At 63.6% G+C, this 56832-nt stretch carries 56 protein-coding genes (1 of these 56 only partly in view); 18 read left to right on the top strand and 38 right to left on the bottom strand.

The annotated features are described in order from the left end of the window. Together ABD283_RS11450 and ABD283_RS11455 are read left to right on the top strand one after the other, a co-directional pair. The coding region (locus ABD283_RS11450) for a hypothetical protein (RefSeq protein WP_344225152.1) at positions 1-195 on the top strand (195 nt) is incomplete at its 5' end. 133 nt (positions 196-328) lie between these two features. After that, positions 329-739 (top strand): rhodanese-like domain-containing protein, encoded by a 411-nt coding sequence (locus ABD283_RS11455; RefSeq protein WP_344225153.1) that lies wholly within the window; start codon positions 329-331, stop codon positions 737-739. 6 nt (positions 740-745) lie between these two features. Here ABD283_RS11455 and ABD283_RS11460 read toward each other — a convergent pair whose 3' ends face one another. Further along, complete coding sequence (locus tag ABD283_RS11460) at positions 746-1720, bottom strand: IS481 family transposase (RefSeq protein ID WP_312397582.1); 975 nt, start codon at positions 1718-1720, stop codon at positions 746-748. A gap of 349 nt (positions 1721-2069) precedes the next feature. Between ABD283_RS11460 and ABD283_RS11465 the strand changes: the two genes are divergently transcribed. After that, positions 2070-3959: an FAD-binding monooxygenase gene (locus ABD283_RS11465; protein ID WP_344225154.1), complete on the top strand. Its 1890-nt coding sequence runs from the start codon at positions 2070-2072 to the stop codon at positions 3957-3959. A gap of 82 nt (positions 3960-4041) precedes the next feature. Here ABD283_RS11465 and ABD283_RS11470 read toward each other — a convergent pair whose 3' ends face one another. From ABD283_RS11470 to ABD283_RS11480, 3 genes are all read right to left on the bottom strand, one after another. Then, positions 4042-4845, bottom strand: coding sequence for a family 1 encapsulin nanocompartment shell protein (locus ABD283_RS11470; RefSeq protein WP_344225155.1), 804 nt, complete (start codon positions 4843-4845; stop codon positions 4042-4044). A gap of 9 nt (positions 4846-4854) precedes the next feature. Beyond that, the gene (locus tag ABD283_RS11475) at positions 4855-5889 is read right to left on the bottom strand and encodes a Dyp-type peroxidase (RefSeq protein WP_344225156.1); all 1035 of its coding nucleotides are present in this window, start codon (positions 5887-5889) and stop codon (positions 4855-4857) included. An 87-nt stretch (positions 5890-5976) separates the two neighbouring features. After that, positions 5977-6990, bottom strand: a complete 1014-nt coding sequence (locus ABD283_RS11480) for an NAD(P)H-dependent flavin oxidoreductase (protein WP_344225157.1) — start codon at positions 6988-6990, stop codon at positions 5977-5979. Positions 6991-7012: 22 nt separating this feature from the next. On the opposite strand from ABD283_RS11480, the gene ABD283_RS11485 reads away from it, so the two are divergent. Both ABD283_RS11485 and ABD283_RS11490 read left to right on the top strand, forming a co-directional pair. After that, on the top strand, positions 7013-7501 hold the full coding sequence (locus ABD283_RS11485) for an NUDIX hydrolase (RefSeq protein WP_344225158.1): 489 nt from the start codon (positions 7013-7015) through the stop codon (positions 7499-7501). Positions 7502-7573: 72 nt separating this feature from the next. Beyond that, positions 7574-8224: a maleylpyruvate isomerase family mycothiol-dependent enzyme gene (locus ABD283_RS11490; protein ID WP_238663361.1), complete on the top strand. Its 651-nt coding sequence runs from the start codon at positions 7574-7576 to the stop codon at positions 8222-8224. On the opposite strand, the gene ABD283_RS11495 is transcribed toward ABD283_RS11490, so the two are convergent. From ABD283_RS11495 to ABD283_RS11525, 7 genes are all read right to left on the bottom strand, one after another. Continuing rightward, a complete protein-coding gene (locus tag ABD283_RS11495; RefSeq protein WP_259917541.1) occupies positions 8221-8739 on the bottom strand; it encodes a hypothetical protein in 519 nt (172 codons plus the stop codon). The two genes, ABD283_RS11490 and ABD283_RS11495, sit on opposite strands and share 4 nt — an antisense overlap. Positions 8740-8909: 170 nt before the next feature. Further along, positions 8910-9428 (bottom strand): hypothetical protein, encoded by a 519-nt coding sequence (locus tag ABD283_RS11500; RefSeq protein WP_344225159.1) that lies wholly within the window; start codon positions 9426-9428, stop codon positions 8910-8912. Beyond that, positions 9425-9745, bottom strand: coding sequence for a hypothetical protein (locus ABD283_RS11505; protein WP_095797011.1), 321 nt, complete (start codon positions 9743-9745; stop codon positions 9425-9427). Before ABD283_RS11505 ends, ABD283_RS11500 begins: the two co-directional genes overlap by 4 nt. After that, complete coding sequence (locus ABD283_RS11510; protein WP_095797012.1) at positions 9742-10278, bottom strand: hypothetical protein; 537 nt, start codon at positions 10276-10278, stop codon at positions 9742-9744. The genes ABD283_RS11505 and ABD283_RS11510 overlap by 4 nt, the downstream gene beginning before the upstream one ends. Positions 10279-10486: 208 nt before the next feature. Beyond that, positions 10487-11026: a hypothetical protein gene (locus tag ABD283_RS11515; protein ID WP_259917087.1), complete on the bottom strand. Its 540-nt coding sequence runs from the start codon at positions 11024-11026 to the stop codon at positions 10487-10489. A 101-nt stretch (positions 11027-11127) separates the two neighbouring features. Beyond that, the gene (gene surE / locus ABD283_RS11520; protein ID WP_095797013.1) at positions 11128-11976 is read right to left on the bottom strand and encodes a 5'/3'-nucleotidase SurE; all 849 of its coding nucleotides are present in this window, start codon (positions 11974-11976) and stop codon (positions 11128-11130) included. A 48-nt stretch (positions 11977-12024) separates the two neighbouring features. Further along, the gene (locus tag ABD283_RS11525) at positions 12025-12987 is read right to left on the bottom strand and encodes a 1-phosphofructokinase family hexose kinase (RefSeq protein WP_095797014.1); all 963 of its coding nucleotides are present in this window, start codon (positions 12985-12987) and stop codon (positions 12025-12027) included. Positions 12988-13049: 62 nt separating this feature from the next. Between ABD283_RS11525 and ABD283_RS11530 the strand changes: the two genes are divergently transcribed. Next, positions 13050-13529, top strand: a complete 480-nt coding sequence (locus ABD283_RS11530) for a GNAT family N-acetyltransferase (protein ID WP_095797015.1) — start codon at positions 13050-13052, stop codon at positions 13527-13529. Here ABD283_RS11530 and ABD283_RS11535 read toward each other — a convergent pair. Next, entirely contained in the window at positions 13526-13945 is a 420-nt protein-coding gene (locus ABD283_RS11535; RefSeq protein ID WP_095797016.1) for a ChaB family protein, read from the bottom strand. The genes ABD283_RS11530 and ABD283_RS11535 overlap by 4 nt on opposite strands. 33 nt (positions 13946-13978) lie before the next feature. Here ABD283_RS11535 and relB point away from each other — a divergent pair, with 33 nt between their 5' ends. Then, positions 13979-14188 carry a type II toxin-antitoxin system RelB family antitoxin gene (gene relB / locus ABD283_RS14380; RefSeq protein ID WP_095797017.1) on the top strand — a complete coding sequence of 70 codons (210 nt, stop codon included), beginning with the start codon at positions 13979-13981 and terminating at the stop codon, positions 14186-14188. Beyond that, entirely contained in the window at positions 14172-14441 is a 270-nt protein-coding gene (locus tag ABD283_RS11540; protein ID WP_129701363.1) for a type II toxin-antitoxin system RelE family toxin, read from the top strand. Before relB ends, ABD283_RS11540 begins: the two co-directional genes overlap by 17 nt. Before the next feature lie 14 nt (positions 14442-14455). Here the strand turns inward: ABD283_RS11540 and ABD283_RS11545 are convergent, their stop codons facing one another. The 4 genes from ABD283_RS11545 to ABD283_RS11560 all read right to left on the bottom strand — a co-directional run bounded on the left by ABD283_RS11545 (position 14456) and on the right by ABD283_RS11560 (position 17572). After that, positions 14456-15454 carry a phosphatidate cytidylyltransferase gene (locus tag ABD283_RS11545; protein WP_095797018.1) on the bottom strand — a complete coding sequence of 333 codons (999 nt, stop codon included), beginning with the start codon at positions 15452-15454 and terminating at the stop codon, positions 14456-14458. 3 nt (positions 15455-15457) lie between these two features. Next, positions 15458-16141, bottom strand: coding sequence for a CDP-alcohol phosphatidyltransferase family protein (locus tag ABD283_RS11550; RefSeq protein ID WP_095797019.1), 684 nt, complete (start codon positions 16139-16141; stop codon positions 15458-15460). A 97-nt stretch (positions 16142-16238) separates the two neighbouring features. Beyond that, complete coding sequence (locus ABD283_RS11555) at positions 16239-17174, bottom strand: cation diffusion facilitator family transporter (protein ID WP_095797272.1); 936 nt, start codon at positions 17172-17174, stop codon at positions 16239-16241. 5 nt (positions 17175-17179) lie between these two features. Continuing rightward, the gene (locus tag ABD283_RS11560; RefSeq protein WP_095797020.1) at positions 17180-17572 is read right to left on the bottom strand and encodes an ArsR/SmtB family transcription factor; all 393 of its coding nucleotides are present in this window, start codon (positions 17570-17572) and stop codon (positions 17180-17182) included. A 111-nt stretch (positions 17573-17683) separates the two neighbouring features. On the opposite strand from ABD283_RS11560, the gene ABD283_RS11565 reads away from it, so the two are divergent. Further along, positions 17684-18253, top strand: a complete 570-nt coding sequence (locus ABD283_RS11565) for a YqaA family protein (RefSeq protein ID WP_095797021.1) — start codon at positions 17684-17686, stop codon at positions 18251-18253. A gap of 170 nt (positions 18254-18423) precedes the next feature. Here the strand turns inward: ABD283_RS11565 and ABD283_RS11570 are convergent, their stop codons facing one another. The 7 genes from ABD283_RS11570 to ABD283_RS11600 form a co-directional block, all read right to left on the bottom strand. Continuing rightward, the gene (locus tag ABD283_RS11570) at positions 18424-22005 is read right to left on the bottom strand and encodes an MMPL family transporter (RefSeq protein ID WP_344225160.1); all 3582 of its coding nucleotides are present in this window, start codon (positions 22003-22005) and stop codon (positions 18424-18426) included. 111 nt (positions 22006-22116) lie between these two features. Further along, on the bottom strand, positions 22117-22767 hold the full coding sequence (locus ABD283_RS11575; RefSeq protein ID WP_259917104.1) for a TetR/AcrR family transcriptional regulator: 651 nt from the start codon (positions 22765-22767) through the stop codon (positions 22117-22119). A 185-nt stretch (positions 22768-22952) separates the two neighbouring features. Beyond that, on the bottom strand, positions 22953-24359 hold the full coding sequence (gene dsdA, locus ABD283_RS11580; protein ID WP_344225161.1) for a D-serine ammonia-lyase: 1407 nt from the start codon (positions 24357-24359) through the stop codon (positions 22953-22955). Continuing rightward, positions 24359-25447: a maleylacetate reductase gene (locus tag ABD283_RS11585; RefSeq protein ID WP_344225205.1), complete on the bottom strand. Its 1089-nt coding sequence runs from the start codon at positions 25445-25447 to the stop codon at positions 24359-24361. Before ABD283_RS11585 ends, dsdA begins: the two co-directional genes overlap by 1 nt. Positions 25448-25622: 175 nt before the next feature. Beyond that, positions 25623-27497: a bifunctional sugar phosphate isomerase/epimerase/4-hydroxyphenylpyruvate dioxygenase family protein gene (locus tag ABD283_RS11590; RefSeq protein WP_344225162.1), complete on the bottom strand. Its 1875-nt coding sequence runs from the start codon at positions 27495-27497 to the stop codon at positions 25623-25625. Further along, the gene (locus tag ABD283_RS11595; RefSeq protein ID WP_344225163.1) at positions 27494-28399 is read right to left on the bottom strand and encodes a shikimate dehydrogenase; all 906 of its coding nucleotides are present in this window, start codon (positions 28397-28399) and stop codon (positions 27494-27496) included. The genes ABD283_RS11590 and ABD283_RS11595 overlap by 4 nt, the downstream gene beginning before the upstream one ends. Before the next feature lie 88 nt (positions 28400-28487). Continuing rightward, complete coding sequence (locus tag ABD283_RS11600; protein WP_344225164.1) at positions 28488-29309, bottom strand: IclR family transcriptional regulator; 822 nt, start codon at positions 29307-29309, stop codon at positions 28488-28490. Between the two features lie 152 nt (positions 29310-29461). Between ABD283_RS11600 and ABD283_RS11605 the strand changes: the two genes are divergently transcribed. After that, positions 29462-30895 (top strand): MFS transporter, encoded by a 1434-nt coding sequence (locus tag ABD283_RS11605; RefSeq protein ID WP_344225165.1) that lies wholly within the window; start codon positions 29462-29464, stop codon positions 30893-30895. 75 nt (positions 30896-30970) lie between these two features. Here ABD283_RS11605 and ABD283_RS11610 read toward each other — a convergent pair whose 3' ends face one another. After that, complete coding sequence (locus ABD283_RS11610) at positions 30971-32218, bottom strand: MFS transporter (protein WP_344225166.1); 1248 nt, start codon at positions 32216-32218, stop codon at positions 30971-30973. 371 nt (positions 32219-32589) lie between these two features. Between ABD283_RS11610 and ABD283_RS11615 the strand changes: the two genes are divergently transcribed. Continuing rightward, complete coding sequence (locus ABD283_RS11615) at positions 32590-32994, top strand: ASCH domain-containing protein (protein ID WP_344225167.1); 405 nt, start codon at positions 32590-32592, stop codon at positions 32992-32994. Between the two features lie 178 nt (positions 32995-33172). Next, positions 33173-34783, top strand: a complete 1611-nt coding sequence (locus ABD283_RS11620; RefSeq protein ID WP_344225168.1) for a GMC family oxidoreductase — start codon at positions 33173-33175, stop codon at positions 34781-34783. A gap of 164 nt (positions 34784-34947) precedes the next feature. Here ABD283_RS11620 and ABD283_RS11625 read toward each other — a convergent pair whose 3' ends face one another. Continuing rightward, the gene (locus ABD283_RS11625) at positions 34948-36033 is read right to left on the bottom strand and encodes an alkene reductase (protein ID WP_344225169.1); all 1086 of its coding nucleotides are present in this window, start codon (positions 36031-36033) and stop codon (positions 34948-34950) included. Between the two features lie 146 nt (positions 36034-36179). Here ABD283_RS11625 and ABD283_RS11630 point away from each other — a divergent pair, with 146 nt between their 5' ends. Continuing rightward, positions 36180-36494, top strand: coding sequence for a hypothetical protein (locus tag ABD283_RS11630; protein ID WP_344225170.1), 315 nt, complete (start codon positions 36180-36182; stop codon positions 36492-36494). A gap of 50 nt (positions 36495-36544) precedes the next feature. Here ABD283_RS11630 and ABD283_RS11635 read toward each other — a convergent pair whose 3' ends face one another. The 5 genes from ABD283_RS11635 to ABD283_RS11655 form a co-directional block, all read right to left on the bottom strand. Further along, positions 36545-37765 (bottom strand): glycerate kinase family protein, encoded by a 1221-nt coding sequence (locus ABD283_RS11635; protein ID WP_344225171.1) that lies wholly within the window; start codon positions 37763-37765, stop codon positions 36545-36547. 38 nt (positions 37766-37803) lie between these two features. Further along, positions 37804-39375 (bottom strand): SLC13 family permease, encoded by a 1572-nt coding sequence (locus ABD283_RS11640; RefSeq protein WP_344225172.1) that lies wholly within the window; start codon positions 39373-39375, stop codon positions 37804-37806. Continuing rightward, entirely contained in the window at positions 39372-40889 is a 1518-nt protein-coding gene (locus ABD283_RS11645) for a sensor histidine kinase (protein WP_344225173.1), read from the bottom strand. The genes ABD283_RS11640 and ABD283_RS11645 overlap by 4 nt, the downstream gene beginning before the upstream one ends. Further along, positions 40882-41292 carry a hypothetical protein gene (locus tag ABD283_RS11650; RefSeq protein WP_344225174.1) on the bottom strand — a complete coding sequence of 137 codons (411 nt, stop codon included), beginning with the start codon at positions 41290-41292 and terminating at the stop codon, positions 40882-40884. Before ABD283_RS11650 ends, ABD283_RS11645 begins: the two co-directional genes overlap by 8 nt. Positions 41293-41645: 353 nt before the next feature. Next, entirely contained in the window at positions 41646-43052 is a 1407-nt protein-coding gene (locus ABD283_RS11655) for an aldehyde dehydrogenase family protein (protein WP_344225175.1), read from the bottom strand. A gap of 273 nt (positions 43053-43325) precedes the next feature. Here ABD283_RS11655 and ABD283_RS11660 point away from each other — a divergent pair, with 273 nt between their 5' ends. Together ABD283_RS11660 and ABD283_RS11665 are read left to right on the top strand one after the other, a co-directional pair. After that, complete coding sequence (locus tag ABD283_RS11660) at positions 43326-44816, top strand: APC family permease (RefSeq protein WP_344225176.1); 1491 nt, start codon at positions 43326-43328, stop codon at positions 44814-44816. A 34-nt stretch (positions 44817-44850) separates the two neighbouring features. After that, positions 44851-46182 carry an NAD(P)/FAD-dependent oxidoreductase gene (locus tag ABD283_RS11665; protein WP_016996084.1) on the top strand — a complete coding sequence of 444 codons (1332 nt, stop codon included), beginning with the start codon at positions 44851-44853 and terminating at the stop codon, positions 46180-46182. A 37-nt stretch (positions 46183-46219) separates the two neighbouring features. On the opposite strand, the gene ABD283_RS11670 is transcribed toward ABD283_RS11665, so the two are convergent. Continuing rightward, positions 46220-47185, bottom strand: coding sequence for an AraC-like ligand-binding domain-containing protein (locus tag ABD283_RS11670; protein WP_344225177.1), 966 nt, complete (start codon positions 47183-47185; stop codon positions 46220-46222). 105 nt (positions 47186-47290) lie between these two features. Next, positions 47291-47896, bottom strand: a complete 606-nt coding sequence (locus ABD283_RS11675; RefSeq protein ID WP_129701331.1) for a TetR family transcriptional regulator — start codon at positions 47894-47896, stop codon at positions 47291-47293. Between the two features lie 121 nt (positions 47897-48017). On the opposite strand from ABD283_RS11675, the gene ABD283_RS11680 reads away from it, so the two are divergent. Continuing rightward, positions 48018-48974, top strand: coding sequence for an MFS transporter (locus ABD283_RS11680; protein WP_344225178.1), 957 nt, complete (start codon positions 48018-48020; stop codon positions 48972-48974). Between the two features lie 57 nt (positions 48975-49031). Here ABD283_RS11680 and ABD283_RS11685 read toward each other — a convergent pair whose 3' ends face one another. Beyond that, positions 49032-50108: a 2,3-butanediol dehydrogenase gene (locus ABD283_RS11685; RefSeq protein WP_031272528.1), complete on the bottom strand. Its 1077-nt coding sequence runs from the start codon at positions 50106-50108 to the stop codon at positions 49032-49034. 113 nt (positions 50109-50221) lie between these two features. Further along, complete coding sequence (mgtE, locus tag ABD283_RS11690; protein ID WP_238663199.1) at positions 50222-51583, bottom strand: magnesium transporter; 1362 nt, start codon at positions 51581-51583, stop codon at positions 50222-50224. A gap of 280 nt (positions 51584-51863) precedes the next feature. On the opposite strand from mgtE, the gene ABD283_RS11695 reads away from it, so the two are divergent. Both ABD283_RS11695 and ABD283_RS11700 read left to right on the top strand, forming a co-directional pair. Then, entirely contained in the window at positions 51864-52166 is a 303-nt protein-coding gene (locus ABD283_RS11695) for a hypothetical protein (RefSeq protein ID WP_344225179.1), read from the top strand. A 147-nt stretch (positions 52167-52313) separates the two neighbouring features. Next, positions 52314-52751, top strand: coding sequence for a PaaI family thioesterase (locus ABD283_RS11700; RefSeq protein WP_344225180.1), 438 nt, complete (start codon positions 52314-52316; stop codon positions 52749-52751). On the opposite strand, the gene ABD283_RS11705 is transcribed toward ABD283_RS11700, so the two are convergent. From ABD283_RS11705 to ABD283_RS11720, 4 genes are all read right to left on the bottom strand, one after another. Then, on the bottom strand, positions 52748-53713 hold the full coding sequence (locus tag ABD283_RS11705; protein WP_344225181.1) for a DUF368 domain-containing protein: 966 nt from the start codon (positions 53711-53713) through the stop codon (positions 52748-52750). The genes ABD283_RS11700 and ABD283_RS11705 overlap by 4 nt on opposite strands. Positions 53714-53852: 139 nt before the next feature. Next, positions 53853-54653, bottom strand: a complete 801-nt coding sequence (locus tag ABD283_RS11710) for an SDR family NAD(P)-dependent oxidoreductase (protein WP_344225182.1) — start codon at positions 54651-54653, stop codon at positions 53853-53855. Beyond that, positions 54646-56403 carry an amidohydrolase gene (locus ABD283_RS11715; protein WP_344225183.1) on the bottom strand — a complete coding sequence of 586 codons (1758 nt, stop codon included), beginning with the start codon at positions 56401-56403 and terminating at the stop codon, positions 54646-54648. The genes ABD283_RS11710 and ABD283_RS11715 overlap by 8 nt, the downstream gene beginning before the upstream one ends. 18 nt (positions 56404-56421) lie before the next feature. After that, a protein-coding gene (locus tag ABD283_RS11720; protein WP_344225184.1) for an MFS transporter crosses the window boundary here: on the bottom strand, positions 56422-56832 show its end. 975 nt of this gene lie beyond the right edge of the window; 411 of the gene's 1386 nt are visible here — the last part of the coding sequence; its start codon lies beyond the right edge, outside the window; it ends in the stop codon at positions 56422-56424.

Here is a 56832-nt window from a genome sequence, read left to right on the forward strand (position 1 = left end):
AATCATGGGCCAACCCATCACACAACACCCCTGTCACTAGAAGCGTTGCAACCACCCTCTGAACCCGCGTTCGATTTTCTGGTCGCGCCGTCGATCAACTTACAGTGCGCCCAGAAACCGGGTCGTAACGTCGATCAGGATGCAACCCGCCACCATGCCGTGGTCGAAACGTCGATCAGACTGCAGGCGGCGTAGGAGTCATGGTCGCACTGTCAACCAGAATGCACGGTCCTACTGGCCATGGTCGGAACGTCGACGGCGCTGCGGCTGTCCAATTGCCGATGGCCGGAACGTCGGTCAGATTGCGACGGTAGCTAGGATTTCCAGCATGGCTCTCGAAACGCGCGGCTCCATGTTCATGCTTCAGCGTGTTCGCGCCGACCTGGATCGTCTGACTCCAGAGCAGGCGTTGGCCGAGCAGCAGCGCGGCGCCATGTTGATCGACTTACGGACCAATACACATCGAGCCGCGAGCGCGATCATCCCCGGCTCACTGGTGATCGATCTGACCGTCTTACCCTGGCGCCTCGACCCTACGTTCGAGTACCGCATTCCCGAAGCGACGGATTGGGACAACCGTTACATTCTGTTCTGCCGTCACGGATATTCCTCATCCCTAGCTGCATGGAATCTCAGGCAGCTGGGACTGTCCCGCGCCACCGACTTAGTGGGCGGTTTTGACGCATGGGTGGAAGCCGGACTTCCCACCACGACTGGCCCTGCTGACGAACGGCCCTAGATGTACTCAGTCAGTAGGTTGGTTGCACCTGCTGATGGGTGGGTTGCCTCCAAGGCTGCCGTGTGGCCGGTGGTTGTTGTAAAAGTTTAGCCATGGCTGCAGGGCGTCGGTTCTTGCTTGGTTTGAAGCGAATGGCTGGCGGTAGGCCCAGCCTTCTTGGAGGGTGCGGTTGAAGCGTTCTGCTTTGCCGTTCTGCCAGGGGTGGCGGGGTTTGGTCAGTATGTGTTTGGCATCGAGCTGTGCCAGGGCGCTTTGGAAGTCGCGGGAGAGCCGGTAGGCGAAGGCATTGTCGGTCATGACCCGTTTGACCGGTGCGCCTTGGGCTGCCATGGCTTCTGCCGCTCGGGTAAGGAACCCGGCGCACGTGGGGCCTTTCTCATCGGGTAGGACCTCGGCGTAAGCCAGCCGGGAATGGTCATCGACAGCGACGTGGACATAGTCAAAACCGACCCTTGTGTGGCTTGCTGCATGGTTGCGGGCGGATTGGTTCGGGTCTGCCCGCCACCCGCCACCGTCGGGAATCCTGCCGAGTTTCTTGACGTCGATATGGATCATGTCTCCGGGAGCGTCGCGCTCGTACCGGCGGTCCGTGGCACGGGATGCCCGAATCCGTGCCCCGGTCACCGGGTCAAGCTCCCACAGCCTGGGCATGCCGGCCCGGGCGAGGATCCGCGAGACCGTCCTGGGACTGACACCGCATCGCACCGCCAGGTCCGTTGGCCCTTCACGGTGCTCCATCCGCTGGCTGAGGACCTCGGCAACGACCTTGGCCGGGGTCGCGTGCGGGCATGACTTTGGCTTGGAACTGTGGTCCTCAAGGCCGTCCCACCCGTGGACGCGGAACCGGCTGAGCCACCGATGCGCGCACGTGCGGGAGACACCCATTTCCTTGGCCACATGAGCGACAGGACGGCCGGCGAGGACACGCTCGATCAGGATCCGCCTACCGTACGGAGTCAGGCGGGCATTACGGTGGGACATGAGGACCCCTTAGTTGTTGGCTGTGTGTGGTAACCACCAACCTAAGAGGTCCTCACCTATTCACGATGTAAACAACGTCCTGACCCAGTACACCTAGATCTCGGGCTCCGACTCCCCGAGCCAGATAGAGGCGCATTAACCCTGTCCACTGACCCTGGCAGCAAGAAACAGTCCCAAAAACTATTACACCCATGTACTAATTTGTAGTAACGTGGATCACGATCCGGATCTGACTTACTGGACGGTCCTGTGACGCCGACCGCATCCGGGCGGGTCACCTCCCCTAAACTTTCAATCAGCAGAGCCGCACGCAACGACGCGCGCCGTCACGTACCTCGAGGAGACAGGCATGCAGTTTCACCAGTACGGATATGTTTCCGAGGACCCGCGGATTGCAACCCCACGGGGCTACGGCATCGACCGCCCGGAAGACCTTCCGGATGAGATGGACGTTCTGATCGTCGGAACCGGACCGGCGGGCGTGATCGCCGCTGCCCAGTTGACCCAGTACCCGGACGTGAACACTCGCATCATCGAACGTCGCCCCGGCCGTCTCGAGATTGGCCAGGCTGACGGTATTCAGGCTCGCAGTGTGGAGACCTTCCAGTCCTTCGGCTTCGCCGAGCGCATCACCCAGGAAGCCTTCCACCTGACCGAGATGTGCTTCTGGAATCCGGACCCCGAAAATCCGGAGAACATCGTGCGCACCGGTCGGCCCTCGGATGACCCGCATGGTGTTTCCGAGTTTCCGCACCTGATCGTGAACCAGGCCCGGGTGCTCGATTACTTCTTGGAGGCCGCTGCTGACGGTCCCGCCAAGATCAAGCCCAACTACGGCGTCGAGTTCGGTGGCCTGGAAATCGATCAGGACGCCGAGTACCCCGTGTCCGTCACGGTTCGCTACGTCGCCGGCGAGCGCCAGGGCGAGGAGCGCACCATTCGCGCCAAGTACGTCTTCGGTTGCGACGGCGCTGGCTCGGGTGTGCGCAAGGCCATCGGTCGCAAGCTCGAAGGCAAGGGTGCCAACCACGCCTGGGGCGTGATGGACGTTCTCGCCAACACCGATTTCCCGGACATCCGCACCAAGTGTGCGATCAACTCCCGCAACGGCTCGATTCTTCTGATCCCCCGAGAGGGCGGTCTGCTGTTCCGCATGTATGTGGACCTGGGCGAGGTTCCCCTTGACGACAACCGCAAGGTGCGTCAGACCCCGGTTGAAGAGATCATCAAGCGCGCCAACCAGATCATCCACCCGTACAGCGTGGACGTGAAGTCCGTGGCGTGGTCCTCGGTCTACGAGGTGGGCCACCGCCTGACCGACCACTTCGACGACGTCGACACCGAGGACCGCGGCACCCGCGTGCCCCGCGTGTTCATCGCCGGCGACGCTTGCCACACCCACTCCGCCAAGGCTGGCCAGGGCATGAACGTGTCCATGCAGGACGGCTGGAACCTGGGTTGGAAGCTCGGTGCGGTGCTCTCCGGTCGCGCCAACGAATCGCTGCTGGACACTTACTCCGAGGAACGTCAGGTCATCGCCAAGAACTTGATCGACTTCGACCGCGAATGGTCCACTCTCATGGCCACCCCGCAGGACAAGTTGCCGGACCCCAAGTACCTGGAGGACTTCTACGTCAAGACGGCGGAATTCCCGGCCGGGTTCATGACCGAATACCAGCCGTCCCTGATCACCGCGGGCACCGAGCACCAGGATCTGGCCGCCGGTTTCCCGGTGGGCAAGCGCTTCAAGTCCGCTCGCGTCATGCGCGTGTGTGACGCATACGCGTTGCACCAGGGTCACCAGGCCACCGCGGACGGTCGCTGGCGCATCCACGTGTACGCGGACCGCGCCGCGGCAGGTGAGGAATCGGCGACGTCGCGCTTTGCCGAGTGGCTGCAGAACGACCCCAAGTCCCCGCTGGTCGCCTACCGCCGCGATGGCGACGACGACGCCACCCTCTTCGACGTGGACGTCACCTACCAGCAGCAGTACACGGACATGGATGTCACCCAGGTGCCTCGGGTCTTCCGCCCGCAGATCGGCCCGCTGGAGTTGAACTACTGGGAGCGCGTCTACGCCACGTTGCCGGACGAGGACATCTATGACGAGCGCCAGATCAGCCGTGACGGTGCCATCGTGGTCGTTCGCCCGGACCACTACGTGGCCGCCGTGCTGCCCCTCGACGCGACCGACGAGCTGAGCTCCTTCTTCGAGGGAGTCCTCACCCGCAACGCCTAACCACGGCGCCGTGACGATCGCGTCATAGAACAGTGGCCCTGACCCGGTACCGGATCAGGGCCACTGTTCTATCTGCTGCCAATTACTTGGCGATCACCACGCTGGCCTCCGGGGTGTTCACCTTCACGGTGAACGATTCGGTCAGGTACAGCTCAACCGTTTCGGAGTCGTGGGAGAGGTAACCGATGGAGGTGTCCCGACCCAGGTGCAACTCGAAGTCTCCACCGCGCTCGGACAGCAGCACGGCGTCGTCGAGAGCGGGAGCCCAAATGATCTTGCCGTCGTTGGCAAGGATGCGGTCGATGTGGTCGAGGATCGGGTACCCGTGATCGGTGGTCTCGGTGACCTCGGTGTAGACGTCGGCCGGGAGCAGCAAGTTGAACGGGCCGCTCACACCTGCCAGGCGCAGCTCGGTCTTGGCGCGTGCCACCAGATCGGGGAACTCACGGATGTCCTGGGGGATGCTCAGCCGTTCGTTGTCGCTGGCGTCGATGATTCCCTGCAATCCGATCTCGGAGGCTCCGTAAAACACGGTACGGTCCTCAGCGTTTGCCAAGGCAACCGCGGCGTCCTTGACGGGCTGCCAATCCGAGTCGCTGGAGCCGCGTTCCACGTTGTCCACGTCGATGCGCTTCACACGGAAGGGAACGCGCAGTTCCACCACCGGCAGCGACTCGCGCTTGAGGGCTTTCACGCCCTCCACCTGGGTCTGCACCGAGGTGACGTGACCGGTGGCCAAGGCACCGAAGGCGGGGCCGGCGGGGTCCGGCATGTCCACGGTGCGGCGGGCGGCCAGGCGGCCCTTGAAGGTCCGGCGGGCTTCGTCCTCGATTTCATCCCAAGCTTCTGATGAGACAGGTGCTAGGTCGCGATGAAGGTTGTTCATGATCCGTCCTTACTTGTGGGAGTTCTTGAGGCTGCCGATGCGCAGTGATTCGTGGGACTCGTTGGTGTCCTCCGACTCCGAGGATGTGTCCTCTTGATCGGAGGCTTCCGAGTCGCTCTCAACGGTTGTGGGGTCGTCCAGGAAGCTGACGGGCGGGGCGAAGAACAGCGCGCCGGTCTCCGCCGTGGAGAAATCGAGGATCCGGTCGTAGTTGCCGCGCGGGTTGCCCAGGAACATGTGCTCGAGCATGGTCTCCGTGACTTCCGGATCGGCCGCGTAGCCAATGAAGTAGGTCCCGAATTCCTTGGTGCCAATGGTTCCGAACGGCATGTTGTCGCGGATGATCTTGCGTTCCTTGCCGTCCACCGGGTCCAGGTCGTTGAGGGCCACGTGGGAGTTGGTGGGCTTGACGTCGTCATCGAGCTCGATATCGGCCAGCTTGGTCCGCCCGATCACGCGCTCTTGTTCCTCCACGGACAGCGCGTTCCACTCGTCGAGGGGGTGCATGTACTTCTGGACCAGCACGTAGCTGCCCCCGGCATAATTCGGGTCTTCCTCCGGGCTCACCACGGCCGCCGTCACCGCAGCCTTGCCCTCCGGATTTTCGGTCCCGTCCACGAAACCCAGCAGGTCTCGCTCGTCGAAGTACTTGAAGCCGTGGGTCTCGTCGACCACGGTGGTGTACGGGCCCAGCTTGTTCATCAGCTGGTTGGCGAGTTCGAAACACAGATCCTGAGTGCGCGCCCGCAAGTGAATCAACAGATCACCCGGGGTGGAGACCGCGGTGTGCTTGTCGCCCTTGATCTCCTTGAACTCGTGCAAGTGCTTGGGCATCGGAGCGTCGAAAAGGCGCGGCCAGGCCCGGGCACCCACGCCCACCACGCAGATCAGATCACCGTCCGGCACCCTGAAGGACACGGCGCGGCCCAATGCGGAAACATCGGTCAAGATGTCCGCGACCTTCTCCTCCGCAGATTCATTGATGGTCAGCGTGAGAAAAATCGCTGCCTTGGCGGGGTCGGACAGAATCTGCTGCGTAGGCACATGCGCTCCTTGGAAACGGTGCGGAAGGTATTCGGACTGCCGTTCTACCTTTCACACTATCGCCGCGGATGAGGCGGCGCGAGGGTTTTACAGTGAACGAAACTCGTCCACGATCTCCGCGGCAGGCCGCAGCTGGCAGGCTGCAAATCCCGTTCCCGCCCACAGATTCAAACCTTCCGGATTATCCGCCGACGCCGCTCGCAGCGGCGCCGTCATGTAGTGCACTTGCGGGTACCCGACCACTTGAACCGCCGCCATGCGTTCGGTGAACCGGTTGCTCAGCGCCCGCGCCGCGCGCCCCGAGAACGCCCGCGTGACCACGGTGTCCCGGTACTGACCGCTGAGCAGTGCGTCCTTCTGGGCTTCTTTGGTACCGGCTTCCTCCGCCGTGAGAAACAAGGTTCCCACCTGGACCGCAGAGGCACCGGCATCGAAGTGGTTCTGTGCGATGTCAGCGCCGGTCACTCCCCCGGCCGCGATCACGGGCTTATCCGTGTATTCACGCGCCAGAGTGACCAGTTCATGGGTGCTGCTTTCGGACGGTTCCTTGGCCTGCCCGTGAGTGGCCCGGTGGCCTCCCGCTTCGGCCCCCTGCACCACAATGGCATCCGGGTTCAGGGCATCAGCCGCACTGATCTCCTCCGGATCCGTTGCATTGAGGACTATCTCGGTGCCCACGGACCGCAAGCGAGCGACGTCGTCGGCGCTGGGCAGACCGAACGTGAACGAAACGAGCGGGACCGGGTTGGCCACGAGGTAGTCGACCTTGGCAGCGTAGTGGTCGTCGCTGAACGGGCCCGGCTCGGGTGCCGCGAGGCCGAGCTCCAAGGCCATGGACGCGAGGGCGGCTGCATAGGCGGCGAGTCTGCCTGGGTCGGACGGGTCCGACTCGGGGACGAACAGGTTCACGCCAAAGTTGAGGGTGCCTGCGCGGACGTCGTCGATCTCGGCGGCCATCGCCTCGACCGTTTTGTAACCGGCGGCGAGCATGCCCAGCCCGCCGGCCTGAGACACCGCGACCGCGAGCGCCGCGTTGGACGGCCCGCCCGCCATGGGTGCCTGGATGAGCGGGACGGTAAGGGCCTCGAGCGTGTTGGTCACGGTGTCTCCCTAAGATGGTCGGGTGTCTGAATCCAACCCTGCCACCGACCGGTCGCGTACGCCATCAGTTACTTCCGACGACGCCGCTCGCGACCTTCCTGCCGATCGTCCCGTCATCAAGGTGACCGGAGTGGTGCTACGCCGTGCGAATGGTGACGTGCTGACCGTACGCAAGCGCAATACCGGGATGTTCATGTTTCCCGGAGGCAAACCCGAGGCGGGCGAGACCCCCTTGGACACTGCCATTCGCGAGGTGGAAGAGGAACTGGGCCTGGCGCTGGCCCCGGAGGACCTGGTTCCCGTGGGCGAATGGATGACCGACGCCGCCAACGAACCCGGGCATGGCCTGCACAGTCATGTGTTCATGGGGCTCAATCTGCTGGCTGAGACGCCCGTCCCGGCGCGTGAGATTGCAGAGCTTCGGTGGCAGCCTGTAGACGGCGTGGAGGATGTTGCGGATCTCGCTCCCCTGGCCCGTTGGTATGCGATTCCGGCAGTGCGAGAGCTGTAGCGATTAGCGGCCCTCTTGCGCGAAGCAGTAATCGGGGTTTGAATCGCCTCAGCGAGGGAAGGCTCGATGGCCATGACCAAATCCCAGAACATCCATTTGTGGGGGCTGATGCGCGCCGAACGCGAGGCGTTGGCGGAACACCTCTCAACTCTGACTCCCGAACAGTGGCGGCACAGCACACTGTGTGGGCGGTGGGATGTCGAGGAGGTCGTTGCACACCTCGTTGCGGTCGCCAGCATGAACCAGTTGCGGTGGCTGCGCAGCATGATCGGCGCACGATTCCGTGTCGATGTGCACAACCAACGACGCATTGAAGAGTATCGAGGCCGAACTCCGAATGAGACGCTCGATCGTTTCCGCCAGCTCGTTGGCAGCACCACGACCCCTTCCTCCGATGTCCCCGCCTATCTCGGTGAGGTGCTCGTACACGCACAGGACATCCGGCGGCCCTTGGGTATGTCGCGGACACCCAGCGTGGAGGCACTAATCCCTGTTGCAGAGTTTTTCGCCTCACGGGACTTCGCGGTCAACAGCCACCGGCTAGTGAGGGGCTTGTCCTTGAGGGCGACTGATGGGCCGTTTAACACGGGGACCGGTCCGATGGTCAGCGGACCCCTGCTCGCCCTGGTGATGACCATGGCTGGTCGAGCCCTGTACCTGGAGGAGCTTGAGGGCCCGGGAGTCTCAATACTGCGAGCTCGTATGGAGGGAACCGGTGGCTAGACCTTAGGCTCTGAGCTTTTTGGTGCGCGGTGCCGCTTGCCGATGACAAAGCTGCCAACGCCTACGAAAACGGCAATCAGGAACGGCGTTAGCCAAGTATTCCATTCCGCAACCAGCTGGGGCCAGGGTCCGATGAAGGCGAGTAATGCAGCGAGACCCCGAATGGCGAAAGTTGCCAGAAGGACGATAAGGAGAACCTCGCCAAGAGTTCGCGGGGGCCTGACCGCTTGGAGGTCGCCCGGCGTGGCATCCGCATCCACTTTGCCCTGCTCCCGCAGTCGCTGAAAACGGCGTTGTCGGAGAATAACGGCACTCGACCCATTAACAATTCCTATGAATATCGCCAGGACGATGTTGTAAAGAGTTACATCACCAGGCCCATCCAGCTGATTGAGGAACGACAGGAATCCCAGGCCAAACATTGAAACGAGGAAACCCCAGGCCAAGGCTCGCGGAACGGTGCTCGCATTAAGTATGTCGCCCATAATCTTCGCCCCCCGTGATGAAGTATTCACCTTCTTGAACGCCGACGGCGCCCTGCCTCAAGCGGGCTAGCCCTACGCCCGTGATTGCAGGATCGTCAGCAGACCGACCGGTAGGTAGATCGTCGCACGTGCCTTGCCTGAGGGATAGAGGCGGAGGGCTTCGACTCTAAACGGCGCGAAGGGAGCGCCTCATTCAAGGGTCAATGGGTTGCGGCCGGATCGTCGGATGCCCCGTGACTCCCGAGAGGTTCCGCAGTGTGGTCTTTCCTTGTTTGGAAATACGTCATGAGGCCAACGGGCGAGGTAACGACGACTGTCACGAACCAATCGCCCCAGTCCGCACTCCTTGACCACCACAACCCGGCCATTGACAGCAAAGTAATGATCCCCTGGACGACGAAGGTCATCAGAAGGATGTAGACCAGCAGCCTGGGGATGGTCGAGGGCGACCCACCGATGGGCAGCTCAGAACCGTCGGAGTCAGGATCAAGACGTCCCTGCGCCTTGAGGGACATAATGTGCTGATCACGGAAGAGATACCCCGTAAGACCGGCGGTGAACCCGCCCAAAGCGAAGTACGCAAGGGTGTTGGGTGACGCCCGCTCAGCATCACCCACGATCAGGTTATAGAGCGACGTCACGCCCAAAGCGAAGAACATAAGGATGAACCCGAGGAAGATCGCTCGGGGGATGGTCGTGACATTGAAAAAACCACTCATAGGTTCTCCTCCTTGGGGATTCTCCCTTGGGTCTCAAGATTTCGGATGCGAACCCCACGGCCGAAATACCCGACGGACGCCACGACCGCGCCTTGCACGAAAAACCACACAACGTGAAGCAGGCTGACTGTTCCGACATCAAAGACAACGGAAACGGCTGTCGCAAATCCGAGCATGATGAGCGCCAGAGTCACAGCCGATAGCACAGCCCGCCAGGGCGAATGAGGAAAATATGGGTCTGCGGCCTGGATGATCGCATTCCTGGATTTCTCATCCGCGCCGTTCACGGACTTCGTGTCTATGCCAGTGACCATCACACAGGCTCCTTTCGTGCATTGCCGCCCGTGTATATGCCCCAGGTCGTTATAGCCGCCATCACGAAACACATCACCAGGGTGAAGCCCGTAGTGGCCTCGAAGAGCCCGACGTGAGTGATGAGGTTGAGAAGTCCGAACAGCGCAAGCGCGATGGATACACCGACCCCGACCACATACAGGTTCGATGGGGGCAGAGGGAATGAACGATTGCCTACCTCAAGCCCCCCGGCTTCTGCCTTCAAAACCCGCTTCTCGTGCCAGACTTTGATTCTTTGTCGGCGGATACCCCTTCCGAGTATCGCGCCGATGGCACCACCCACTGCAGGCCCGATGGCGACGAAGAAGACCAAGGTCGCCTGAACCCCAGGCGAGAGCAACTGGACAAGACCAAAGGCACCTAGCGTGAAGAAGTACAACCATGCCGCGTATGCAACCGCTCGACCCGCGGTCCACGGATACCACCAGTCCAGCTCAATGACCTGTTCGTCGGTGAGCGTCACGACTTCTCGTTGCTCTGGCACTGCGGTCGACATCTAAAACACCTTCTCGTGACTCGTCACGTTCTGGGCATTCCACCGTTTCATCCCTGACCGCCCACTTCAACTAACCAAATGGCCAGTTTTCTTGCCTACCAGGTAGGCCATCAGACCCACAGCGGTAACAACCGAGAGTGTGAAGGCCCAACTGGCCCAACCAGTTCCGCTCGACCATTGACTGAGCCACGCTCGTAGAACAAAGCGTTCACTGACGGCCCTCTTTATTAGTGCTTCTACCCAGGTATGAGAACCACATCAGTAGTGCCGCAGGAATGAAACACATGGCGAAGATGAACCAGTTCAGCGGGCCGGAAATGCCCAAATGGTTCATCAGGCTCAGAAAGCCGAAGAGGGCGAATCCGATCGACACTGCGTAACAAATCAATGCCCATGTGGGCGTTACAGGCTCCGCTGGTTTTGACCCAACGTCTGCGACCTGGTTTTTCCTCTTCGGCGTTTGCTTGGTTAGGCGGCCGCGGACCCTGTCACGACGATTACCCCGTGAAAAGTACAGGCCTATAGCGCTGGCCAAGGCGGCAGGAACGATGCCCCAATAGTTCAGACCGTCTCGAAGCAGCGAAAATTGCATTTCAATTGCCGTAACGGCACCTATCGCGACAAGGTACACCCAGGCCGCATACACGACTGCTCGCCCCACCGTATGTGGATACCATCGGTCCTGCTCGATGACCTGCTCGTCAGTGAGCTTCGGGACATTTCGATGCTCGGGCAATGCGGTAGACATCTGAAACACCTTCTCGTGACTCGTCACGTTCTAGGCATTCCACCGTGTCATTCCTGCCGGACCCATTCAATGGCCATATGGCCAGTTCTAGTCAAACAGGTCTAGGTTTTCCGCATCACCGTGGCGGCATCGACGTCGATATCCCCTTGAGATTCCGCGGCATCCGGCGCTGAACTCGACGTAATACCCAGCTCTTCCAAATCAATGGTCCGCAATTGCCCGTTCGTGTCGTTGACCGGCGCCCGAAGCAGCGTTGCCGTCGCCCAACCATGGGTCAGCAGGTAGTGGTCGCTGTCCGGTTCTTCCCGCCCGGTCTCGGCACTATAGGTCACTGCAATGTGCGTGTCGTCGCCACGATGGATCTGGGCTTGGACCGCACCGAAGGATGCCAGATCGGCAGGCTTGAGACCCCTGAGACGGTCGGGGGCGACGTCGGGAACGTTGATGTTCAAGATCCTGCCGTCGAATTCGCGCGACTCCCAACGTTCAAGCGCGAACTTGGTGACCAGCAGCGCAGTGTCCCAGTGCTGCGGTTGTCCGGACGTGATTGAGACCGCGATCCCCGGAATTCCGTGCGACGCCGCCGTCAGCACAGCTCCCACCGTGCCAGAATGCAGTGTGGCCTTGCCGGTATTCGCGCCCAGGTTCACACCCGAGAGCACCATGTCCGGAACTTCGCCGAACGCCCCGTAAGAGGCCAGAAACGCGATCAGAGCCGGTGCGGCCTTCACACCCACGCACTCGACACCCGCGGGCATGTTGGGCGGATCGGCGTCAACGAGCGCGATCTTGCCGTCAATCTCCTCGCCGGACAGGGACGCGCTGGCACCCGAGTACTCCTCGGCGGGTGCGGCGACCTTGACCTCGTGCCCTCGGTCCAGCGCCGCCTGGGCCAGAACGGCGAGTCCCGCGGAAGCTATCCCGTCATCGTTGGTCACAAGGATGCGCATGGCCCCATGCTTCCATGCCACCCGCCCGCTCACCAGAGCCGAGCATGTTTAGGTCAGCTTCCGGACGGTGATCTGCCGTGCGAATTTCTCGATGGTCGTGCGATTACCCGTGCCTAAACCCCGCCGCGCCACATTGAGTGCACCGGCAGAAGCACCCAGCGCCACGGCGTCGACCAGGTCGAGCCCTCGCGCGAGACCCACGGAAATCCCGGCCGTCATCGAGTCCCCCGCGCCCCGGTGGTCCAACGGGGTGATCGACGGCGCGGACACCTCCCGCACCGAGTTCTTCTCGACCAACAGGGCGGGGTCCTTCGCGCGCGAGATGACGACGGCGCCCGCCCCGCGTTCCAGCAACATTTTGCCGGCCTCGGTGAGAGACTCGGCGGTTTCGTCCTCCACGATCTCGAGGTCCATGATCTCCTCGTGGCTGATCTTGAGAACATCTACGCCCGCGTCGACACTGGCCAAAGCGGGTTTTCCGCTCAGGTCCGCGACCACGGGTGTGCCGGCGTCGCGGGTATCGCGAATGAGCCGACCAAAGAAGGACGACGGAATCACGTCCGCCGGCTCCGCACCCGTGACCACCAGAACATCCGAGGCCAACGCATCCACGAAGGCAGTACCGTACAGGTCATCCAACTCATGACGGGACAGCTCCGGCGGCGGCATGTGCGCCTGGGTCTCCCGATCTTCACCGCGCAAGTCGTAGACATAACCACCATTGCCGTAGCTGTAGCGCACGGCGTTGACCTGCATACCCATGCCGTCGAGCATGGTGCGGATCAGCGACCCCAACTCTCCGCCGAAGGGTCCGTTGATGGAAATTTCGGCCCCGAGCGACCCGGCCATACGGGCCACCCACAGCCCCTGCCCGCCCGGATGCAGATGAACATCCGACTCGTGGTCACTGCGATTGCGGTAGGCAGCGGGCTCGGTCATCTCCACCACCAACAACGGGGTGGGAACCAAAATCGATACGCGGGGCTTGTTCCCGGTAGGCGTCGGAGTCATGGCCGAAAACTACTACGAGTTAGGCCCTGGTGAACAGTAGGCATCGGTGTCACCATGGGGGGATGAACGCCATCGCACCCGTACGCATCCTGGAAGGCCAAGCCGCCAGCGATCACACGCAGAAAGTGCTGACCGCGTACTTCAGCGAACTCGATCACCGCATCGACGGCGGTTTCGATCCTGACCTCACCGAAAGCACCTCACCGGAGCAGGTCACGCCACCCAACGGCGATTTCTTTCTCATGACGGAACTGATCTCCGGCGAGGTCATTGCGTGCGGCGCGGTCCGCAAGCTCGACGACACGACCGCCGAACTCCGGCGCATCTGGGTCACGCCCGATCACCGCGGCAAGGGTCATGCCCGCACACTCGTTCGCTCGTTGGAGAACAAGGTTCGTGCGCTGGGTGCCCACACCGCCGTGGTCTCCCTTAACGAAGAGATGGTCGAGGGCATCGCCATGTTCCGCAAGCGCGGCTACGAACCCGTGGAACCCTTCCACGAGAACACCACGGCCACCGTGTTCCTGGGCCGGAAACTCTAGCTGCGGGATTCCTTGGTCTTTTTCTGGTTGGCCTTGTCGATGGCATCAACCAGCTCGTCCTTGGTCATGTCCGAGCGGCCCTCGATGTCCAATTCCTGAGCGATCTCGTACAGGTGGTCCTTGCTGGCATTGGCGTCGACGCCGCCCGCGGACTCTTCCTTGTTGAGCCCACCTTTTTCGGCACGATCGTCCGAGGGTCCGCTCTCGTCCTTGGGCTCCCAGTGGTCCCCCACCTTCTCGTGGGTGTGCTTCACCGCTGACCACGCGGTGCGTGCCGCCCGCGATGAGCTGTCGTACTCGTCCTTGGCGGAGTCATAGGTCTGCGCGAACGTGTCCTGGGCCTTCTCATCCGAACGTTGCAGAGTAGACGGAATTTCGTCCTGAATCGCGCGACCGTCCTTGTTTGCCTTGGGCATGATCTGCTTCCTCTCGCGAGACACCGATAGGTAGTGTGCTGGCAATTTTACGCGCGGCCAGGATGGCTCGCTCGCTCAACAGGGCGGCCCAAGTCTTACTACCTTCGTGAAGCCATTGAGGAGTCACTTCCACGTATTGAAGAGACCTATCGAATCGCAGCGCTCGTAGAGCGTGTTCACTCTGGTGAGGAACCTATCTTCGACTTGGAGGATGTGGTGAAGGACCTTGGCCTGGACGATTAAGATCACGGCAACGGCCAAGAAGCAGTTGGGGAAGCTCGACAAGACCATCGCAAAGCGCATCGTCCAAAAAATCGCTCAGGTCGGTGAACTCGAAGACCCCCGAGTTCACGGGAAGGCGCTGACTAGCCCTCTGTCAGGCCTCTGGCGTTACCGCGTTGGTGATTACGGAGCCCTCGCCGAAATCCGTGACGAAGAGATCGTCATCCTGATCCTTGAAGTGGATCACCGGTCTCGGGTGTATCGCTCTCAGTAGCCAAGCGTCGGCGATCAACCACTGAAGAAGAATCTCGTCAGGTGGAAGAACACCGGCGCCGCGAAGATCAGAGAGTCCGTGCGGTCCAGGATGCCGCCGTGACCGGGGATGATTGCGCCAAAGTCTTTGATGCCGCGATCACGTTTGAGACTGCTCATCACCAGGCCGCCCACGAAGCCCATGAGGCACGCGATCAGCGACAGCAAAGCGGCTTGCCACGGCGTGAACGGGGTCAGCCACCACAGTGCGGCACCCAGGGCGGTCGCGGAGAGCACTCCCCCGATGAAGCCTTCCCACGTCTTGTTGGGGCTCACGTTCGGCGCGATCTTGTGGCGGCCCAGGGTTTTGCCCCACAGATACTGCAGCACGTCAGAGCCCTGCACCACCACGCACACGAACAGCAGGAGCGCACCGCCCTCCACGCCGCCTGAGCCCACGGGAGAACCGTCCGCCGCGGACTTGCCCTGGTTGAAGGCCACCGGCAGTTGCAGGATCGCGGGCAGATGACTTAGCGCGTACACGCACACCATGAGCCCCCATTGGCTCAGGGCCGCGCGGTGCAGGAAATGATCGGTTCTGCCAGACAGCGCCAACAGCACGGGCAGGAAAAGGAACGCGTAGACCGGGATGAAAATGGCGAACATCCCGTACCAGTGCTGGAAAACGAAAAAGTAGTGCAGTGGGGTCAGCACGGCCATGATCCAGATCAGCGCGCGGCCGTCCTTCTCGCCGGCCGGCACCAGCGCCATGAACTCCCGCAGCGCCACGAGCGAAAGCAGCATGAACAGCACGAGCATCACGGTTTCGCCGAGCGCCAGGCTCACCGCGAGCACACCCACCATGATCCACCAGGCGAAAATCCGCTGCCGTACGTTGATCAGGGTGTTCCGCAGACCCTCCTTGGTGGTGCGCCGAAACATGATCTCGGCGACCACGGTCGCCACCACCAGAAACACCCCAACGCCGATCAGCAGCCGAATCGACTGCGGACCGATCAGCCCGATCTCGGTCATGACTCAGTCTCGCTTCGTGAGTTCGCGGGCAATCCACCGCAGTCGCGTAACCACCGTGAGCGCGGAGGCTGCGGCAATGAGGATCAGCGTCACGAACAGCATCCAGCCGCGCGGCAGATTGAGCAGCGGTTCGATCATGGTGGCCAAGATCCCGACCATGAGCGTCCACATCCGCTGTTGCTTGGCCATCACGCCACCGAAGAACTGCCCCGCTCCCGCACTCACTCCCAGCGTACGCACGTAGGCGGTCAGGACGGCGAGACTTCCTACAAGCCAGCCCAGGGTCACACCGCCCTCCATCGTCGACGCCGCATAGCCGGCTCCCGCAAGCAGGGCCAGGTCCGAGATCCGGTCCGGCACCTCGTTGAACAGTTCACCGGTGGGTGTTTTCAGTCCGCCCTCCACCGCCAGCATCCCGTCGAACATGTTGCACACGAGGCGCAACGGGATGGTCACGGCGGCGATGATGAGTAGGAGGAGGCGAGCGGCGTCGTCGAAATGTGCGGAAAGCACCAGACACAGGCAACCCAGGAGCGCGAAGCCGACCGAGGCCACGGAGATGTGGTTGGGTTTCAGGCCCGCCCGCTGCAGGGCGGCCGCGATGCGCGTGGCCCAGCCGGTGGTGCGCTGCGGAATGGGGCGGCGCAGGGGGTCCGGCGCGTTGGGGGGATTGGTGCTGGAGCCCATGGATCACCTCGGGAGTGCGCGGATCGGTTGAAACCACCTTGGCACACTCGGCCGTTACCCGGGCGGACCCGGCGAGCGCCCTGTGGATTTTGACGCGCTAGGCGTGGCGAACCTCCGGGGATTCCTTGTCCCGCAGGGCGGCGGTTTCCAGCTGAATGGTGGCGTGATCGAAGGAGACCGGGAAATGCTCACGCACGCAGTCGAGCACCGTTTCCAAGATCACCGGCGCGTGACCGGAGCTGAAGCACCGGTCCTCCACGACCACGTGAGCGGACAGCACGGGCAAACCAGTCCCGATGGTGGACGCGTGGACGTCATGAACATCGCGCACGTGCTCCAGCTCCATGATGTGCTCGCGCACCTCGTTCAGGTCCACACCCTTGGGCGCGAACTCCATGAGCACACCCACGGTTTCGCGCAGCAGCCGGAAGGCGCGGGGAAGGATCAGGGCGGCAATGAACAGGCCGGCGATGGTGTCCGCGCGCTGGAACCCGGTGGTGTGGATGACGATCGCGGCGATGATCACGCCCATGGAGCCGAGGGCATCGTTGAGCACCTCGAGGAACGCCGCGCGCATGTTGAAGTTCGAGTCCCGGGCGGACGCGAGCACCGCCATCGCGGCGATGTTGGCGACCAGACCAATGACACCGAAGATCAACAGTTCAACCGAGGGGATGTTACTGGGTTCGAAGAGGCGCCGAATGCCCTCGATCGCTGCGTAGATGCCCACCCCCAGGAGCAGCACGGCTTGACCGAGCGCCGCGATCACCTCGATGCGGGCGAAGCCCCATGTGCGACTGCCACTGGGTGGGCGCAGCATCATGGTCGCCGCGATGACGGCGACCAATAGGCCCGAAGCATCCGCCGCCGCGTGGGCGGTGTCCGTGAGCAGCGCGAGACTCCCGGTGATCACACTGCCCACGGCCTGGGCAATCACGATGATTGCCGTGATACCGAAAGCAATCACCAGCCGACGGCGCATGCCCCGGTCCGCGGTCTGAGGCACGTGGGAATGGCTGTGGTCGTGACCCATGTTCGTCATCCCTCCTCGGGAACAACTTGGCCGGTGATCTTCTCGTGGCGCTCACGATGATCGCGCAGGGATCCTGCGGCGTGGGACGCGGTCATGAGCTCATCGGCCATCGCCACCAATTTCTCCAAACGCCCGGGGTCAACCAGTGAGAACCATGACGACCGCCCCTCAACGCGCACCGAGACCAGGCCGCAATCCCGAAGGCACGCCAGATGTTTGCTCACCGTGGACTGCGCAAGCTGCATGTGATCGACCATGTCTCGCACTCGATGCTCGCCCGTGGCCAGGTGTTCCAGCAGGGCCAACCGGGTTGGTTCCGCCAGAGCGTGGAAGAGCGCTGCGTAGGCGCTGCGGTCCTCGAACCACAGGGGCCCGCTCGAATGGATTTTCATCGTCATATGACGATCATATCGTCCATTAACGATGATTGTGTAGGTCCGCGCTGAACCGTCACGAGCGGGCAGAATGGGCGTCACAGCTGCTAAGCACTGCTCGACCTCGGAGGGTACATGACAGGTTCAACGGTCCGCCGAGATCATGCCGTGGCAGCGGGGTGGGGTTTTGCGGAAGCCACAGTGTTCTTCATCGTCCCGGACGTGTGGTTGTCCGCGGTGGCCATGAAGAGCCCGAAACGCGGCCTGAGGTGCGTGGCCTCCGCAACCGCCGGCGCGGTGCTGGGTGGCGCAGTCACTCATCTGTGGGGTGCCAGGACAGATGCAGCGCGCTCGGCACGGGCGCTGGTCACGCTGCCCGCGGTCTCCCCAGCCATGGTGCGCCGGATCGAAGAGGACTACTCCGCCAAGGGATACACAGCTTTGCTGACGGGGCCGCTGCGGGGCACCCCGTACAAGATTTATGCGCGGACCAACGGACTATTGGGGCGGCCCCTGCCTCGGTTTTTGCTGTGGTCCGTTCCAGCGCGGGCTCCGAGATTCATCCTGGTCACCGCGGCCATTGGCGGGTTGGCCGTGCTGGGGCGAAAACTCCTGCCGGACGCTCCTGAGTGGGTCCGGTGGAGCGTCTTCGCCGCGGGTTGGATCGGCTTCTACACGTGGTTCTTCAAGAACGTGGGCCGCTAAAGCTGGCCTGGATGCGCAAAGCCGACCGAGCGGCGTCGTCAGCAAGGCGTGAATCTGGCCCCGGCCGCATCGAAACCATCTCGTAACGGCTTACGGCACGGTAACCAGTGGTTACCGTGCCGTAAGCCGTTATCAAATGGCTCTCACCGGGTGAGCCTTGGAAAAACTAGCTACCCCTCCAGGATCCAGCGAGCGATCTCCTCCACGTCCTTGCGCGCGGTGGGAGTCCACACCATGAGCGAGTAGGTGTGGGGCGCACCCTCGGTCACGATCGTGGTGGTGTCCACGCCCGCGAGCTGCAGTTCCGCCACCGTATTCATGGTGTCCGGGTAGAGGATGTCGCGGTCGCCCTGAGTAATCAGGGTGCGCGGCAGTCCCTCGAACGAGCCGTAGATCGGGCTGACCAGCGGGTCGAGCACGTCCCGCTCCCCGGCCCACCAGCGACCCGAAGCTTGCAGCCGCTTGACGCTGAGCATGTTGTCCTTGGACTCGTAGGCCGAGATTTCGGGGTTGCTGAGCGACGCGTCGACCCACGGCGCAATGAGCACCAGGCCGTTCAGCGACTCACCCTGCTCGCGCAAGCGCTGCGCCTGGGCAAGCGCCAGGCCACCGCCGGACGAATCACCCATGAAGTACACGCGCTTGCCGAGCGAACGCGCCAACTCGAGCGTTCCGTCCGCGAGCGGCTGCACCTCGTCCACGGTGTGCAGGGGCGCCAGCGCGTAGCTGGGCACCACGACCGTTGCACCGGTGTGTTTGATCAACTCGTCCAGGTAGCGCCAGTGCGTACCCAACATGGCGTTCACGTAACCGCCGCCGTGCCAGTACACGATCACGGGCGCCACGGCACCCCACGCGCGAGACTTGGGTTCAACCACGAGCACGGGTCGGCCCGCCACCATGACCTTCCGGAAGTTCACGCGTTCGTGCATGGACTTGTGCGGAGCGGCCTCGGGTTTGTCCTTACTCAGTTCCTCGCGAGCCGTTTCCTCCTCGTTCGGCATACTCGGTAGCAACGGCAACAACGCGTCCGTCGCCTTGAGCGCGGGATCCGCCTTGCGCAACTCCACTTCCGAGAACGCCATGGCCTTCACGGGGACGACGCCGCTCGCGGAGTTCCCTGCCGCAGCGTCCGTCGTAGGGGTTGAGACGGGGGCGGGAGTCGTTCCCGGCGCGGCAGCCGCACCGGCAATCGCGGAGGTGGAGGCCTGAGCCGACCCGCCATGTGCACCCGCACCGACCGCAACGGGGGCAGCCGACCCGCCGCTTACGGAACCGTCGCGATCCGAGGTGGGAGCGGCGTCGTCGCGCTGGGAACGGGAACCCGAATCCGAATTTGAACCGGAACCCACCGCGGCGGTGGCCGCACCGCCAGCGGCACCGGCGGTGGCGCCGGCGCGCACGAGGGACTCGCCCTCAACGTCCACGCGCGGCAGGATCTTGTCCAGCCAACGCGGCAGCCACCAGACCTTTTCACCCATGATCCGCATGACGGCCGGGATCAGGAACATGCGGACCACGAACGCGTCCAACAGAACGCCGACCGCCAGGGCGAAACCAATGGGTTTGATCATGGACAGGTGCGCGAAGATGAAGCCCGCGAACACGGAGATCATGATGATCGCCGCGGCCGTGACCACAGCGCGACCGGCCTTGAATCCGTACACCACGGCCTGACGCGCCGGGTGGCCGTGGACGTAGGCCTCGCGCATGCCGGAACCAAGGAATAGCTGGTAGTCCATGGCCAGACCGAACAGGATGCCGATCATCAGGGTGGGCAGGAAGCTCAGGATGGGCCCGGGATCGTGCACGCCCATCAGATCGCCACCCCAACCCCACTGGTACACCGCGACCACGGCACCCAGCGACGCCAGGACCGAGAGCAGGAAGCCCAGGGAGGCGATCACCGGAACCACGATGGAGCGGAAGACCATGAGCAACAGGAGCAGCGAGATGATGATGACCACGCCCAGGTAGAGCGGGAGCTTCTCGCCGAGTAGCTGGGAGACGTCGATGTTCGCGGCGGTCGTGCCGGCCACGCCGATTTTGACGTCCTCGCCGTTCAGCGCGTCACCGTTGAGGCCGCGCAGGTTGTTGACGAGCTCCTCGGTGGCGGCATCAGCCGGACCGGATTCCGGGATCACCTGGATGACGCCGGTGCGGTTGTCATCGGTGGTGACGCCGGGCAGCACGTTGGCCACGTCGTCCTGTTCGGCAATGCGGTCGGACACCAAGTTGATCTTCTCGGTCGCCTCGTCATCGCTGAGGCCCTCGGGCATATCGACCACGGCCACGAGCGGGCCGTTCTCGCCGGCGCCGAAGTCCTCGGCAATGCGCTGGTAGGCCTGGTACGAGGTGCTGTCCACGGCTTCGGTGGAAGCATCCGGCAGACCCAGGCGCATGTCCTGAGCCGGCAGTGCGAGCACCACCAGGACGCCCACGCTCAGCAGCGAGGTGATCCAGGGGTGGCGCAAGTGGAACGGCACGTCGTGTTCGTTGATGTGCTGCTCGTCAGGGGCGGCGTTTCGCTGCTTGCGGGGCAGCGCCTTGCGCCCGGCCAGGGAGAGCAGCGCGGGGGTCAGGGTGAGGGTGATGAGCAGGGCGATCAGCACGGCAACGCCGGCCACGGTACCCATCAGGCCCAGGAACGGAATGCCGGTGATGTTCAGCGCCACCAGTGCGACGATCACGGTCAGGGCAGCGAAGAATACGGCGGTGCCGGAGGTACCCACGGCCATGCCGATGGATTCCTTGACCTCCATACCGCGGCGCAGCTGCTGACGGTGGCGGTTCAGCACGAACAGCGAGTAGTCAATACCCACGGCCAGGCCCAGCATCACGCCGAGCATGGGGGTCACGGACATCATGTCGATCACGCCGGAGAAGGCGAGCGTCGCGGCCGTGGAAATACCCACGCCGATCAGCGCGGTCAGCACCGGCAGGATGGCCGGGACCAGGGCGCGCAGCATGACCAACAGCACGATCGCCGCGATCACCACGCCCACGATTTCCGCCGGGCCCAGCAGGGCCGAGATGTCCTGCGAGAGCTCTTGGGAGAAGTCCACGCCCACGCCGTCGACCGAGTGGTCTTCCACGGCGTTCATCACGGCTTCCTTGGCATCCGCGGTCACGGAGGTCTGGTCCACGGTGAAGTTCACGACCGAGATGGCGGAGTTGCCGTCCTCGGAGACCACGCGGTAGTCGCCCATGCGTTCCATGGCCTGCTCACCGGATTCCAGCTGAGCCTGCTGCTCCTGGATCTGCTGCGGGTTGATGCCGCGCTGCTGCAGGATCTGGTCCGCGTTGGCGCCCGGAGGCAGGTTCTCCTCCAGCTGCTGGATGGCCTGCTGGCCCTCCTCCAGCTGCTCGCGACCGTCCACGAGTTGCTGACGTCCGTCATCGAGCTGGGCCTGCGCCTCGAACGGGTTGGTGGCGCTGTCCACCTGGTCGATGCCCTCGGTCGACGCCACGGCATCGGCAATACCCTGCCGCTGTTCCTCCGTGAATTCCGAGCCGTCCTCGGTGTAGAACACCATGCGGCCGGTGCCCTGGTTGGCCTCGGGGAGCTCGTCCTGCAAACGGTCGGCGAGTCGCTGGGTTTCGGTGCCCGGAATGGTGATCGCGTTGGACAGCTGCACGCCGGAGAACGCCACCGCACCCACAGAGATGGCCAGCACGGCGATCCACGCAACAATCACCGCCCACGCGTGACGGGCCGAGCCGATGCCCAGCCGGTAGAGAAGTCGTGCCACGGAGAATCTCCTACTTGTAAGTAGCGATGGTCATGTTCAGTTACGTTCCGCGATAGCGGGTCTCGCCGACGACGCCGCTCGCGCGGGCTTGCCGACAAAAGGTCAGGTATGTCAGGTGTTGAAGCCGCGGCCCAGAATCTTGAGGGTCTCGGTCAGGAGTTCGTTCCACTCACTTCGGGCTTGGTCGTTCAGTTCCCCGCCGGTGCGCAAGAGCCATGCGTCCATGCACACGGCCATGGAGTTGATGATGGAAGTGGCCACCAGCTGCAGTTCGAGCTGGCTGTGTTCGGGCAGCCGTTCGCGGAGCACGTGCTCCAACTGCTCGGTGGCCGTATTGGTCACGCGGAAACTCCAGAGCGCTGCGGTCGGTGATTCTTTGACCTCAGTTGCCTGGATCAGGAGCGGGCGCAGCGCTTCGACCAGGCTGTGAGCCCGCATCGCCGTGCACAGATCCCGATACACCGAACCCAGTGTTTGATCACCTAGCTCGGAAGGGTCCGGAAGTTCCGCAAGGATTGCCCCGATGAGATGTGAAACCAATTCCGAGAGGTACTCGTACCCCGCATCTTCCGCCGATGAGAAGTGGTTGAAAATGGTCCGCCGGGAGACGCCTGCCTTCTTGGCCAGGTCATCGACGGAGAACCCCTGAATGCCGTGGAGATCAGCCAGCTCACCCGCGGCCATCACAATGGCGCGCCGGTTGTGCCACTTGAGAGCACCCCGCTTGTCCTTGGGGGCTTCCCCCTGGCATGAAAAGTTCACGTGTCAACAGTAGGGCACTTGTTGCACTCTGTGCACCTTCTGAGCCTGAGTGTGAGCAAGCAGACTTCTTGGGGAAAGCTGGGGGTGCTTCTTAGGCGTTGGCGCTTCTCGTTCGGTGTGCGCAGCCGGCCGGGCGTCAGGCGTTTAGTGGCAACCGTCGGGTTCCCGCAGGCAGGCGTCAGGCTTCAAGCGAGGTAGCTCCGTTGGATTTCCTCGGGGACCATGCCACCGCCGGTCAGCCAAGCGATGTGGGTAGCGTTCTGCAGCCGCTGATCGGTGAGGTTCATTCGCTGACGATAGTCCGCATCGGTGGTGATCCACTGCGGGCCATCAAGGGCTGCCGCGGCGGAGGGCTCGGCGAGTATTCCCTCTGTTGCATACAGCGCTTTGACCAGATCTTTCATCCGCTGATCGGCCACCGTGTAGTAACCCTCGATGAGGCCCTGCATGCGTCGCCCCACGAAACCTGATGGTCTCCCTACGGCCAAACCGTCCGCCACCGTGTGGGTGTCCAAGCCGAGTTCGACCACGGAGATTTCATCGTGGAGTCCGGTGTAAACGCCCAGCATCATGCACGGCGCCGCGGTGGGTTCGGCGAAGACACAGTGGACGGCATCTCCGAATTCCAGCTTGAGTCCATAGGCCACCCCGCCCGGGGCACCGCCGATGCCGCACGGGAGATGGACGAACAGCGGGTGATCCTCGTCCACGGCGATGCCTTGGCCGGCTAACTGGCGAGCTACTCGTCTGCCCGCCACGGCGTAGCCGGCGAACAGGCTGACGGAGTGCTCGTCATCCACGAAGTGCGTGGTCGGGTCGGCCTGCGCGGCTTTACGTCCTGCCTCCACCGCAGCGGTGTAATCGGTACTGTGCTCCACCACTTCAACACCCAAACTGCGGAGCAGTTCCTTCTTCCAGGCTTGCGCGTGCGTTGACATGTGCACGTTGGCTTGCAGCCCGAGTGCGGCTGCAGTGATGCCGATGGACAGGCCCAGGTTCCCGGTTGAGCCGACGACCACCCGGTGCTCGGCCATGAGTTCGCGGAACGGATCCGAGCTGAACACGCGATAGTCCTTGATGCCGGCAACTTCATCCTCATGGCCGGCCACCGTGAGACCCGAGGTCAGGCTCTGAACCGTATCCGTGTCGTTCTCCGCAGCGCGGTTCGTGCTCTCGCCGACTTCAGCAGGTGACGGCAGCAACCCCGCCTCCATGACCAGTGATTCCGCGTACTCGAGAACCTCGTGCACTCCTCCGCGAGCCTTGATGGAGCCGCTCACGGGCAGAACGTCGTCGCGCTTGAGCAGCAACCGGCCCGCCGTCAGGCCCAGTTCACGTTGCATGTCCGGCGCGGCATGAAGCGGTGACTCGATCACTCCGCGAGCGTCCCCCGTCTCCGGAAACGCCTGGGCAATCCACGGAGCGAACCGCTCGAGTCGCGCGGCGGCGTCGTCCACGATCGCGGACGACAAACCCGACGCGACCAACCCCTCCGCGGTGGTGGTCACGGCCGGGTTGAACCACGCGGATGGTTCTTGATCTGCCAACCGAGCGAGGAACGGGTCGTCGCGAAAGTTGCCGCGCACTGCCATCACGCCTGCTGCGCCGCCACGGACACGCTGGCCGGATCGTCACCATTCCGTGCGGCACGCAGCAACGCCGTCAGGTTCTCCTCCGTCGGAGTGGTCGGATTGGATGCAGGGATGGCCTTCAGGGAGCGCTCCACGGCCTCCGCGATCCCGTCCTCGGTGAAGCCGATGTCCGCGAGCGCCCGGGGCGCATCGATCTCGCGATACAGGGAGCTTAAGGCCTCGGTTGCATCACCGGAGTCGGCGCCGAGAGCATCGGCCAACCGGGCCGAAACCTCCGGTACCGCCGGTGCATTGAACGCCAGAACGTAAGGCAAGACGGTCGCGTGGACCTGCGCATGCGGAAGGTTGAACGTCCCGCCCAGCACGTGCGCGATCTTGTGATGCATTCCGGAGCCGGCGGATGCGAAGGACAACGCCGCGAGGTAGCAGCCGTACAGCGCCATCTCGCGGGCGCGCAGATCGTCCGGATCGGCGGTGATACCTCGCAGGGCCATCGTCAGGGCGCGTGCGCCTTCGAGGGCGAACGTCCGATTGATCGGATCCGCCTTGGGCGCCCACAGCGAATCCACGCAGTGCGCCAGCCCGTTCAGGCCGGACGCGACCGACAGGCCCACCGGCAGGGAACGTGAGAGAGCGGCGTCGTAAATCACGGTGACCGGCAGGACCTTGGGATCCAGGCCGGTGGTCTTGGTGCGGTTCTCGGTCAGGCCCCATGTGTCGGTCGCCTCGGAGCCGGCGTAGGTCGTGGGCACAGCGATCAGCGGCAGACCGGACGTGAGCGCGACGGCCTTCCCCAGACCGATGGTCGAGCCGCCGCCCACGGTCACCAGCGCGTCGACCTTAGCCTCCGACGCCACCGCACGCGCCTTCTCCGCGAGCCCCACCGGGACGTGTTGGACCACCTCGTTCCACCACAGGTCGGGCTCGAGACGGGCGGTGATCTCCCGGGCGGCCCGTTCTGCGGATCCACCCGTGATGATCATGGGACGCGTGCTGCCCAGCCGCCCGAGTTCGGCTGTGAGGAATTCACCGGCCTTGTCGGAGCCAAACAACACCCGCTGGGCGGCGGTGCTGTGCTCGAACACCATGGGCTGATTGTCACCGGGCTTGGTCTGATTGGACCGTTGATCACTCACGAACATCCCGCTCTCTACGCACGAAGACTGGTTGGCTCCAGTCTGTCAGGTGCGCCGAGTCGACCCCAGAGCCATTTCGTGACGGTTTACTGCCGAGTATGGCGGCTTACCGTGCAGTAAGCCGTGATCAGATGGTGCCCGCTGCTTCCTCCCAGGTCCGGTACTGCGCAGCCAGCCGCACGGGAGCGTTGGGGGCGCCAAACCCGCGGTAGCCGCCGCGGCGTTCCACGACCTCCACGAACACCTCACCGAGGGTCGCGGTGTAGAAGTGCAGGAACTCACCGTGCTCGTCGCGGTCGTAGAGCAGACCGTGCTCGCGTAGTTCTGCCACCACGTCCGGGGCCAGATCGAAACGGGCCACGAGGTCTTCGTAGTAGTTCTCGGGAACCGGCAGGAACGTGAGGCCGCGGCGTCGTGCGCGGCGGGCCACGGCGACAATGTCCGTGCAGGCCAGCGCGACATGCTCGGGGTACGCCGCCCCCGTGTAGGCACCTTGTTCCGCCGCGGTGGGGGCGACGTTGAGCGGGATCCGCACGGTCTCGTCCGCGGAGCGCATGACCTGCGAGCGCACCAGTCCGGACGGCCCCGCGACCTCCTGAGCGGGCTGGGCGTGCAGGTCGAGCAGAGAGGTTAGGAACAGGACGGCCTCGTCGTAGTGCTGCCACGGCTGCGCGAGGTTCACGTGGTCCACGCCGGTGATCAGGGATTCCGACGTCGCCTCGGCCGGGTCCGCGCCGAACTCCTCCAGCCACGGGGGTACGCCACTGTCCGTGTGGGGACCGAAGAAGATCTCGGTGGCATCCGGTGCCACCACACCGTGCAGCACGGTTTCGTCCGGCTGCTGGGTGCGCGAGACCACCGGGGCGAGCAAGCGGGAGGCGCGGTGGGCGGCGTCGTCGGGGCTGTCGACCTGGAAGCCCAGGGCGGCCAGCCGCGTGGGCTGCTCGAGCGAGGCCTCGAGATCCTCCGCGATGACCATGCGCACCGGGCCCTGCGTCCACGCCTGAACGGTGTCCTTGCTGCGGTGGTGACCGGCGAGCTCGAAACCCAACTGGTGCAGCAGACGCGTGGTCTGGCCGAGCTTGGAAGTACGCAGTTCCACGAAGTCCCAGGCTCGCGGGGGCTGTGGATCGGGCAGGTCCACCAGCACGAGCGGCTCGCGTGCGGGGTCCTCGCCTGCCGCACGTACGGCATCTGCCGTCTGATCCTCAAGCCAGCGCAGTGAGCGCAGTCCGTCCACCGCGGTGCGGTGAACATCGGCCTGGCGGAAAGCATCGTTGAAGATCTCGAGCGAGACCGGACCCGCATAGCCGCATTCATGCAGGCGGGTGAGCACGTCCACCAGATCGAAGTCCCCCTCACCCGGGAACACGCGGTGGTGCCGCGACCACGAGAGGATGTCCTGCTTGAGCAGCGGCGCATCCGCGAGCTGGACGAAGAACAGCTTCTCCGGATCCAGCGACTCCACCCCGTCCACGGTGTCCCCGCGGGAGAGGATGTGGAAGCTGTCCAGGCACGTGCCCACTGCGGGGTGATCGGCAAGCTCCACGATGTGGTGGGCGCGGCGCCAGTCGTTGACGTTCTTGCCCCAGGCCAGCGCCTCGTAGGCGAGCTTGATGCCGTATTCGGCCGCCATGTCGCCGGCCTGTCGCAGCTGATCCGCGATCGCCTGGTCATCGTTCAGCGCCGCCGTGGCCACGTTGGAGCACATGAGCAGCACCGGGGTGCCGAGGCGCTTCATCAGCTCAAACTTGGCGCGCAGCCGGCGCAACGAATCGGGAAAATCCTCCGGGGCAACCTCTACGCCGTCACGGAAGGGCTGGTACATGTCCAGGGACAGACCCAGTTCGGCAGCCAACCCGCGCAGGTCTTCGGGCGAGGACGGCGAGACCACCAGGTCCTGCTCGAACACCTCGATCCCGTCGAATCCCGCGAGCGCGGCGGCCTGCATTTTCTCTTCGAGCGTGCCGGACAGGCACACCGTGGCGATGCTGGTTCTCACAGGGCGGCTCCCTTGTGCTGTTCCTCGGCTACCGGTGACTGCCCGGTCAGGGACAGGAAGTGATCGCGCATTCTCTGCCGGTCCGGTTCCAGATCGGTGAACAGCCTGAAGGCATCCACCGCCTGCCCCACCGCCATGTGGCCGCCATCCAGCACCTGGCAGCCCAGGGCCTTGGCCGCGGTCACGAGTTCGGTGGCCAGCGGCAAATAAACCACGTCCGCAACCCACTGCCGCGCATTGAGCAGGGCGGTATCGAACGGGGTGCCCGGGTGGTGATGCATCCCGACCGGGGTCGCGTTGACGACGCCGCTCGCCACCTTCACGAGTTCGGGTGCCTGTTCGGGGGAGGCAGTTTCGACGAGGGCGCCCGGGTACCGCTCGGCCAGGGCGGTGGCGCGCTGAGCCGCGCGAGCGACGTCGACGTCGATCAGATCCAGGCGCTGAACACCCGTGGTGAGCAGCGCCTCGGCCACCGCCGACCCTGCGCCGCCCGAGCCGAACTGGACCACGCGCTCCAGGTTGGCGCCGGGCAGGCCCGCGCGGAATCCGTCCGTGAAGCCGGAGCAGTCTGTGTTGTAGCCGATGAACTTGCCGTCCCTGATCAGCACCGTGTTGACGGCTCCGATCGCGGCTGCCTGGGGATCCACCTCGTCCAGATGCTCCAGGACGATCTGCTTGCACGGGTGCGTGATGTTGAACCCGTTGAACCCCAGATCCCGACCGGCGCGCAATAGCTCACCAACGTCCGCCCCGGGGCGGTTGATCACGGTGAGGTCCACGGGGCGGTAGAGGTAGCGCACACCGTGCTGGTCGGCTTCGCGCTCGTGCATGGGAGGGGTGAGGCTTTCGGTGATGCCGTCACCAATCAGGCCGATTAGGAAGGACTCAGTGCGAGTGGACATGCGGTTCCTTTCGGGGAATCCGTGGTGTTTCGGTGACTGGAAGTTCAGGTGACTGGGCGCGTTGAGCCGCCTGCCGGTGACGCGGTGACTACGGACGCTGCGGGAGTTGCGAGGCCAGTTGGGCGGCGGCGTCGTTGAGGAGGGGCAGGTTTTCTTCGAGCCCGGCCAGATTGCAGCGGTAAACGGGAGCAGCGAGCGCGAGAGCGGCTACGAGCGTTCCGCCCGGGGCCATGACCGGCACGGCTACGGCGCACATGCCGTCATCGTGTTCCTGATCCTGGGAAGCCCAGCCGCGTTCGCGGGTTTCCTCGAGAATGCGGCGGAGGTCCTCGCGATCGGCGAGGGAGCGGTCGGTGCGCTGGCCCAAGTCAATGCTGGCTACCAATTCGTCGCGCGTCTCCTGTGGGCTGAAGGCCAACAGCGCACGGCCCAGAGACGAGGTGTGCAGTTCGCCGCGGTCCCCCGGATCGGTGGTGATGCGGTGGTTGGGTCCGTCCACGGTGTGCACGGTGAGAAAACGATCCCCGTCCAACACGGCCAGCAGCGAGCTTTCGCCGGTGGCTTCGGTGAGCTTCCGCAGCACGGGGAGTGCGACGCCCGAGTACCCCCTGGCCGTGGCAACCTTCTGCCCCATCTGGAACACGAGCAGACCCAAGCGGTACTGCTTGGTGGCGGGGTCGTACTCGGCGAAGCCAGAATCAACCAGCGTGGTGAGCAGGCGATAGCAGGTGCTAAAGGCATAGCCGGAGTCAGCGACGATCTGACCCGCCGTGGCTCCGTGCGGGTAATTGGCCAACAGCTCCAGGAGCGTGAGCCCTTTGCGCACGGTGCCGGATCGGTCGGCAGGGCGCGCCTTGTCAGGCGGGCCTGCCGCGTCCGCCGCCGCGGCGGTGGTCTTGGTGGGGCTCATGGCGTGCTCCTGATTATTTCGGTCGGGTACTTGACGAACAGTGTGACCCACTTCATGCTTATGTTTCAAGTATTTGAAAACAGTTTCCAATATTTGGCAATCGCCGCAGCGGGGACGTTCGATCCCACGCCTTCCGTGAAGGATGACTTCTCATGAGCACCACCCACCACACAGGCTCCCCGGGGCCCACAAACCCGCCTCATCACTCGGCCGGAACTTCCGCCAAGACACCGAAGAAGGCCGCGCTCGCGAGCTGGATCGGCTCGGCTCTGGAGTACTACGACTTCGCCGTGTACGGCACCGCCGCGGCACTGGTGCTGAACCATCTCTTCTTCCCGGAGGATGCATCCCCGGGCGTTGCCATCCTGTTGTCCATGGGCACCGTGGGTGTGGCTTACGTGGTTCGCCCGCTGGGCGCGTTGATCATGGGGCCGCTGGGTGACAGGTACGGCCGCAAGTTCGTGCTCATGCTGACCCTGTTCATGATGGGTGGCGCCACCTTCGCGGTCGGCTGCTTGCCCACTTACGATCAGGCAGGCCTGTTGGCTCCGGCCTTGTTGGTGCTGTGCCGCGTGATCCAGGGCCTCTCGGCCTCCGGTGAGCAGGCGAGCGCCATCTCCGTTTCGCTCGAGCACTCGGATGACCGCCACCGCGCCTTCACCACCAGCTGGACCCTGCAGGGCACCCAGTTCGGCACCTTGCTGGCAACCGCCGTGTTCATCCCCTTCACCCTGATCCTCACCGAAGAACAGTTGTTCAGCTGGGGCTGGCGCGTACCGTTCTGGGCCTCCGCCGTGGTGGTCTTCGTGGCCTACATGATCCGCCGTCATCTGGAAGAGCCGCCGGCCTTCGAGGAAGCTCAGACCGAGGGCACCGAGGTCAAGCGCACCGCTCCCCTGAGCACCCTGTTGAAGTACCACAAGGCCGCCGTGATCCGCATTGCTGCCGCCGCAATGGTCAACACCATCAACGTGGTGTTCTTGGTGTGGTCACTGTCCTTCGCAACCTCCATCGTGGGCCTGGAACGTTCCACCATGCTGTGGGTCTCGGTGGTCGCGAACTTCGTGGCACTCTTCACCATCCCGGCGTGGGCGCTGTTGGCGGACAAGATCGGTCGCAAGCCCGTGTTCATCGTGGGCGTGCTGGGCGCCGTGGGCTTCATGTTCCCGTACTTGGCCGCGGTGTCCGCCGGTAACTGGACGCTCATCTTCGTCCTGGGTGCGCTGCTGTCCGGTTGCTTCTACTCCATGGCCAACGGCATCTGGCCCTCGTTCTACGCGGAGATGTTCCCGACCCGCGTTCGCGTGACCGGCCTGGCTCTGGGTACGCAGATCGGCTTTGCGATCTCCGGCGGCATCACGCCGTTCCTGGCCACTTCCGTGGCCGGCGCCGACGGATCCTCCTGGATCAACGTGGCCCTGGTCGTTGCAGCCGCGGGACTGATCTCGGTAGTCGCAGCACTGACCGCCAAGGAAACCAAGGACCGCTCGCTGGACGAGATCAACGACCTGCACACCACTCGCACCGAGGCACTCGAGCTGGGTGCCCTGGACCGCAAGGAGGCCTCGGCTGCGGGCCGTCGCTGACGCAGCCTCGCGGGGTGAGAACTCAGCCCCGTGATCTTTTGAACTAACCCACGCGACCCGACCCGGGCGGCGTCGTCACTCCTGGTGAGTGGCGGGCCGCTCGGGCTTGGTGATGTGCAGGGCGATGGACGCGAGTACGCCGACCACGGCGGCGGCCATCGTGAGCATGAATCCGCGCTCGGGCTGCACGGACAGCACGCCGCCCAGCGCGGCACCCAGCGAGACACCGAGCACCAGGCACGTGGTGAGCATGGTCATCACCGAGGCGATGCGATGCGAGGGTGCAATCCGCTCGCCGCGACCGAACGAGCTGACCAGCATGGTGCCCACACCCACGCCGATGATCACGAACAGTGCGGCAATCACCGGAGTACCGGGCAGGGACAGCAGACCGACGCAGGTCAGCGCGATGATGGATGCGCCGATGGCCACGCGCAAGGACAACGGGAAGCGCTCCGGCAGCCGGGAGACCAGAATGCTCGCGACCGCGCTGCCCGCGCCCATGAAGCCGTAGATGATGCCGGTGTAAGCCTCGGTGCCGCGGATCGCATTGATCGAAGTCAGCGCGGTCTGGGTCGAGCCGAACACGGTGCCCACGCACAGGCACACGATCATGGGCGGCACCACCTTGGTGATCGAGATCCCCCCGATGCCACCCGCTGCGGTTTCCTCGACCGTGGCCGCGCCGTGCTCGGTGCGGTGGCGCGCCAGGTACACGATGAACGCACCCTGGCCCACGATGACCCAGGCCATGATCGTGAGCAGCGCGGGATTGGGGCCGAGCAGACCAACGAGCAGACCGGCGATGACGGGGCCCAGGATGAAGCTGGTTTCGTCACAGGCCGTTTCGTAGCCCAGCGCACGACTGATCAGCCGCGGTTGCCGACGACGCCGCGCCAAGCCCGACCAGTGCGCCCTCGCGATCGCGCCCACTTGCGGGTTCGCGGAACCGACCAGGGCGGCGCACACGAGGATGAGAGCGGTGGGGCCTTCGTTGACGACCGTGAGAAGTAGTGCCGCGAGGCTCAGTAGTTGGACGAGCGTGGCACCCGTAACCACGGGCAACGGGCCAAAGTGATCGACGAGCCTGCCGACCAACGGGGCACCGACCGCTGAACCGAGTCCGACGGCTGCCACCGTGATGCCGGCCAGGCCCAGGCTCAGTCCGGCGCCGCTGACGTAGAGCAGTAGACCGAGTTGAACGGTAGCCGCGGGCAGACGGCCAATAAATGCCGTGATCAGGAACGGCCAGCCGCCTGCTTCGACGAGCGAATTCTGTGAAGAGAGTGGCCTCTGTGCCTGAGGCGCGGTCGAGCTGGACAAAGGAACCTCCGGGTACACCAAACCGCCGCACACCCGACCACACGTGCGGACCGATCCCTCTAAGTTCGCTTCACATGGTACGCGCGAATTGGGCGGTTGGTGGTGGGTGAGGTGGAGGGGTTGGTCACGGGTGAGCGTCGCTGGTGCGCGGGGCGTGGAGGGGCGCTGGAGTGTGCGGGCCCAGGCACCTGGTGGTTCGGTGGAGCACTTCTTCACAGGTGAGGGGTCGCTAGAACCCTTAGATGCGCTCCAGGTGTCGTTAGAGCCTTTTCCGCTGGGCAGACGGGTTCCATCGGCGCCCCAGATGTAGGCGGAGGTTCGAACGGCGCACCAGGTGCAACGGAAGTGAGACGTCACGCCATACTTGGGGCATGGAACAGGACTTGAGGTCCGCCGAGTTCGGCCCGCCGGGGCCGCTGCGGGATCAGCTGGTGCGGCTGATCCTCGATGGACAGAAGACGGTGACGAGTTCGTTGGTTTCCGACTACGAGATTGAAGGCGAAGCACTGCCTGAGCCAGGTGAGTTGGATCTCTTGCTGGATTCCAATGACCGTGGTGTTGCTGTTCTCGAGACCGTCGCGATCACCGTCGTGCCGTTGGGCGATATCCCCTGGTCCCATGTGGTGGCCGAGGGCGAGGGCCACACTTCATTGGACGAATGGCGCCGGGATCACGAGGGGTTCTGGGCCGCCCACTCCCCCATCGGTCGCCTTGATGACAGCACACCTGTGGTGATGCAGGAATTCCGAGTGGTGAAGCGGCTAGTGGCAGATTAGAACCCTCAGATACACGCCAGGTGCCGCTAGAACCTTTCCCACAAGGGATGAGGGTCCCAACGGCACTTCCCGTGTAATCGATGGCTCTAACGACACACCGGGTGCACCATGCACGGAGCACCAAAACCCATGCACGGAACGACGAGACGCAGATCACATTTAGGCGCATCATGTCTTCATGGCACACACGAATTTGAACAACTCCGACCAGCACACCGTGGTGATTGGCGCAGGAACAGCAGGATCCATCGTTGCGGGGAGGTTGGCCGCGGCCGGTCACACCGTGACTCTTCTGGAGGCCGGCGGCCAGGACACGAACCCCGCCATTGCAGAGCTCCCCCGTCTGGGCGAACTGTGGCACGGCGCCGAGGACTGGGATTACTTCACCGTCCCGCAAGAACACGCCTCCGGCCGGGTTATCCATTGGCCGCGCGGCCGCGTCTTGGGCGGCTCCCACGCACTCAACGCATCCATCTGGGTTCGCGGCAACCCACTCGACTACGACGACTGGGCCGCGGCGGGCTGCGACGGGTGGTCTTGGAGCGACGTCGGCCCCGTTTTCGAGGCCTTGGAAAATTACGACGGCGCTGCGTCGCCAGAAAATCTCAACCCCCGCGGCTCGCACGGCCCGATTCCCGTGGTGGGTGACTACGAACGCAGCCCGATCTTCGACTCAATCATTGCCGCGGCGGAGGCGGTGGGCGTGGAGTTCAATCCCGATTACAACGGGGACCAACAGGACGGTGTCTCTTACGAGCAGCTAACCATCCGGAACGGAAAACGCTGCACCACGTACACCTCGTACGTGAAGCCGCTGGTCGAGGCGGGGAAGATCACGGTTCGCACCGGGGCGATCGTGGAGAAGTTGTTGTTCGAGGACGGTGCGGTGGTCGGTGTGGAACTGCACTCGGGCGACAACCGAGAGGTCGAAGGCGTGGAATCGGACGACCCCGCGGCTAGGGAAGAAGGGAACGGCGAAATCATCCGCGCCGATCAAGTCATCCTGTGCGCCGGCGCCCTGGACAGCCCCAAGATTCTGATGCGTTCCGGAATCGGTCCGGCAGACCATCTGCGAGAGGTAGGAATCGAGCCGGTCATTGACCTGCCGGGTGTGGGTGAGAATCTGCACGACCATCTACTACTGCCGGTGATAGCCGAAGCCACCAGCCGGACCATCGATCACACAGTTGACGAGCAGTCGGTATCGCAAACGCACCTGTTCTGGCACTCGGGACCGGAGCAAGACCGGCCGGACACCCAGCCCATCCACTTCTGCGTCCCGATGTACGACGACAACATGACCGGGCCCGCCAATGCCTTCACACTGCACAGCGGCCTGGTACGGCCATACTCCCGCGGGACGATTCGGCTCACTGGGCCCAGCAGCACGGATCCCACCGAGTATGACCCGCAGATCTTCGCGGATCCGCGGGATCGAGAATCTCTGCGGGCCTCGTTCCGGCAGGCGCGGGAGATGGTCAGGACCGCACCGCTGGCCGAAGACTGGGGTGCGCGGGAGGTCTACCCCGAGTCCGACCTCGCCACCGAGGAGGAAGAGAACGCCTACATGGACCGGGCGGTGACCACCTACCACCACCAAGTGGGCACTTGCAGGATGGGCACTGATCCGATGGCGGTCGTGGACCCGGCGACTCTCAAGGTGCACGGGGTGGAAGGACTCCACGTGGTCGATGCATCGATCATGCCGTCCGTGACCACGGGAAACACCAACGCGCCGTCGGCGATGATCGGGGAGAAGGGCGCGCGGATGCTGCTGGGTGAGGAGTAGGCCGCATCTGGTGGGGCGCTAGAACCCTCGAACACACTTCAGGGGCCGTTGGAACCCTTCCCGCTTGGAAAAGGGTTCCAACGGCCCCTGAGATGTAAACGGCGGCTCTAACGGCCCACCACGTGCACAGCCAAGCCTCTTAGGAGCAAGGATGCGCGCAGGACCTACTGCACCGTCACCTTCGCGAAGGGGTAGTCGGTGTAACCGCGAGCCCCACCGCCGTAGAAGGTCTTGCTGTCCGGCTTGTTGAGTTCCAGGCCGTCGCGCCAGCGCTCAACCAGGTCCGGGTTGGCGATGAGTGCCCGGCCAACCACCACGGCGTCGGCAATGTTGTCCTGCACGATGTGCTCGGACTCTTCCAGATCCGTGTGCTCGCTGAAACCGCTGTTGAGCATGAACGGTCCGCCGAAACGCGTGCGCAGATCCTGCACGAATTCACTGTCGATGTCCTTGTACAACATGGACAGGTACGCCAGACCCAAATCCTTGATGCCGTCGACCAGGGTTTCGTAAGTGGCCACAGCGTCCTCGTGATCGGCTTCGACAGCACCCTGCACGTTGTGCTGCGGGGAGATGCGGATTCCCACGCGATCGGCACCGATTTCCTCAGCCACCGCGCGAGTCACCTCGATGACAAAGCGCGCACGGTTCTCGGGAGATCCGCCATACTCGTCGGTGCGTTGGTTGGATGCGGGGGTCAGGAACTGCTGCAACAGGTAGCCGTTGGCGCTGTGCAGTTCCACACCGTCCACACCGGCGTCCACGGCGCGGCGGGCTGCAGCCACGAATTCATCACGCACGCGCGGCAGTTCGTCGAGTTCCAGGGCGCGGGGCTCGGGAGTCTCTTCCTTACCGCCGGGGATGTGAATCGGCTGACCGGGTGCGATGGCGCTGGGTGCTTCGCCCTGCTGACCCTCGGTCAGCGCGGGGTGAACCAGTCGCCCGGCGTGCATGATCTGAATGAAGAACAAGCCATCGCGCTCGTGTACGGCGTCCGCCACTCGGCCCCAGCCTGCAGCCTGTTCGTCGGTCGCCAAGCCGGGTTCGTTGACGTAGCCGCGGCTCACCACGGTCGGGAACGTACCCTCAGCGACCACCAAACCTGCCGAGGCCCGCTGCGCGTAGTGCTCCACCATGATGTCGGTGGGCACGCCGTCGGCATCGGCACGCATACGGGTCAGCGGCGCCATCACCACGCGGTTCTTCAGTTCGTACTGGCCCACTTTCAGCGGGTCAAAAAGAATGGTCATGCGTGTCCTTCCACAGTCTTCACCGGGCCGCTACGCGGGCAGCGGCCCTGATACTTTCCGTAGACAACAACACGACGGCGCCCCGCGACATTCCGACGCCTCCCTGCCCCACCAACGCGCGAACCAAAAAAATGGCCACATGACCAATGACAGCCCTTCCAGCGGCACCTACCGTGGAGCCAATCGGAGAGGAAGGAAAGGATAGGAAGAAGTACATCCCGTCCGCGCTGATCCTGTTATTCATTGTGTTGGCGGTCATCGCGTACTTTGCGGCGTCGAACCCGGCGCTCGCACTCGTATCCGCCACATGTGGAGTCTTGGTGTGGGCACTCGTACCCAGCGGCCTCGGTCACTCCCCGGGGCCGGCCGGTGATGCTGACCCCAAGGAGCTTAAGACCTACCGCAAGGAGCACCCGGGCTCGACCGTGGCGGACGCAGTACGGGCGACCAGAAAGAAGTAGTCCATTCTCGGCGGCCCAGCAATGGCTCGCGGACCGCCGCTCGGTGAAAGTTACCGGTCCCGTCCCATCCGTGCCGCGGCGATGTTCGCCCCCAGAATCAGGGTGCGCATGAGCCGCTCGGTGGCCTCGATGAGCAGTCGTTCACCATCCGCCACGGCGTCCTGCAGCGACATGGGCACCGGCACAATCGATGCGATTGCATCAATTCCGATGTCGTAAACGTCCCGCGAGCCCTTGCCCAACGTTCCTGCCAGGCCGATCACCGGCACGCCGTGCAGAGTCGCGCGGCGGGCAATCTCCGCCGGAACCTTCCCCTTGGGCGTCTGGAAGTCGATGGCACCTTCAGCGGTGATCACCAGATCCGCCTTGCTGAGCAGATCGTCCAGATCAATCCCGGCCAGACCGGAGTCCAGTAGCGCCTGGAATCGCGGCATCAGAACCGCTCCCACCGCGGCCATGCCCGCACCCAAACCACCGGATGCGCCAGTGCCCACGCCGTGCGCAAAGCTCGTACCGCGAGCGGATTCCACACAGTCGCGGCCGAGCACGGCTGCCCAGTTGTCGAAGCCGTCCGAGAGTTGCTCGACCTGCTCCGGCGTTGCACCCTTCTGCGGCCCGAACACGCGCGCCACGCCCTTGGACCCGGTCAGCACATTGTGCGGATTCAGCGCCAGGGTGATCTGGGCCGAGCCATCTTTGAGGGCCGGGTGCAGATTAGTCATGTCCAGGCGATCGACCTTGGCCAGATTCGAACCGCCGTCCGGAACCTCGTTGCCATCGGCATCCAGCACGCCCACGCCCAAGGCCTTGAGCGCACCCAGACCGCCGTCGCTGGTACCGGAGTCACCGCAACCGACCAGGATCTTCAACAGACCCTCGTCCAGCGCGGCGGCAATCAGTTCGCCGACGCCGCGCGTGGTCGTAGCGCCCGGGTCACGTTGGTCCTTGGGCACCAGCCGCAAACCCGCCGCCGCAGCCATCTCGACCACCCCGGTGCCCTTAGCGGAGCCACCCAGAACTGCGTAGTGGGACTCGACCGGCTGACCCACGGGACCGGTCACGGTCATGGGAATCAGGTGACCAGCGGTGGCGGTGGCCAGCGTCTCCGCGGTGCCCTCGCCGCCGTCGGCAATCGGAACGGCGCGAATCATGGCGCCGGGTACGGCACGGCGTACGCCGGCCTGAATAGCGGCCGCCACGGCGTTGGAGTCCAGGGACTCCTTGAAGCCGGAGGGTGCGACCAAGATGTTCTGTGGGAAATGGGAAACCATGATGAGTTCGCTTTCTGTGGAGAGTGAACGAAACGGGTTCAGAGGAACAGCGGCATGCCCATGAGGGGCCAGATGACAAAGGAGAAGAACAGGACCATGCCCACCATCAGCGGCGCGAGGAAGGCGCTGAGTCGGAGCAAGTCCTTGGGCTGATAGGTCTCGATACCCTCGACGTCCGAGAAGAGGGTCACGGGCTTCGCGGAGCTCGTGAGCGTGTGGCAGAAACCAGCCGCCGCCGTGGAGGCGAAGGCCGCAGCCATGGGATCGACCCCAATTCCCGGGGCAAGCGAGACAACAATCGGAATCAGGACAGCGGATCGCGCCGAGCGCGACTGAATGATCAGGTGCGCTGCCGTGGACATCACCACGACCACCACCACAAAGACCACGCCCGCCGCAGCACCCGCCCCGGAGACCGGGCCGAGCACGCGCTGCGCCAGCCAATCCGCGGCACCGGACTCCACCAGGGCGGTGCCCAAGGTGAGGGTCGCGGCCATGAACAGGAGCATGGACCACGGCACGGTTTTCAATGCCTTACCCATGCTGACCAGTCCGTATCCGGGGCTCGTGGCCAACAACGCACCCAGCAGAGCCACCACCGCGGGATGCAGTCCGTGCAGAGATTCCGTGCACCACAGCACCACCACGGCCAGGGTGAGCAGTGCCGCGCGGGATTGCCCCACGGTGAGCGGACCGGTCAGAGGCATGGAGGTGTGTTCCTCGAGCTTCTCAACACTCACGTCCAATTTCTGCGAGCGGCCCTGCTTGTCCAGGAACAGCCACATGATCAGTTCGGCGCACGCGTAGGAGGAGATCACCGCGAGCGGCAGGCCGTAGATCAGCCACGTGGTGAACGAGAACCCTTCATAGCCGGAGGTCTGCAGGATCTGGCTGGTGATGATGTGCGCGCCGGCGCCCAGATAGGACGCGACGGCGGACAACAAAATCACCGACGGGAACAACAGAGACAGGGCCAACACGAGCCGCTTGCGGGCGTGCAACGCCTGCGCCAAGGCCACGAAAATGGGCAATGCGAGTGCCGCACGCCCGGACGTGGAGGGGATCGCGAACGCCGTGGCCACCAGGACACCGGTCACCAAATAAACGAGCTGCCGCACCCCGGTCGCACCGGTCACGATGTACACGGCCGCTCTGGTGGACAGTCCCGTGGCGGTCACACCGGCAGCAATCACGAATGCCGCGAGCAGCAGCCAGACGGTGTCCTCACCCAGTGATGAGAACAGCTGACTGTCCGAGAGCATGCCGGTGAGCACGAGCACGATGGCCGCACCCAACGCCACATAGGTGTCACCGATGGACGAGACGATCCACAGCCAAATGGCGATCGCGAACACGGCCAAGGTGAGGGCGCCCTGGGCAGGCAACCGGGCGACGTCGGCGGCCGGGGTCGGCCCGAAGGCCTCGAAAGCGCACCAGGCCACGAAGGCCAGTAGAAGGAGCGCACCGATGATGGCCGGAACGTTGTCTTTCGCCCATGTGATCGGGGTGTCCTTGGGCGCGAGCCCGGGTGGACGGGGCGGAGTGGTCGCGTACCGAACCGGCGGCTGATCAGATTCGGACGACGGAGAGGGCGCGGCTGAGGAACTCATCGTTCCTCCCGCATGGATTCGTGCACCTCTTCTGCGAGCTGTTCATCCTCCCCCGCCTTGCGTGGGGCCAGGGCGTCCACGGGAATGTCGATGCCGAACCGGGTGCCGGACGGTCCCCCGGATTCAACCCAGGCGCTGCCGTTGTGGGCGTCTGCCACAGCCCGCACCACGGCCAGTCCCAGGCCCATGCCGGACTCGTCCTCACTCTCGGAATTGGTGCGATACTCCTCGAACAGCCCCTCGGCCTGCTCCTGGTTGAGCGGAATACCGTGATTGGTGACCCACATGCTCAGGGTCTTGCCCTGATCGGTGAGGGTCGATCCCACGCGAATCGGGTCCTGCGGATCGGTGTGGTCCACCGCGTTGCGCACCACCTGGTGCATGGCATCCGCGATGCGCGCGGGATCCACCCAGGCCTCACCGTTAGCAGTGGATTCCAGGTTCCATTGCCGATTGGGATTATTCTCGGCGGCGTCCGCGTAGACCTCAACGGTCAGCTGTTTCAGGCTGACGTGCTGCGGTTTCACGAAGTTCGGTTTGTCGCTCTGCGCCAGCAGGTCCAGATCCACCAGAGTGCGGCGCATCGACCGGATCTGGCGGTTGGCCTGCTTGGCCGCACGACGCCGCTCGGCCGGGTTCTCGTCCGTGCTCGCCAGGACTTCGATGGCCTGCGCCGTGCGTGAGAGTGGTCCCCGCAGGTGCTGTTGTGCTTCCAGCACGAAGTGCTGCTGCGAACCGTAGGCGCGTTCCACACGATCCAGCATGTTGTTCAGGGTGTGCGCCAACTGAGATAAGTCGTCGCGGCCGTGCACGGGGATGCGCGTGGACAGGTCCTGCGCGGTGACTGAGTCCGCGACCTCACGCATGGTGCGGATGGGCTGCAGGATCCGACCCGCCGCGAGCCAACCGATACCGGCCGTCAGCAAGAGCCCGGCCATGGCGATGCCCACGAGAACCACGACCTGCCGGTTCACAGCTTCGCGCGCCTCTTGCGTGAAGTGCACGACGATCAGGGTGCCCTGTTCATCGCCATTTGGGGCACCGGCCGACATCTTGCCCCAGCGCATTTCGCCGTGCTCACTGTCCGAGACGCCGGAATTCTCGCTGGACTGCACCAGTTCGTTCAGACGTGCACGGTCACGGGCAAGCAACTCCCCCGGATCGTCACGGGCGTTGTCCGTGTACATGACCTGGTCACCCACCACGGCAATGATGGCTTCACCTGTGGCCGGGGTCTGCCGGGACAGGTAGCGCTGCATGAACGGTTCCAAGGAGGTGAACGGTTCTGCTGTGGTGGGGTCGACACCTTCTTGGGCGAAGACCCGGAACTCGTCGAACTCCTGCGAGATCGCAGCATTGGCGGACTCCGAAACCTGACCCATGAGGAACGAGCGCATGGTGACCGTGACTGCCAGTAGAGCCAGCAGTGTGGTCAACACGATCCAGCCCACGATGCGCCAACGGGCCGAGACCCGGGTCATTTCCATGGTGGAGTTCTGCGGTGTTTTAGTCATCGAGATCCCCATCCCACTCGTCATCCATGTCGTCATCGCTAGGGACTTGCACCGGGTGCGGGTTTTGGTAGACCTGCTGCGGAATTTCGCCCACGTTGGGCACGGGGACACCCGGACTTACGGGCGCCTCGGTGACCGGTGCAGGCGAGGGAGCGTCGGATTCCTCAGCTTGATCCGGTGCCACTGACGCCGCATCGCGGGGCTCAGCAGAACCAGACGGCGTGGCTGACGAGGACGCGGATGCTGCGGGCTCAGACGGTTCTCCGGAACCGCTCAATTGCACTTCGATGGTTTCCTGCGGCAACCGCGGGGGTTCCGCAGTCGACGCAAGGGACTGACTCGCGAGGGCGAGCGCGATGGGTACGCAAATGACGCCCAGCAGCATGAGAATTTTTCGGATCACGCCGTAAGGATTACCGCACCAGGTGAAAGCGGGGTTAACTAATCATTAAGGTGTTCTCATGTTGCCGCCCCTATCGGAAGCCGTGAACCCCCTCCGACATGCGGTTCTGCTCGCGGCTCGTACCCCGGAGGCAACGAGCCCCCTCATCAAATTTATTTTGTCATTGCATTGAATGATTAGAGGGGCTAATCCGCATTTATGGCGGATTTCCAAGGGCCTTTAGCCGAGAACAGTGAAACGCGTCAGATAACACTTCGATTACGAACCCGACATTCTGAAGAAGCCGGTGACCTCAGCACAGGGCTGCTGAGATCACCGGCCTCGACAGTGGGACCGAGCGGCGTCGTCGCCCGCTACCTAGAAATCACCTTGGGCGCGGCAACTGACTTGAGGCCCTCGACCCCGAATTCCAGGCCGTAACCGGAACTCTTGATGCCACCGAAGGGAACGCGCGGATCCACCGCACCGTGCTTGTTGATCCACACGGTGCCCGCCTCGATCCGCTGAGCGACCTCGACGGCGGCGCCCGGATCGGACGACCACACAGAGGCACCCAACCCCACGTCCAGCCCGTTGGCCATGGCGATCGCTTCGTCAAGATCCGAGTATTTGATGATCGGCAGGGCGGGGCCGAACTGCTCCTGCGCGACCAGGGGATTGTCATTGGGCAGGTCCGCGACCAAGGTGGTCGGATAGAAGTAGCCGGGCTGCTCAGCCTCCGGATCGCCACCGATGAGCACGCGGCCGCCGCCATTCTTGGCGTCCTCGACAAGCCCGGCCACGATGTCGTACTGCTGCTTGTTCTGCAACGGGCCCAGCACGTTCTGCTCTTCGCGACCATTGCCCATGGGCATCTGCTGGGCCACCGCGACCAAGGCGTCACACACGTCGTCGTAAACGTCCTCATGCACATAGAGGCGCTTGAGGGCGGCACAAGTCTGTCCGGTGTTGATGAAGGCGCCCCAGAACAGGTCGCCCGCGATTTTCTGGGCGTCCACATCGGGCAGCACAACGCCCGCGTCATTACCGCCCAACTCGAGAGTGAGGCGAGCCAAGCCATCCGCGGCGGAGCGCATAATCGCCTGACCGGTCTTGGTTGAACCCGTGAACATGATCTTGTCGATGCCGTCGTGCTCGGTCAGCGCCTGACCGATCTCTCCGCCACCCGGAACCACGTGGAGTACATCCGATGGCAGCGCTTGGTTGAGCACGTGAATGAGGCCCAGCACGGACAGCGGCGTGTACTCGGAGGGCTTGACCACCACCGTGCTGCCCATGCGCAAAGACGCAGCGACCTGCCACACGGTGATCATCATGGGCCAGTTCCACGGCCCGATCGCCCCGACAACACCCAGCGGCATGTAGTGCAGTTCGGCCTTGCCGGATTCGTCGTCCACGAGGACTTCCGGCTCCATGGGGGTGTCCGCATTCGCTCGCAGCCATGCGGCACAAGCACCGACCTCAAAGGCCGCATTGGGGCCGTTCTTGATTGGTTTGCCCTGCTCACGTGAGAGCAGTTCCGCGAGCGCTTCCGCGTTGGCCTCCACCGCATCCGCCGCTCGATGCAGGAACTCGGACCGCTTGGCATGGCCCGACGCCGCCCACTCTGGCTGCGCGGCGCGGGCCGCTTCGATCGCCTGGTTCAGTTCAGCCACCGTGGACTCGTGGACCTTGCCCACGAGCTCCCCCGTGGCCGGGTCGAGAATCTCGCGACCGGCTGGATTTTCAATGGCTGACAACAGTTCCTGATACGCGCTCATGGGTGCTCCTTGGATTGCAACGGCGGCCCACCACCGACTGGCGAAGGCCTGTCTCTGTACCCATTGTGGCGTGGATCACGCGCACTGATGTTGTCAGCCCGCGCAGCAGTTTTGGCCCCAGGTGCAGGAGGGGCCCTGAACATTTACATGACGGCACCTTGATCGGCACCGCGCAGTCAAAGACAACTGTCGAGCACTCCTGGACAACACCTTATGGATGTGACCTGGCTAACAATGGGCTAACCCAGCTGAAACCCGCATCGGAGGCTCACCGTGCAGCAACCTACTCGCCTCGCGAGGCGTCATTTATCCACCACAGCCCTGGTGTTCATGATCATCGCAGCGTCAGCGCCCTTGACTGTCTTGGCCGGCGGTGTGCCCACAAGCTTCGCTGTATCCGGCCTCCTCGGAGTGCCCGTGGGTTACCTGATCCTGGGACTCATCCTGGCTGTATTCGCCATTGGATACGGCGCCATGAGCGGCCATGTCCAGAACGCCGGAGCGTTCTACGCATACGTGGCCGAGGGCCTGGGAAACAGGCAGGGCATCGCAGCGGCCATCCTGGCGCTGGTCTCCTACAACATGATGCAGGTGGGCCTGTATGGACTATTCGGCTTCTCTCTGGCCGCGTTGATCACAGGGCTGTTCGGCATCGCGGTCCCGTGGTGGCTGGCCGCCCTGCTCGGATGGGTGATTGTTGGCGCTCTGGGTGTCAATAGTGTGGATCTCTCCGCCAAGGTCCTTGGTGTTCTGGTCGCACTCGAATTCCTGGTCGTGGGCGTGGTCTCCATCCTGGCGCTGGTAGCCGCCCCGGAGGGAATCGAGTTCCAGACTCTCGATCCACAGAACTTCTTCACGCCCGGAATTGGCGTACTTCTGGCTTTCGGTATCGCTGCGTTTATGGGGTTCGAATCGGGTGCCATCTATTCCGAAGAAACCAAGAATCCTCGCAAGACCGTGGCCCGCGCGACCTACGTCGCAGTGGCCGTAATCGCCGTGTTTTACATGTTTTCGTCATGGGCATTCTCGGTAGGCGTGGGCGCCTCGAGCATCGTGGCCTCGTCTCAAGAATTCGGGCCCGACCTCGTCTTCGTGTGGCTCGCGGAGCGCAGCCCTCTGCTTGCCGACGTCGCTAATGTCCTTTTCATCACCAGCCTGCTTGCCGCACTGGTCGCTTTTCACAACGGCGCCGCCAGGTATTTCTTCGCTTTAGGCCGCACCGGAGTGCTTCCGAAGAAACTCGGACTGACATCCGCTCGGACCGGCGCCCCGTTCGCGGGGTCCCTTGCGCAGTCTGCCGTGGCGGTTGTGGTCATCGTAGTTTTCGCACTGGCCGGTGCAGGATCGCCCTTGGGAGATCTTTTCCCAGTTCTGACGCTTTTCACCTGGCTGACCAACGCGGCCGCTTTTGGGCTGGTCTTCCTTCTGGCCATTACTTCTATCGCCGTGGTCGCATGGTTCTCCCGCCGTCATCACGGCCACGGTGTGGGCACGCGAGTGGTTGCCCCGGTGGTCTCGGCCCTCGGGTTGATCACCGTGGCCATCCTCATCCTGGTCAACTTCGACCTCATGATCGGGGCGGAGGGCCCATCACCGCTGGTGGCCATTATGCCGGGCATCATCATCGGCTCGGGAGTAGTGGGACTGATCTGGGGTGAAGTCCTTCGCCGACGCCGCCCGGACGTGTACCGGGCCATGCAGCACGAGGACCAGATCCCTGAGTCGCAAGAACTTCCGGTAGTCGCAAACCATCCCCATTCCTGATCTGTCCAACAACCCATTCACTGGAGGAATCACCATGAGCAATCCCCACGTCGTAGTTGTCGGGGCCGGCTTCGCTGGCCTAGTGGCGGCCCGAGAACTGCAGATGGCTGGCGTAGACGTGGAAATCGTTGAAGCCCGCGACCGTATCGGCGGACGAGCGTGGACCGAGGAACGAATGGGGCGCCCACTAGAGCTCGGTGCCACCTGGGTGCATTGGATGCAGCCTCACGTGTGGTCCGAGATCACCCGGTACGACCAAAGCATCTACCCCAGCCCGTTCTGTGATGACGCCTACTGGGTCACCGGCGACTCGGTCAAGCACGGTTCCGAAGCTGACCTCGAGGCCGCGATCGACCGCCCGATGCAGAAGATCTTCGAGAACTCTCGCGATTTCTTCCCGTACCCCTACGAACCACTGCATGTCCTCGATGAGCGCAGCGGAAGCTCCCCAGAACTGCGGCAGCAATTCCTCGCCGCTGACGAAGGTAGCGTTCTTGACTGCCTCCGCGATGGGTCCTTCAGCCAGGAAGAGATCGACCTCTGTAACGCCTTTTGGGCCGCCGGTTACATCGGTGACCCGGAACAGGGATCGCCGCTCATGGCCAAACAATGGGCGGCACTGTCCGATCACCGAATGAGCCTCATGGAAGAACAGACTCTTCGGTACAAACTCACGAATGGCATGCGGGGCATCTACGAGAACATCGCGGCCGACCTCAACTGCCCGATCAGGCTCAACACCCCGGTCAAGTCCATTGACCACCGAGCAGCCGGAGCCACGGTCACCCTGGAGAATGGTGAGAGCATCTCCTGCGACAGCGTGATCGTCACGGTCCCCGTGGGAGCGTTGCCCACCATCGAGTTCACCCCGACACTTCCAGACGGCATGCGCAACATCATCGATAAGAAGTGGAACTCCACCGGCTGCAAGATCTGGGTCAAGATCAAGGGCCACCACAGCATCCTTGGTTACGCCCCCACCCCCGCCAAGATGGCGATTTTCCGCAGCGAATTCTTTCTCGACGACGACACCACCATTTGCGTAGGGTTCGGCCCCCACCACGATCAGGTGAATCTCAACGACCCCAAACACGGGCAAGAGATCGTCAACCAATGGCGACCTGACCTGGAAGTCGTAGACTCCACCGGCCATGACTGGGTCGCGGACAAGTGGAGCGGTCAGGCTTGGGCAACGCTGCGTTCGGGACAGTTCACCAACGGCTGGCACCACTTCCGCACCACCGACAGCCGCCTGCATTTCGCGGGAGCGGACTGGGCGCGGGGCTGGCGCGGTGTCGTGGTGGATGGCGCCATTGAAACCGGGCTGAGCACGGCGCGAAACGTGATCAAGGAGCTGAAGGTCTAACCGTCATAACGCATGCTGGCCGGGCCCGGCGGGACACTCAGGCCCCGGCCAGGATGCGTCTTCGATATGCCGACGGCGTCTCCCCATACTCCGCTTTGAAGCTCTTACTTACGTGTGCTGCGTCCAGTAAGCCGTAGCGAGAACTCACGCTGTGCACCGTCTCGTCCGCGAGCGCGGGATCTGAGAGATCTTCACGGATCGCTTCCAACCGCTTCAGACGAACGGTCGAGGACACGGTGAGGTCCTGGGCCGCAAATCTGCTGTGCAGCTGGCGAACCGAAACGTACAGCGCCTTAGCAATGGTGCCCGGCGACAACTCAGAATCGCCCAGATGGTCGTCGATGTAGGCCGCTGCCTGCTGGACCAGCAGGTCTCCCGGCTGCTCCTCGCTGAGTTCCAGAACGTCCGAGGACAGCACGCTCACAAGCATGCCCAGCGCGCTCCTGACCAAACGCATGGCGTGGGGCCCGTGAAGTAGATCCATGTTCTCGGCGAGATCACGGAACATGGGGGCGGCCACCCGGCCCAGCCCATGGTCCTGGGTGATCCGCCGCGCGGTGACCATCTCCACCTGAGCCGGAGTCATGTGAACCACGGAGCGAGGAAACGTCATAACCATAGAGTGCTGCGGACCACGAAAATCCAGCTCGTAGGGCCGGTACGCTACGTACAGTCCCAGGTCACCGGGCTCCAACTGGCACTCACGCCCGTCCTGGCGGAGAGTGCACGCCCCTTCCAACTGCAGGCTGAGCTTGAAGTACTCCCCCTGGTCCTGCTCGACCAGCTGTGCAGTGCGCACCACCCGGTGAGCGTCGGTGGACATATCGAACAAATGCACGTCGTCGAGTTCCACCACGCGCAAGTTCGCGCGGAATTGGCCCTCATTGGGAGCAGTGATTTCCAATGCCGAGAACGAACCACGAATCACTTCCCGCCACTGCGGCATGGTCAGGCCGGTGTACAGACCGGCAGGTTCAACAGACGGTTGCTGGGGTGTCGCCATGTCCCTCTCTCCCTCGCTGCCCGGTTGACGGCATCCTACGAAGATTCGGGTGCGGCCGACACCAGGAGACCGATCCTCGCTAGCGGGACGGAGCGGCGTCGGCGGCTATCCGACGGCGCTGCGTAACCGGGCCCGGCATTCTCGGTAGACCGCAACGGGGTCGGCGGTCTCGCCACGCGTGGCCAACTCGCCCCAGCGGATCCAACTGACCCGCCACACTGCCACCGCTGTTTCGGAGATCAGCAGCAGCGTGGCCGGGTCTGCCTCCGGTAGTTGCTCGGCCAGACGTGCACGCAGGCGCACCGGGAGGACCAACTCTTGCGATGCTGCCAGAGACTGCAGATCCGCGTCCCGCGCCAGCAGTTTGGCCACGCGCCGGTGTTCATCGAGTTCGGGATCATTGTCCGCACCCATGACCGTTTCCGCCATGGTTTCCACCGCACGGAGTACCGCCGCGGGATCTGGATCAGTGATCTCAAGCGAATCGATGGCTCGCAGCATCCGCCGCTGACCGGGCAGTGCCGCTTGCTCCTTGGTCGAGAAATAGCGGAAGAACGTGCGCGGTGAAACCCCGGCGCGTTCGGCAATCTGGTGGACCGTGGTCTCCCGCACCCCGTGCGCCTCGAAAAGTTCCAGTGCAGCTTGATGGATCTCGCGCTGCGTTTCCAGTTTTCGACGAGCCCTCAGCCCCGCCTGCGGTTCATGCTCCATGACGCCCTCCCTGACGCTCGGCACCCCATTGTGACCAACCCCACGGCTTTATGTCACTTATGACAAAGTGGCATTCAGTGCCATTATTGAGTGTAATCCCCTCTGAGAAACAGGTACTTGCATGTCCCATGCCCACATTCAGGATGAGCCGACCACCGGCCAATTCCAAGCGGTAGCCGATACGGCCGCCCGATCCGCTCTCGAGCTCGAACCGGAGCGCCCCGCCACCAAGCACATCGTTGCCGTGATCTCCGTGCTGGTGACCTCCGCTCTGATCATGATTCTGAACGAAACGGTCCTGACGGTGGCCCTGCCCAACCTGATGGCCGACTTCAGCATTACTGCGGCCACGGCCCAGTGGCTGACCACAGGATTCATGCTGACCATGGCCGTGGTGATCCCCACGACCGGATGGATGCTCCAGCGTTTCACCACCAAGGGCCTGTTCACCGCGGCCCTGCTGTTGTTCGGGATCGGTACCGCCATGGCTGCGTTCGCGCCAAGCTTCGCCGTGGTCCTTCTGGGTCGGATTGTGCAGGCCGGCGGCACGGCCATCATCCTGCCGCTGTTGATGACCACCACCCTCACCTACGTTCCCCCGGCCCACCGCGGCACCATCATGGGACTCAACTCCGTGGTGATCTCAGTGGCTCCGGCCATTGGCCCGACCATCTCCGGCATGATCGTCAATGCCCTGAACTGGCGCTGGGTCTTCGGCCTGATGCTTCCGGTCGGGATGCTCGTGCTGCTCCTGGGTCTGGTGCTCATCAAGACGACCGGTGAGACCCGCAAGATTCCCCTGGACGCCTTCTCCGTGCTGCTCTCGGTCTTCGCCTTCGGAGGCATCGTTTACGGCCTGGGATCCATGAGCGCTTTGTTCCAGGGTTCGCTGCTTCCTGTGCTCGCCCTGGCGGTCGGCGCAGTCGCCCTTGCGCTGTTCACCATCCGCCAGGTGCGCCTCCAGCGCGCAACGGACGTCGCCCTCCTGGATGTGCGCTCCGTTCGTGAAGAAGCTACCCCCGGTGCCCGTCCGAGTGACCGTGGACTGATCCCTGCGACGTCGAAAATCCCGGCCTGACTCGATCGCGAGCCAAGCCGGGATTTTCGCAACCATCTAGAGCCTGCCGAGGACTACTTACAGTCCTTCACCCGAGGGGGAGACGAGAATCTTGACCGCAGTCTCGTTGCGGTGGATGAGCGTATCGAACCCCTCATCCACAAGACCTTCCAACCCGATCTTGCCGGTGATGAACGGCTTGAGATCAATCTTGCCGGACTCCACGAGCTCGATGGTGGCGGGGTGGGAATTCACATATGCAATGGTGCCGCGCAGGTCGATCTCCTTCATGACCAGCTTATGGATATCGAAGTTGGACCGTTCCGCCCAGATCGATACGACGACCAGCACGCCAGTGGGTCGCAGGGCATCCATCAAGGTGTCCAGCACCACCTGAACCGACGTGCACTCGAATGCGACATCCGCACCTTTACCGCCGGTAATCTTCTGAACTTCCTTCACCACGTCCACTTCCCGTGGATCCAGCGCATAATCTGCCACGCCGGTCTCCAGAGCTTTCTCGCGACGCAGGGAGGAGAGCTCCGACACCACCACGGTGATACCAAGGGCCTTGAGCACGGCGGCGGTCAGCAAACCGATGGGGCCGGCACCACCCACCACTGCTACGTCCCCGGCTTTGGCCCCGGAGCGCTCGACGGCGTGATATCCCACAGATAGTGGCTCGATCAGGGCGGCCTCGTCCAAGCTCACGGAGTCCGAAATCGGGTGCACCCAGCGGCGCTTGACGGCAATGCGCTCCCCCAGGCCGCCGCCGCGTCCGGCGAGACCGATGAAGTTCATGTTCGGAGACAGGTGGTAATCCTTGGATTCAGGACCGGTGTCCACCTCGTCACCAATGATGTAAGGCTCGACCACCACGTGCTGACCGACCTCGAGATCTTCCACGCCTTCACCGAGTTCATCGATCACTCCGGAGAACTCGTGCCCGAGAGTCACCGGAGCAGTCTCACCCGAGATGGGGTGCGGGGTGTCGTGGGTGGGGCAGAAAACGGGCCCGTCCTTGTACTCATGCAGGTCAGTGCCACAGATGCCGCACCAGGCCACTTTGATTCCCACCTCGCCCGGGGCCACCGTGGGCTCGGGAATCTCTTCAATACGAATGTCGCCTCGGTCGTAAAACCGTGCTGCCTTCATCATGAACCTCCGGATCACTCATGGGACCGGGAATGGAGACTCGATCCCTGTGGTCTGACCATAAGCACGATGGGGTCTAAAAATAAAGACCCAGGGAAGCATGGAACACATTTCTAGCCCAATCCCAGAATGGCGCGAGCAATGAAGAAGTAGACCACCAGGCCGGTCGCGTCCACGAACGTGGTGATGAAAGGGTTGGAGAAAACCGCCGGGTCCACTTTGATGGCGCGGGCGATCAGGGGCATGAGGCCACCCACCGTGGCAGCCAAGGTACAGATCGCAGCCAAGGTCAGGCCGATGACCGCGCCGATCGAGGCCCCGTAGATGATTCCGGCGATGACAAAGCCCGCAGCTCCCAGGAGTAGGCCCAAGCTCACGCCCACGCGCAGTTCCCGCAGGGCCACCTTGGCCACGTCTCGCGGGCGAACATCACCCAGGGCGAGTGCACGCGTGATGGATGTGGCCGCCTGATTACCCGTATTGCCGCCCGTGCCGATGAGCAGCGGGATGAACACGGATAGCACCACCATTTGCTCGAGCGTGGATTCAAAGACCTCGAGCACCTGGACTGTGAGGGTCGCACCGATCGCCAGCACGAGCAGCCAGACCACGCGGGCTTGCACGAGAGTGCGCACCGGAGTGGACAAATACGGACGACGCAGGGGCTCGGAACCGCTGATGCGCGCCTGATCCTCGGATTCGGCGTTCTCGAGGATGTCCAGGGCGTCGTCCACGGTCAGGATGCCCACGAGCCGATCCTCGTGATCCACCACGGGCATGGCCAACAATCGCAACCCCGCGCAGCGGCGTGCCGCCTCCTCCGCAGGTTCGGTCGCGGTCGCGGAATCCGCCTCGCTCATCAGCTCAGCCACGGGAGTTTCGGGATCGGCACCCATCACCTGGCGCAGCCCCACAACGCCCACCAGCTTCCGGGAGTCATCGGTCACGGGAATCGTGTAGATCGTCTCCGCACGCTGCAGTCCGTGACGGATGCGCTGCAAGCTCTCTCCGGCGGTGAGGTGCGGGTGGGTGGTCACGCACTCGGGGTTCATCCGACGCCCAATGGAGCGCTCCGGGTAGCCCAGCACCACGGAGGTGAGCTCCCGCTCGTCGTCCGGGAGGTCCCGCAGCAATCGGGTAGCCACGGTGGCGGGGAGCTCATCAACCAGGCGGGCACGGTCATCTGGAGTCAACCCCGCGAAGATCGCGGCGACGTCCTCGTCTTGCAACCCCACGACCAGTTCTTTTTGGAGCGGCGCATCCAAACGTTCGAACACCACGGACGCACGGTCCTTGGGAAGCATGCGATACACCAGTGCCCGATCACGCACGCTCAGTCGTTCCAGGAGCTCGACCACCTGGCCCGAGGGCATGGCGTCGATCGAGCTCGTCACCCGGTCGAAGTCCCGTTTCGAGACTGCGGATTCAACATCCTGAAGCTGCCGGCCGGTCACCGGTTCGGCTTTGCGATCCACTGCATCTCCCTCGTTGTTACGTCCTTCAAACCCGCCAGGGTCACCGCGGAGCTCTCCCCACCATTCTCCGCGTTGTTCCTAGTCAGTAGGCTCCATGAACTCACAAGAAGCCGGTCGCAAGTGTGGGCAATCACATTCATCCACGGGTGATTCTCGGTTGTTACGTTGGTTACGTCCAGGTCAGGGAGAAGGTTTGGGGGAACCTAACCGACACTCGCGACAGGGGCTTCTTAGTTCGACGCCTGCGGGGGCAGGCGCATCAAATATCTGGAGGAAACCCGTGAAAAAGAATATCGTCAAGACCGGTACCGCCATCGCAGCTTTCGGCGCCCTGACCTTCGGTTCTGTCGCTCCGGCACATGCCACCTTCTTCCACCCGGCTCCCAGCCACCCCGTGACCTCCTGCTCCACTTATGACCCCTGCAAGGACGGCGGTAGCACCGGCGGCGGCGGCCACACCGGTGGTCACACCGGCGGCAAAGACATCCTGGGCGGCCTGTTCGGTCACAAGATCAACTTCGTCAAGGACGTCATCGACTTCAAGCTGGGTCTGTTCCACAAGATCTTCAGCTTCAAGCACTGAGGTTCCGTTTCACTGATTTCCTAGTGAACGTGCCCCGCACCCTCTGGTGCGGGGCACGTTCTTTTGCGCCGGGCACTCCTCAAATCACCAACGGGCACCTAAGGTAGTAAAAAGTTTTGCTATTTCTGCTCCCCTCGGAGGACCCGCATGAACGCCGACCCGAATGACATGCCCGCAATCCGCGAAATGCTTCACGAGATTTTGCGGAATGATCCCGCCCCACTGCACCTGGGCATCCAATTGGGGGACATCGACCAGGGACGCGTGGTCATGACCATGTCCATCGCCGATCACATGGCCAACAGCCACGGTATGAGCCACGGCGGTTACCTGTTCACCCTGGCCGACACGACTCTCGCCTACTGCTGCGCGACCGCGGGTACGCGCATTGTCACCCGCAACGCGGACATCACGTTCATCTCGCCGGCCCACGCCGGCCAGATCGTGACGGCGACCGCCACGCGCCGGGTGAGCTTTGGCAGGAACCAGATCTGCGACGTCGTTCTGGAGGCCGACGGGCGCGTGGTCGCCTACTTCACGGGGCAGGGAACCACGCCCCCGCCGCCGCGTGAGAACAAGTCCTAGCGAGCCTCATCCGCATCGACCCGGGTTGCCTCCAACTGCGCGCGCCGCGTGGCCATCTTGACGTCCACGTAAATCAGGATCCCCACAACGATGCCGCCCACGGCGGCCACCGGAAGCAGCATGGGCCAGTTGTCACCGGGAGCTTCGAGGGTGCGATCGTCCACCTGCCACGGCCACAGCGCGCGTAGCGCTCCGAGCATCAGGCCGGCCAGGACCACCATGGTGGGTCGATAGCGGTAGGCCAGCAACCACTGCAGACCCTTCACCAGCACGGCCATGCCCATGATCGCGCCCACCAAGAAGAGACCCAGGTATCCGAGGTCCAGCTCATCCACGGCCTTGAGCGTGGGCTGGTAGAGGCCGATGGTGAGCAGAATGAACGATCCGGACAGTCCCGGAAGCAGCAGAGCGGAGACCGCGATGGCTGCCGCGAGGACAATGATCACGGGGTTCGGTTCCACCGTGGTGGGCGGAATCGAGACCACGAAGAACGCGAAAAGACACGCGGCAAGACCCAGCACCCAGTCCAGCGCGCGCCAATTGCGCCCCGCCATACGCAGCGGAACCGCCACGGAGACCAGCACCATCCCGAAAAACAGGGCCCGCATGACCTCTGGGTGATCCTCCACCGCTTGGGACATGGGGCCCGCGATCGTGAACACGGCCAGGACCATGCCCAGCAGGACCGGGACGATCATGCGCCAGTGCACCTTGGCCAGGTTCTCCTTGACCCCCGCCACGCGATCCGGGCCCAGGATGGCCCGCTTTCCCGCGCTCACCACGTGGGAGGCCGAGTCGATGAGTTCGTCGTAGATACCCACGACCAAGGCGACGGTGCCGCCGGAAACGCCCGGGATGGTTTCCACCGTGCCGATCAAGGCTCCGCGGAGAACGTTCACCGGGACGTTGCGATGTTGGGTGACCTGATGCTGGTCGGTGGTTGGTTGCGCGTTGACGCTCATTCGGTGTTCCCCTTGCTCGTGGCTCAAGGGTCAACGGTACCGGGGCGGCAGGTACGGCGCATCCGCGCGAGCCGCCCAGAACCGATCAACCCGTGGTGGCAAGCCATGCTCCGGCCGCCATCACGGATCAGGGCCGATGTCAGACCGCGGACCAGCCGCCGTCCGAGGGCAGGATGGCGCCGTTGATGTTCACGCTGTCCTTGGACGCCAAGAACGTGATGCTGGCAGCGAGATGTGCCGCTTGAGCCAGACCCGGCATATTGGCGTTGACCGCACCCAAACGGACCGCGCCGGATTCGGACATGTCCGCCGGGAGCTTGATGCCGGTGGCCACACCGCCCGGCGCCACGGCGTTGAATCGGATGCCCTGGGTGGCATACATGAAGGCGGAGCTCACCGTCAGGCCCACCACGGCGTGCTTGGACGCGGTGTAGGCGACACCCGCGGCGGAACCGCGCAGGCCGGCCTCCGAGGTCAGGTTGACCACGCTGCCGTGGCCCGCATCGAGCATGAGGGGAATGACGGCGCGGGTCAGGCGCATCATGCCGTCAACGTTCACAGCAAAAACGCGCTGCCACGTCTCGTCCGTGACCTCGTGCAGCGGGGCGAAGTTATCCATCACGCCGGCGTTGTTGACCAGAGCGTCCACGCGATTGTCTGCGGCCGACAGGATGTCGGGGATCGCGTCAGGATCAGTGAGGTCCGCGGTGACGAGCACCAGGGACTCCGAGAACTCGCGATAGAGATCGCCCAGGCCGTCAGTATTCAGGTCCACAGCGATAACGCGTCCGCCTTCTCGGAGAATGCGGGAGGTCGTGGCCAAGCCGATGCCCGCACCTGCGCCCGTGACGATCACCGTCTGACCGGCGAACCGCTCGGGCACGATCCGTTCTTCCCACTCTGGATTCAACATGGTGGGCATTGCCGGGTTTTCAGTCATTGCTCTCCCCTTCAGCGTGGTAGACGACCCGCCCGTCACACACGGTGAGAACCGGTCGGAGGTCCTTGAGATCCTCGGTCTCAACACTAAACGGGTCGCGGTCCATGAGCACCAGGTCCCCCAGGTACCCCTCCGCGATCCGGCCCAGTCGGTCTTCCTCGAAGGACGCGCGGGCTGCCACGGTGGTGAACGCGGCAATGGCTTCTGCCACGGAGATGTTCTGGACGGTGTCCAGGAGTCTCCCGGAGGAAGTTCGCCTGGCCACCGCGGCGTAGACACCCAGCCATGGATTGGGCGTGGTCACCGGGAAGTCCGAATTGATCGGTGCCTCGATTCCATGATCGATGAACGTGCGCATGGGGTAAGTGCGCGCAATCCGGTCCGGACCCAAGTTGTTCAGGTAGCTGTCGCCCAGCTCGTAAAGGAACGCCGTGGATGCCGCGGCAATGATGTTGCCGTCCCGCAACCGGTCCAGTTCTTCCTCATTGGGTAGCCCGCAATGCTCCACGCGGTGGCGCCGCGAACGGACCACGGTGTCGTAGTGCTCCTGGGCATCGTGATCCGTGGAGTCGTGGTGCTCCTGAGCCGTGGTCTCACGCTGATCCGTGTGGCCCGGCTCCGCCTCGGAGGAACCATCCCCGCCCGAGATTGCCGCCGCGTCCCGGCCACCCGCTTCGATTAGATCCAATGCCTGCGTCACAGCACGTTCACCGATACCGTGCACGGCCACGCGCTGCCCTGCGGCCACGGCCTTGGCCACGAGGGGCTCGATCTCGGACGTGTCGTAGTAGAGAATGCCGCGCGAGGAACTGCCCTCAAACGGCTCGGCCACCGCGGCGGTGCGCCCACCCACGGAACCGTCGAGCACGAACTTGAGGCCCTGGTACCGGAGCATGTCGTTTCCGAAACCGCTGCGCAGGCCGGTGCCCAGAACGGCGTCGTAACTGCCCGGGAACTCACCCTGCGCGAGCGCGAAGTACCACGGCCGGAAGCGCACCGAGAGCGACCCCTCCGCGAGCAAAGTTTGGTAGACACCCATCTCGGTGGGTCCCGAACTCATGTCGTGGACCGCGGTGACCCCCTTGCTCGCGAGGTCGTCGAGGGCCAGGCGCATGCCCTCGGTCATGCCTTCGGGGGTGTCCGTGGGGAGGTCGATCAGGGACATCGCTTTTTCCTGCAGCAGGCCCGTGGCGCGTCCCGATTCGGGATCGCGCACGATGCAGCCGCCGGACGGATCCGGGGTCTCGTCGGTGATGCCGATGAGCTCCAGTGCCGCGGTGTTCACCAGCGCCATGTGCGCACAGGTCCGACGCAAGAACACGGGGTTATTGGGGGAGGCGCGGTCCAGGTCTTCCAGCGTAGGGCCGGGGCCGTCCATACGGTGCTCGTCGTAACCCCAACCAGCGATCCACTCGCCAGCCTCCGCGTGCTCGGCCGCTTCTCCCAGAGCTTCGACGATGCCCTCAACAGTCCCTGTCACGGCGGGGCGACAATCCACCTGCAGCAGACTCTTGGCATACATGCCCGGGTGGCCATGCGATTCGATCAGCCCCGGCATGAGAAAGCGCCCACCCGCATCGATCACCGGGGCGTCCGGGGCGCTGCGCTCTCGCGCTTGCTCCGAACTGCCCACGTAGGTGATCACACCATCGTTGACGACGACGCCGCGTGGTGCGGTTTCGTACGCGCTGCCGGGGTCGTACACCACGGCATTGATGACGGTGAGGTTGCGGGTGGGACGCTCTGTCATGGGTAACTCCTCATGCAGTTACTTGCGGTTGAGCAGGTCCCCGCTGATCTGGTCGACGCCCTGCGCGTCATCGCGGCGGATCATGATTCGCGCGATGATCGAGGAGACCAGGGAAATCACTGCGATCACGAACAGCAGGATGGCCGGGCCTGTAGAGCCACCGCCGGTTGCCACCAGGATGGTTGCCGCGAGTGCGGGCATAAAGCCCGCGACAACGCCCGCGAGGTTGGCGGACAGCGCAATCGCCGAGTATCGGATCTTGACCGGGAACAGCTGGGTCAGCACGGTGCCCACGGGGGCGTAGGCGATCGAGGCAAAGCCCAGGCCGAGGATCAGGGCCACGGTGATCATGGCGGTGGAACGGGTGTCCATGAGCCAGAAGATGGGGAATGCCACGAGCGCGGCAATCACGTAGCCGGCAACCACCAC

It is taken from the genome of Kocuria atrinae, assembly GCF_039531425.1.
GTDB lineage: Bacteria > Actinomycetota > Actinomycetes > Actinomycetales > Micrococcaceae > Kocuria > Kocuria atrinae.

Coding starts and splice junctions, on each gene's coding strand:
- ABD283_RS11550 (WP_095797019.1), bottom strand. CDS start 16,141: ATGGGCTCCAGCACCAATCCCCCCAACGCGCCGGACCCCCTGCGCCGC.
- ABD283_RS11465 (WP_344225154.1), top strand. CDS start 2,070: ATGCAGTTTCACCAGTACGGATATGTTTCCGAGGACCCGCGGATTGCA.
- ABD283_RS11635 (WP_344225171.1), bottom strand. CDS start 37,765: ATGGTTTCCCATTTCCCACAGAACATCTTGGTCGCACCCTCCGGCTTC.
- ABD283_RS11705 (WP_344225181.1), bottom strand. CDS start 53,713: ATGAGCGTCAACGCGCAACCAACCACCGACCAGCATCAGGTCACCCAA.
- ABD283_RS11665 (WP_016996084.1), top strand. CDS start 44,851: ATGAGCAATCCCCACGTCGTAGTTGTCGGGGCCGGCTTCGCTGGCCTA.
- ABD283_RS11615 (WP_344225167.1), top strand. CDS start 32,590: ATGGAACAGGACTTGAGGTCCGCCGAGTTCGGCCCGCCGGGGCCGCTG.
- surE (WP_095797013.1), bottom strand. CDS start 11,976: ATGCGCATCCTTGTGACCAACGATGACGGGATAGCTTCCGCGGGACTC.
- ABD283_RS11545 (WP_095797018.1), bottom strand. CDS start 15,454: ATGACCGAGATCGGGCTGATCGGTCCGCAGTCGATTCGGCTGCTGATC.
- ABD283_RS11560 (WP_095797020.1), bottom strand. CDS start 17,572: ATGACGATGAAAATCCATTCGAGCGGGCCCCTGTGGTTCGAGGACCGC.
- ABD283_RS11645 (WP_344225173.1), bottom strand. CDS start 40,889: ATGACTAAAACACCGCAGAACTCCACCATGGAAATGACCCGGGTCTCG.
- ABD283_RS11685 (WP_031272528.1), bottom strand. CDS start 50,108: ATGAAGGCAGCACGGTTTTACGACCGAGGCGACATTCGTATTGAAGAG.
- ABD283_RS11595 (WP_344225163.1), bottom strand. CDS start 28,399: ATGTCCACTCGCACTGAGTCCTTCCTAATCGGCCTGATTGGTGACGGC.
- ABD283_RS11715 (WP_344225183.1), bottom strand. CDS start 56,403: ATGACAGAGCGTCCCACCCGCAACCTCACCGTCATCAATGCCGTGGTG.
- ABD283_RS11535 (WP_095797016.1), bottom strand. CDS start 13,945: ATGCCCAAGGCAAACAAGGACGGTCGCGCGATTCAGGACGAAATTCCG.
- ABD283_RS11530 (WP_095797015.1), top strand. CDS start 13,050: ATGAACGCCATCGCACCCGTACGCATCCTGGAAGGCCAAGCCGCCAGC.
- ABD283_RS11555 (WP_095797272.1), bottom strand. CDS start 17,174: ATGGGTCACGACCACAGCCATTCCCACGTGCCTCAGACCGCGGACCGG.
- ABD283_RS11490 (WP_238663361.1), top strand. CDS start 7,574: ATGACCAAATCCCAGAACATCCATTTGTGGGGGCTGATGCGCGCCGAA.
- dsdA (WP_344225161.1), bottom strand. CDS start 24,359: ATGGCAGTGCGCGGCAACTTTCGCGACGACCCGTTCCTCGCTCGGTTG.
- ABD283_RS11670 (WP_344225177.1), bottom strand. CDS start 47,185: ATGGCGACACCCCAGCAACCGTCTGTTGAACCTGCCGGTCTGTACACC.
- ABD283_RS11585 (WP_344225205.1), bottom strand. CDS start 25,447: ATGGTGTTCGAGCACAGCACCGCCGCCCAGCGGGTGTTGTTTGGCTCC.
- ABD283_RS11510 (WP_095797012.1), bottom strand. CDS start 10,278: ATGTCGACCGCAGTGCCAGAGCAACGAGAAGTCGTGACGCTCACCGAC.
- ABD283_RS11680 (WP_344225178.1), top strand. CDS start 48,018: ATGTCCCATGCCCACATTCAGGATGAGCCGACCACCGGCCAATTCCAA.
- ABD283_RS11675 (WP_129701331.1), bottom strand. CDS start 47,896: ATGGAGCATGAACCGCAGGCGGGGCTGAGGGCTCGTCGAAAACTGGAA.
- ABD283_RS11620 (WP_344225168.1), top strand. CDS start 33,173: ATGGCACACACGAATTTGAACAACTCCGACCAGCACACCGTGGTGATT.
- ABD283_RS11710 (WP_344225182.1), bottom strand. CDS start 54,653: ATGACTGAAAACCCGGCAATGCCCACCATGTTGAATCCAGAGTGGGAA.
- ABD283_RS11525 (WP_095797014.1), bottom strand. CDS start 12,987: ATGACTCCGACGCCTACCGGGAACAAGCCCCGCGTATCGATTTTGGTT.
- ABD283_RS11655 (WP_344225175.1), bottom strand. CDS start 43,052: ATGAGCGCGTATCAGGAACTGTTGTCAGCCATTGAAAATCCAGCCGGT.
- ABD283_RS11515 (WP_259917087.1), bottom strand. CDS start 11,026: ATGTCTACCGCATTGCCCGAGCATCGAAATGTCCCGAAGCTCACTGAC.
- ABD283_RS11455 (WP_344225153.1), top strand. CDS start 329: ATGGCTCTCGAAACGCGCGGCTCCATGTTCATGCTTCAGCGTGTTCGC.
- ABD283_RS11605 (WP_344225165.1), top strand. CDS start 29,462: ATGAGCACCACCCACCACACAGGCTCCCCGGGGCCCACAAACCCGCCT.
- ABD283_RS11470 (WP_344225155.1), bottom strand. CDS start 4,845: ATGAACAACCTTCATCGCGACCTAGCACCTGTCTCATCAGAAGCTTGG.
- ABD283_RS11625 (WP_344225169.1), bottom strand. CDS start 36,033: ATGACCATTCTTTTTGACCCGCTGAAAGTGGGCCAGTACGAACTGAAG.
- ABD283_RS11500 (WP_344225159.1), bottom strand. CDS start 9,428: ATGAGTGGTTTTTTCAATGTCACGACCATCCCCCGAGCGATCTTCCTC.
- ABD283_RS11700 (WP_344225180.1), top strand. CDS start 52,314: ATGAACGCCGACCCGAATGACATGCCCGCAATCCGCGAAATGCTTCAC.
- ABD283_RS11460 (WP_312397582.1), bottom strand. CDS start 1,720: ATGTCCCACCGTAATGCCCGCCTGACTCCGTACGGTAGGCGGATCCTG.
- ABD283_RS11600 (WP_344225164.1), bottom strand. CDS start 29,309: ATGAGCCCCACCAAGACCACCGCCGCGGCGGCGGACGCGGCAGGCCCG.
- ABD283_RS11640 (WP_344225172.1), bottom strand. CDS start 39,375: ATGAGTTCCTCAGCCGCGCCCTCTCCGTCGTCCGAATCTGATCAGCCG.
- ABD283_RS11630 (WP_344225170.1), top strand. CDS start 36,180: ATGACAGCCCTTCCAGCGGCACCTACCGTGGAGCCAATCGGAGAGGAA.
- ABD283_RS11565 (WP_095797021.1), top strand. CDS start 17,684: ATGACAGGTTCAACGGTCCGCCGAGATCATGCCGTGGCAGCGGGGTGG.